This is a genomic window from Rhizobium sp. Root149, assembly GCF_001427345.1.
GTDB classification, from domain to species: domain Bacteria; phylum Pseudomonadota; class Alphaproteobacteria; order Rhizobiales; family Rhizobiaceae; genus Neorhizobium; species Neorhizobium rhizoryzae.
The window spans coordinates 566,926-624,596 of record NZ_LMGD01000001.1 but is presented as its reverse complement, the minus strand read 5'-3'; the positions used below and the strand labels follow the sequence as shown (position 1 = coordinate 624,596).

45 protein-coding genes and 1 pseudogene (2 of these 46 only partly in view) are annotated in these 57,671 nt (G+C 59.2%); 28 read left to right on the top strand and 18 right to left on the bottom strand.

All coding sequences use genetic code 11. From position 1 onward, the window contains the following. The 4 genes and pseudogenes from ASD54_RS02980 to ASD54_RS02965 all read left to right on the top strand — a co-directional run. Positions 1-801, top strand: the 3' portion of a protein-coding gene (locus tag ASD54_RS02980; RefSeq protein ID WP_062553076.1) for a 3-phosphoshikimate 1-carboxyvinyltransferase. Its footprint begins 456 nt before the window's first position; only the last 801 of its 1,257 coding nucleotides appear in the window; its start codon lies beyond the left edge, outside the window; it ends in the stop codon at positions 799-801. Between the two features lie 27 nt (positions 802-828). Next, positions 829-2,757 carry a DUF2207 domain-containing protein gene (locus ASD54_RS02975; RefSeq protein WP_062553075.1) on the top strand — a complete coding sequence of 643 codons (1,929 nt, stop codon included), beginning with the start codon at positions 829-831 and terminating at the stop codon, positions 2,755-2,757. 126 nt (positions 2,758-2,883) lie between these two features. Then, positions 2,884-5,015 (top strand): annotated as a pseudogene (gene glyS / locus ASD54_RS02970) (glycine--tRNA ligase subunit beta). Positions 5,016-5,022: 7 nt separating this feature from the next. Then, complete coding sequence (locus tag ASD54_RS02965) at positions 5,023-5,511, top strand: DUF523 domain-containing protein (RefSeq protein ID WP_062553074.1); 489 nt, start codon at positions 5,023-5,025, stop codon at positions 5,509-5,511. Between the two features lie 342 nt (positions 5,512-5,853). Here ASD54_RS02965 and ASD54_RS02960 read toward each other — a convergent pair whose 3' ends face one another. From ASD54_RS02960 to purD, 5 genes are all read right to left on the bottom strand, one after another. Beyond that, complete coding sequence (locus tag ASD54_RS02960; RefSeq protein WP_062553073.1) at positions 5,854-6,390, bottom strand: SRPBCC family protein; 537 nt, start codon at positions 6,388-6,390, stop codon at positions 5,854-5,856. Beyond that, on the bottom strand, positions 6,387-6,749 hold the full coding sequence (locus ASD54_RS02955) for a metalloregulator ArsR/SmtB family transcription factor (RefSeq protein WP_062553072.1): 363 nt from the start codon (positions 6,747-6,749) through the stop codon (positions 6,387-6,389). Before ASD54_RS02955 ends, ASD54_RS02960 begins: the two co-directional genes overlap by 4 nt. 153 nt (positions 6,750-6,902) lie before the next feature. Then, a complete protein-coding gene (locus ASD54_RS02950) occupies positions 6,903-8,738 on the bottom strand; it encodes a methyl-accepting chemotaxis protein (protein ID WP_062553071.1) in 1,836 nt (611 codons plus the stop codon). 390 nt (positions 8,739-9,128) lie between these two features. Then, complete coding sequence (locus ASD54_RS02945; RefSeq protein WP_062553070.1) at positions 9,129-9,614, bottom strand: plant virulence effector HPE1-like domain-containing protein; 486 nt, start codon at positions 9,612-9,614, stop codon at positions 9,129-9,131. Positions 9,615-9,723: 109 nt separating this feature from the next. Continuing rightward, positions 9,724-10,989 (bottom strand): phosphoribosylamine--glycine ligase, encoded by a 1,266-nt coding sequence (purD, locus tag ASD54_RS02940; protein ID WP_062553069.1) that lies wholly within the window; start codon positions 10,987-10,989, stop codon positions 9,724-9,726. A 172-nt stretch (positions 10,990-11,161) separates the two neighbouring features. Here purD and ASD54_RS02935 point away from each other — a divergent pair, with 172 nt between their 5' ends. The 5 genes from ASD54_RS02935 (at position 11,162) to ASD54_RS26415 (ending at position 18,855) form a co-directional block, all read left to right on the top strand. Next, on the top strand, positions 11,162-13,480 hold the full coding sequence (locus ASD54_RS02935; protein ID WP_062553068.1) for a Tex family protein: 2,319 nt from the start codon (positions 11,162-11,164) through the stop codon (positions 13,478-13,480). A 479-nt stretch (positions 13,481-13,959) separates the two neighbouring features. After that, the gene (locus ASD54_RS02930) at positions 13,960-14,322 is read left to right on the top strand and encodes a hypothetical protein (protein WP_156379031.1); all 363 of its coding nucleotides are present in this window, start codon (positions 13,960-13,962) and stop codon (positions 14,320-14,322) included. Positions 14,323-14,363: 41 nt separating this feature from the next. Then, entirely contained in the window at positions 14,364-17,360 is a 2,997-nt protein-coding gene (locus ASD54_RS02925; RefSeq protein WP_062553066.1) for a hypothetical protein, read from the top strand. Between the two features lie 165 nt (positions 17,361-17,525). Beyond that, positions 17,526-18,494: a 4-hydroxybenzoate octaprenyltransferase gene (ubiA, locus tag ASD54_RS02920; RefSeq protein ID WP_062553065.1), complete on the top strand. Its 969-nt coding sequence runs from the start codon at positions 17,526-17,528 to the stop codon at positions 18,492-18,494. A gap of 43 nt (positions 18,495-18,537) precedes the next feature. Continuing rightward, positions 18,538-18,855: a hypothetical protein gene (locus tag ASD54_RS26415; protein WP_156379030.1), complete on the top strand. Its 318-nt coding sequence runs from the start codon at positions 18,538-18,540 to the stop codon at positions 18,853-18,855. 78 nt (positions 18,856-18,933) lie between these two features. Here the strand turns inward: ASD54_RS26415 and ASD54_RS02910 are convergent, their stop codons facing one another. Next, the gene (locus tag ASD54_RS02910; RefSeq protein ID WP_062553063.1) at positions 18,934-19,500 is read right to left on the bottom strand and encodes a DUF6101 family protein; all 567 of its coding nucleotides are present in this window, start codon (positions 19,498-19,500) and stop codon (positions 18,934-18,936) included. Positions 19,501-19,829: 329 nt separating this feature from the next. Here ASD54_RS02910 and ASD54_RS02905 point away from each other — a divergent pair, with 329 nt between their 5' ends. Next, positions 19,830-22,127 carry a DUF1217 domain-containing protein gene (locus ASD54_RS02905; protein ID WP_062553062.1) on the top strand — a complete coding sequence of 766 codons (2,298 nt, stop codon included), beginning with the start codon at positions 19,830-19,832 and terminating at the stop codon, positions 22,125-22,127. A 6-nt stretch (positions 22,128-22,133) separates the two neighbouring features. Here the strand turns inward: ASD54_RS02905 and ASD54_RS02900 are convergent, their stop codons facing one another. The 3 genes from ASD54_RS02900 to ASD54_RS02890 are packed head-to-tail and all read right to left on the bottom strand — an operon-like array spanning position 22,134 to position 25,212. After that, on the bottom strand, positions 22,134-23,561 hold the full coding sequence (locus tag ASD54_RS02900) for an FAD-binding oxidoreductase (RefSeq protein WP_062553061.1): 1,428 nt from the start codon (positions 23,559-23,561) through the stop codon (positions 22,134-22,136). Between the two features lie 12 nt (positions 23,562-23,573). Next, positions 23,574-24,554 (bottom strand): L-threonylcarbamoyladenylate synthase, encoded by a 981-nt coding sequence (locus ASD54_RS02895; protein WP_062553060.1) that lies wholly within the window; start codon positions 24,552-24,554, stop codon positions 23,574-23,576. A 46-nt stretch (positions 24,555-24,600) separates the two neighbouring features. Continuing rightward, entirely contained in the window at positions 24,601-25,212 is a 612-nt protein-coding gene (locus tag ASD54_RS02890; protein ID WP_062553059.1) for a DUF6656 family protein, read from the bottom strand. Positions 25,213-25,516: 304 nt separating this feature from the next. Between ASD54_RS02890 and ASD54_RS02885 the strand changes: the two genes are divergently transcribed. From ASD54_RS02885 to ASD54_RS02870, 4 genes are all read left to right on the top strand, one after another. Next, positions 25,517-26,761, top strand: coding sequence for an aromatic ring-hydroxylating dioxygenase subunit alpha (locus ASD54_RS02885; protein WP_062553058.1), 1,245 nt, complete (start codon positions 25,517-25,519; stop codon positions 26,759-26,761). A gap of 5 nt (positions 26,762-26,766) precedes the next feature. Beyond that, entirely contained in the window at positions 26,767-27,849 is a 1,083-nt protein-coding gene (locus ASD54_RS02880) for a hybrid-cluster NAD(P)-dependent oxidoreductase (protein ID WP_062553057.1), read from the top strand. A gap of 82 nt (positions 27,850-27,931) precedes the next feature. Beyond that, entirely contained in the window at positions 27,932-28,402 is a 471-nt protein-coding gene (locus ASD54_RS02875; protein ID WP_062553261.1) for a BA14K family protein, read from the top strand. Between the two features lie 309 nt (positions 28,403-28,711). Beyond that, positions 28,712-29,176, top strand: coding sequence for a BA14K family protein (locus ASD54_RS02870; RefSeq protein ID WP_062553260.1), 465 nt, complete (start codon positions 28,712-28,714; stop codon positions 29,174-29,176). Positions 29,177-29,227: 51 nt separating this feature from the next. On the opposite strand, the gene ASD54_RS02865 is transcribed toward ASD54_RS02870, so the two are convergent. Then, the gene (locus ASD54_RS02865; protein ID WP_062553259.1) at positions 29,228-30,226 is read right to left on the bottom strand and encodes a transporter; all 999 of its coding nucleotides are present in this window, start codon (positions 30,224-30,226) and stop codon (positions 29,228-29,230) included. Between the two features lie 237 nt (positions 30,227-30,463). Between ASD54_RS02865 and ASD54_RS02860 the strand changes: the two genes are divergently transcribed. From ASD54_RS02860 to ASD54_RS02840, 5 genes are all read left to right on the top strand, one after another. Beyond that, the gene (locus ASD54_RS02860) at positions 30,464-32,242 is read left to right on the top strand and encodes an acyl-CoA dehydrogenase (protein ID WP_062553056.1); all 1,779 of its coding nucleotides are present in this window, start codon (positions 30,464-30,466) and stop codon (positions 32,240-32,242) included. A gap of 24 nt (positions 32,243-32,266) precedes the next feature. Continuing rightward, positions 32,267-33,022, top strand: coding sequence for a crotonase/enoyl-CoA hydratase family protein (locus ASD54_RS02855; RefSeq protein WP_062553055.1), 756 nt, complete (start codon positions 32,267-32,269; stop codon positions 33,020-33,022). Between the two features lie 330 nt (positions 33,023-33,352). Continuing rightward, the gene (locus tag ASD54_RS02850) at positions 33,353-35,434 is read left to right on the top strand and encodes a methyl-accepting chemotaxis protein (protein WP_062553054.1); all 2,082 of its coding nucleotides are present in this window, start codon (positions 33,353-33,355) and stop codon (positions 35,432-35,434) included. Positions 35,435-35,572: 138 nt separating this feature from the next. Continuing rightward, the gene (locus ASD54_RS02845) at positions 35,573-35,851 is read left to right on the top strand and encodes a hypothetical protein (RefSeq protein WP_062553053.1); all 279 of its coding nucleotides are present in this window, start codon (positions 35,573-35,575) and stop codon (positions 35,849-35,851) included. A 279-nt stretch (positions 35,852-36,130) separates the two neighbouring features. Further along, on the top strand, positions 36,131-37,927 hold the full coding sequence (locus tag ASD54_RS02840) for a PAS domain-containing methyl-accepting chemotaxis protein (RefSeq protein ID WP_062553052.1): 1,797 nt from the start codon (positions 36,131-36,133) through the stop codon (positions 37,925-37,927). Positions 37,928-37,958: 31 nt separating this feature from the next. Here ASD54_RS02840 and ASD54_RS02835 read toward each other — a convergent pair whose 3' ends face one another. Continuing rightward, positions 37,959-39,206 carry a class I SAM-dependent RNA methyltransferase gene (locus ASD54_RS02835; RefSeq protein ID WP_062553051.1) on the bottom strand — a complete coding sequence of 416 codons (1,248 nt, stop codon included), beginning with the start codon at positions 39,204-39,206 and terminating at the stop codon, positions 37,959-37,961. After that, complete coding sequence (locus ASD54_RS02830; RefSeq protein WP_062553258.1) at positions 39,203-39,991, bottom strand: TlyA family RNA methyltransferase; 789 nt, start codon at positions 39,989-39,991, stop codon at positions 39,203-39,205. The genes ASD54_RS02835 and ASD54_RS02830 overlap by 4 nt, the downstream gene beginning before the upstream one ends. A gap of 238 nt (positions 39,992-40,229) precedes the next feature. On the opposite strand from ASD54_RS02830, the gene ASD54_RS02825 reads away from it, so the two are divergent. The 3 genes from ASD54_RS02825 to ASD54_RS02815 all read left to right on the top strand — a co-directional run bounded on the left by ASD54_RS02825 (position 40,230) and on the right by ASD54_RS02815 (position 44,287). Beyond that, positions 40,230-42,266: a methyl-accepting chemotaxis protein gene (locus ASD54_RS02825; RefSeq protein WP_062553050.1), complete on the top strand. Its 2,037-nt coding sequence runs from the start codon at positions 40,230-40,232 to the stop codon at positions 42,264-42,266. Positions 42,267-42,563: 297 nt separating this feature from the next. After that, complete coding sequence (locus ASD54_RS02820) at positions 42,564-43,571, top strand: DUF4424 domain-containing protein (RefSeq protein WP_062553049.1); 1,008 nt, start codon at positions 42,564-42,566, stop codon at positions 43,569-43,571. 104 nt (positions 43,572-43,675) lie between these two features. Then, a complete protein-coding gene (locus ASD54_RS02815; RefSeq protein ID WP_062553048.1) occupies positions 43,676-44,287 on the top strand; it encodes a 3'-5' exonuclease in 612 nt (203 codons plus the stop codon). Between the two features lie 57 nt (positions 44,288-44,344). Here ASD54_RS02815 and dxs read toward each other — a convergent pair whose 3' ends face one another. Together dxs and ASD54_RS02805 are read right to left on the bottom strand one after the other, a co-directional pair. Next, entirely contained in the window at positions 44,345-46,261 is a 1,917-nt protein-coding gene (gene dxs / locus ASD54_RS02810; protein ID WP_062553047.1) for a 1-deoxy-D-xylulose-5-phosphate synthase, read from the bottom strand. A 110-nt stretch (positions 46,262-46,371) separates the two neighbouring features. Continuing rightward, on the bottom strand, positions 46,372-47,289 hold the full coding sequence (locus tag ASD54_RS02805; RefSeq protein ID WP_062553046.1) for a pirin family protein: 918 nt from the start codon (positions 47,287-47,289) through the stop codon (positions 46,372-46,374). Positions 47,290-47,544: 255 nt separating this feature from the next. Between ASD54_RS02805 and ASD54_RS02800 the strand changes: the two genes are divergently transcribed. Then, positions 47,545-49,563, top strand: coding sequence for a DEAD/DEAH box helicase (locus ASD54_RS02800; RefSeq protein ID WP_062553045.1), 2,019 nt, complete (start codon positions 47,545-47,547; stop codon positions 49,561-49,563). A gap of 227 nt (positions 49,564-49,790) precedes the next feature. Here ASD54_RS02800 and ASD54_RS02795 read toward each other — a convergent pair whose 3' ends face one another. Next, complete coding sequence (locus ASD54_RS02795) at positions 49,791-50,261, bottom strand: Lrp/AsnC family transcriptional regulator (RefSeq protein WP_062553044.1); 471 nt, start codon at positions 50,259-50,261, stop codon at positions 49,791-49,793. 193 nt (positions 50,262-50,454) lie between these two features. Between ASD54_RS02795 and ASD54_RS02790 the strand changes: the two genes are divergently transcribed. The 5 genes from ASD54_RS02790 to ASD54_RS02770 are packed head-to-tail and all read left to right on the top strand — an operon-like array spanning position 50,455 to position 54,413. Continuing rightward, positions 50,455-51,234, top strand: coding sequence for an ATP-binding cassette domain-containing protein (locus ASD54_RS02790; protein ID WP_062553043.1), 780 nt, complete (start codon positions 50,455-50,457; stop codon positions 51,232-51,234). A 28-nt stretch (positions 51,235-51,262) separates the two neighbouring features. Next, positions 51,263-52,036: a transporter substrate-binding domain-containing protein gene (locus ASD54_RS02785; RefSeq protein WP_062553042.1), complete on the top strand. Its 774-nt coding sequence runs from the start codon at positions 51,263-51,265 to the stop codon at positions 52,034-52,036. 12 nt (positions 52,037-52,048) lie between these two features. Beyond that, positions 52,049-52,774, top strand: coding sequence for an ABC transporter permease subunit (locus ASD54_RS02780; RefSeq protein WP_062553041.1), 726 nt, complete (start codon positions 52,049-52,051; stop codon positions 52,772-52,774). Between the two features lie 10 nt (positions 52,775-52,784). Continuing rightward, on the top strand, positions 52,785-53,474 hold the full coding sequence (locus ASD54_RS02775) for an ABC transporter permease (protein WP_062553040.1): 690 nt from the start codon (positions 52,785-52,787) through the stop codon (positions 53,472-53,474). Between the two features lie 30 nt (positions 53,475-53,504). Next, the gene (locus tag ASD54_RS02770; protein ID WP_062553039.1) at positions 53,505-54,413 is read left to right on the top strand and encodes a homocysteine S-methyltransferase family protein; all 909 of its coding nucleotides are present in this window, start codon (positions 53,505-53,507) and stop codon (positions 54,411-54,413) included. Between the two features lie 273 nt (positions 54,414-54,686). On the opposite strand, the gene ASD54_RS02765 is transcribed toward ASD54_RS02770, so the two are convergent. The 3 genes from ASD54_RS02765 to xylF form a co-directional block, all read right to left on the bottom strand. Continuing rightward, positions 54,687-55,472, bottom strand: coding sequence for an ATP-binding cassette domain-containing protein (locus ASD54_RS02765; RefSeq protein WP_062553038.1), 786 nt, complete (start codon positions 55,470-55,472; stop codon positions 54,687-54,689). A 14-nt stretch (positions 55,473-55,486) separates the two neighbouring features. Further along, a complete protein-coding gene (locus tag ASD54_RS02760; protein ID WP_062553037.1) occupies positions 55,487-56,809 on the bottom strand; it encodes a sugar ABC transporter permease in 1,323 nt (440 codons plus the stop codon). Between the two features lie 117 nt (positions 56,810-56,926). Further along, positions 56,927-57,671: the 3' portion of a D-xylose ABC transporter substrate-binding protein gene (gene xylF, locus ASD54_RS02755; RefSeq protein ID WP_062553036.1), read on the bottom strand. It continues 296 nt past the right edge of the window; the window shows 745 of its 1,041 coding nt (coding positions 297-1,041); its start codon lies beyond the right edge, outside the window; it ends in the stop codon at positions 56,927-56,929.

Genomic DNA, 57,671 nt, shown 5'->3' with positions numbered 1-57,671 from the left:
GCAAGTGGCCGCTTCGAGAAGAACCGCGTTGTGATTGATGCCGGTCTTTCCAGCCAGTATGTGTCGGCTTTGTTGATGGCGGCTGCCATTGCCGCCGAACCTTTCGAGATCGAGCTGGCCGGTGCTGATATTGGCGCGCGCGGCTATATCGATCTCACGCTGTCTGCCATGCGCGCCTTCGGTGCAAAGGTCGAGCAACCGTCCTCGTCAGTCTGGCGGATCGAGCCGACCGGCTACACGGCGACCGACTTCCATATCGAGCCGGATGCGTCTGCCGCGACCTATCTCTGGGGCGCGGAAGTTTTGACGGGTGGTTCAATCGATATCGGCACTCCGGCAACCGAGTTCACCCAGCCGGATGCCAAGGCCTATGATGTCATTTCGGCTTTCCCGCATATGCCGGCCGTCATCGATGGCAGCCAGATGCAGGATGCTATCCCGACGATTGCGGTTCTGGCAGCTTTCAATCAGACACCAGTGCGTTTTGTCGGCATCGCCAATCTGCGCGTGAAGGAATGCGACCGCATTCGTGCGCTCTCGACGGGTCTGAACAATATCCGTCAGGGGCTTGCGACAGAGGAGGGGGATGATCTCGTCGTCGCCTCCGATCCAGCCCTTGCCGGTCAGACGCTTCCCGCCAGTATCGACACCTTTGCCGACCACCGCATTGCCATGAGCTTTGCACTTGCGGGTCTCAAGATCAATGGTATCACCATCCTTGATCCGGGCTGCGTGGCGAAAACCTATCCGCACTACTGGGATGCGCTGTCGTCGCTCGGCGTCGCTCTGGATCGGGGTTGATCCGGAATGAAGCGCGCCTGCCTGCCAATGTCCCGCCTGTTCCTGCTGCTGGCACTGCTGCAGGCCCTGGCGCTTGGCATGCCGGGCGCAGCGCGTGCGGCGGAATATATTGCGGCCTACCGTTCGGAAATCCAGCTCAGCCGTGAAGGCGATGTGACCGTGACGGAGATCATTACCGTCAATGCGGAAGGCAAGGACATCCGCCGCGGTATCTTCCGGGATTTTCCGCTCTACATGGTGGATGCCAGGGGTAAGCGGCAGAAGGTGGGCTTCGAAGTTCTGACCGTTACGCGCGACGGCCGTCCTGAAAACTGGCGCACGGAGGGCGTTTCCGGCGGTGTGCGCATCTATCTGGGTTCGCCCGAGACGCAACTCGATCGTGGCCTGCATACCTACGAACTGACCTACCGCACCGATCGGCAGATCCGCTATCAGGAAAGCTTCGACGAATTCTACTGGAATGTCACCGGAAACGGCTGGATGTTCCGCATCGATCAGGCCTCCGCCGTGGTTCAGCTGCCGCCGGGTGTAAAGGCGCTGAACACGACCTTCTTCACCGGTGCCGAAGGCGCAACCGGCAAGGATGCCCGTCGCACCGGCAGCGATACGGCCCCAGGGTTTGTCACAGTGCGTCCTCTCAGCCCGAATGAAGGCCTGACGATTGCCATCGCCATGCCCAAGGGCTCGATCATGCCGCCCAGCGATGCGCAGCAGCGCGGCTGGTTCTGGCGCGACAATATCAACTACATCATCGGCGGCACGGGCCTTCTCGTCGTCGCCGCCTATTACTTCTGGTTCTGGCGTCGCGTGGGGCGTGACCCGCCGCGCGGCGTCGTGGTGCCACGCTGGCATCCACCGGAGGGTCTGTCTCCCGCGCTGGTGAACTATGTCGACAACAAGGGTTTTTCCGGCGAAGGCTGGGATGCGTTGTCGGCCAGCTTCATTGATCTCGCCGTGGGTGGTTATGTCGTTCTGGAGGATCTGAAGAGCAGCATCGTCGTGCGGCGAACGGGCAAAGCCGCTCCATCCAGTCTGCCCGCCGGACAGGCCATCCTGCTGCAGCAGCTGGGCGCGAAGGGCGAAGCCTTCACCATCGACAAGGCCAATGGCACGAAAGTGCAGTCGGTCGCCAAGCTCTTCCGCAATGCCATCGAGAAAGAGCATCGCGGTCGTTACTACAAGGGCAATGTCGGCTATATCGTCGGCGGTGTTGTCCTCAGCATCCTGGCTCTCGCTGTCCTTCTGTTCTTCGGCGATTTCGATCCGGATAGCATCGGCTTCCTGGTGCCGTCCGTGGTGTTTGGCGTCGTCTGGGGTGGCTTCGCGCTGAAAGCTGGTCGCTCCATGTTCCGCAAACGCAGTGTGATCGCACGCATCGGCGGCGTCCTGATGTTCGGGGTCTTCGGCTTCATCGGTCTCATCGCCGCAGGCGGTATTCTCGTCGCGGCCCTGGAAGCGCTGGATCATTCGGATTGGCCCGTTATCGCCGTGGTTGGCGGCATCACGCTGATCAATGCCGTCTTTTTTTTCCTGATGGGCGCGCCGACACCGCTTGGCGCCAGACTGATGGACGAAGTGGATGGGTTGAAGACCTATCTCACGCTGGCCGAACGCGATCGCATGAACATGGTCGAGGCGCCGGAAATGTCGCCGCGCCACTTCGAGACGCTTCTGCCCTATGCCGTGGCATTGGGCGTGGAAAAACCCTGGAGCCGCACTTTCGAGACCTGGCTTGCCACAGCGGCAGCCGGTGCCGCGGCGGCGAGCTATCACCCCGGCTGGTACAGCGGCGACAGCTTCGGCTCGTTTGGAGAAAGCATTGGCGGCTTTTCCTCCTCCATGGCGTCGACCATTGCATCCACCATCCCGCAGCCCGTCTCCTCGTCGTCCTCCGGATTTTCAAGCGGTGGCTCGTCCGGTGGCGGCGGCGGTGGTGGTGGCGGCGGCGGCTGGTAGCTCCGGTTCAAACTCCTTTTTCGCGCCACTCCGCAGATGACAATTCCACGCTGCCTTGCTAAGTCCCGCGCAACACACTGCCAGCCGATAGAATAGACAAGCCCCTGCGGCTCAAGGAACTGAACAATGCCAGATCTTCTCCTAGAACTCCGCTCCGAGGAAATTCCTGCCCGCATGCAGCGCAAGGCTGCGGGCGATCTGAAGAAGCTCGTGACCGATGCGCTGGTGGAAGCCGGTTTGACCTATGAGGGAGCGCGTGAATACTGGACGCCGCGCCGCCTGACGTTGGATATTCGTGGTTTGACGGCCCGTTCCGCCGACCAGCGGGAAGAGATCAAGGGTCCATCCACCAAGGCGCCGGAACAGGCCATTCAGGGCTTCCTGCGCAAGGCAGGTCTTGGCTCCGTGGAAGAGGCGCAGGTCGCTTCGGACCCGAAGAAGGGCGATTTCTACGTGGCAGTGATTTCCAAGCCCGGTCGTGCGGCGGAAGAGATCATTGCCGATGTCATGCCCGGCATCATCCGCTCCTTCCCCTGGCCGAAGAGCATGCGCTCCGGTGCCGCCTCCGCGCCCAAGGGCATGCGGTTCAACGGCATTGACGGCAAGGGTTCGGAAAGCCTGCGCTGGGTGCGACCGCTGCAATCCATCGTCTGCATGTTCGGGCCTGAACACGACGAAACACAGATCATTCCGTTCGAAGTGGATGGCATCACGGCCTCCAACGTGACCTATGGTCACCGCTTCCATGCACCGGAGGCCATCACCGTTCGTCGCTTCGACGATTACGTGGCAAGCCTCGAAAAGGCGAAGGTCATGCTGGATGCCGAGCGCCGCAAGGACGTGATCCTGCACGACGCGAAGGATCTGACTTTTGCCAACGGTCTCGATCTGGTCGAAGACGAGGGGCTTCTTGAAGAAGTGTCTGGCCTTGTGGAATGGCCACATGTGCTGATGGGCGCATTCGAGGAAGAATACCTGCAGATCCCGGCGGAGATCATTCGCCTGACGATCAAGACGAACCAGAAATGTTTCGTCACCCGACCGCAGGGCGCAACCGAGGGCCTCTCCAACCACTTCATCCTCATCTCGAATATCGAGGCGAAGGATGGCGGCAAGGAAATCATCCACGGCAATGGCAAGGTCGTGCGCGCCCGTCTGTCAGATGCCAAGCATTTCTGGACGCGTGACCAGGGCAATCTGCCGGATCTCGAAACCTTGAAGGCTTCCGCGGACAAGTTCGGCCTCGATCTCTCCAAGCCGCTCGACCAGCGCATGGCCAAGCTCGATGCGCTGAACGTCACCTTCCACGCCAAGCTCGGCACGCAGGGTGCACGCGTGGAGCGCATTCGTGCATTGGCGAAGCAGATCGCAGGCGTTGTTGGTGCGGAGGAAACGCTGGTGGATCGCGCGGTGGTTCTGGCCAAGGCGGATCTGCGCACCGAAGCCGTGGGCGAATTCCCGGAACTTCAGGGCCTGATGGGCCGCAAATATGCTGTTCTCCAGGGCGAAGATGCGTCCGTCGCCGCCGCCATCGAAGATCATTACAAGCCGCAAGGCCCGTCGGACCGCGTGCCGGAAGACAAGGTCGCCATCGCCGTTGCCCTGGCGGACAAGCTCGATACGCTTGTCGGCTTCTGGGCCATCGATGAAAAGCCGACCGGCTCCAAGGACCCTTACGCCCTGCGCCGCGCGGCGCTCGGTGTCGTGCGTATCATGCTGGAGCGCAAGGTGCGTCTGCCGCTGCTGAGCGTCTTCAAGGATGCCGACCTTCTCTCCTTCTTCCATGATCGCCTGAAAGTCTATCTGCGCGACATGGGTGCGCGTCACGATATCATCGATGCCGTCCTGACACCGGACGCCGATGATCTTCTGCTGGTCGCTCGCCGCGCCGAAGCACTTACCGCCTTCATCACCTCGGAAGACGGCAAGAACCTGCTGGCGGGCACCAAGCGCGCCACGCAACTGCTGGCGGCGGAAGAGAAGAAGGGAACCGTCGTTGCCGACGCCGTCTCTCCAGACCTTTTGAAGCTCGATGCGGAACAAGCGCTTTATGCGGCCATCACATCAGCAACCAGCGAGGCGGCAGCGGCGGTCAAGTCGGAAGATTTCCGTTCTGCCATGGAAGCGTCGATACCTTCTTCGAAGCGGTGCTCGTCAATGATGAGGATCCAGCCGTTCGCGCCAACCGTCTGGCCCTGTTGAAGGCCATCCGCGAGGCGACCGGAACAGTGGCGGACTTCTCGAAGATCAGTGGATAACGAAGAGATGGCGGCAGGCAGGATCCTCATAAGTGCCTGCCTCCTCGGCCAGCCGGTCCGTTATGACGGCAAAGGCAAGCCGCTCCTCCATCCGCTCATCGAACAGTGGAAGGGGGAGGGGCGCCTTGTTGCCTTCTGTCCTGAACTTGCGGGCGGCATGAGCGTGCCGCGTCCTCCGGCGGAAATTGAGGATGGCCTGAACGGCGAGGATGTTCTGGCTGGTCGCGCCCGCGTTCTGGAACTGACCGGTGGCGATGTGACGGCCGCATTCATCGACGGCGCAAGGCGTGCGCTCAAGCATGCCCGCGACAACGGCTGTCTCCACGCTCTCTTGATCGACGGCAGTCCATCCTGCGGCTCCCTGGCAATCTATGACGGGAACTTTAAAGGTGTGAAACACGCAGGCAATGGCGTCACGGCAGCGCTTCTGCGCTCCGAGGGGATTGCCATTTACGCGCCTTCTCAAATTGAAGCGCTGGCCGCGAAACTTTGCTGAAACGCAAAACGCCGGCCTTTCGACCGGCGTCTGCCGTCATCGGATAAAAGCTTGTCAGCCGGCGCGGAAGCCGCGGATAATATCGAGACGATCGCCGGTATCGTTGGCGAGACCCTTGGCAACTGCGGTCGTCTCCTCCGCCAGTCGATACCTTCTTCGAAGCGGTGCTCGTCAATGATGAGGATCCAGCCGTTCGCGCCAACCGTCTGGCCCTGTTGAAGGCCATCCGCGAGGCGACCGGCACAGCGGGCGATTTTTCCAAGATCTCCGGCTGATCAAGGCCATGCCTGAATGCCAAAAACTCGGAATGTCCACGCCTTTTACGTCTATGCATCGTCGCGGTCAGGTGGGCAGGCGGCGATCGTATTCTGCCTTCAGCCGTGTCCATTCCGTCCAGAAATCCGGACGCGGCGACCCGGTCGATGCTGCCAGCAGCGTGTCGAGATGTGCATGCCAGCCGGCAGAGACCATAAGCAGCATGGCCCGCTCGGCAACGCCGCTATGGGTGATTGTGAAGAGGACTTGGTTGCCTTGCTCTTTGAGGTCGAACACCACCTCCGCAGAGGTTCCCCAAGTGAATGCCAGGCGGCGGGGCGGGTCGATGGCCAGCACCCGACAGGCCAAGCTATGTTCAGCGCCAAATCCTTCCGGTCTCGGGCTGCCCGGTCCGTCTGTCAGGCTGTCATTTCGCCATGTCAGTTCGAATGACGTGCCGACCTCCGGCGTGATTTCGCCCGATGCAAGCCAACGGCTCCGCAGGTCGCTGTCCATCAGATAGGACCAGGCGCGCTCGATCGGACCTGGCAGAAGGCGCTTGATAACAAGCACTGTGGGGCCGGCAAGCGTGCCGTAGCGGTCCTGCATGCTGATGTCGTTCATGTCTGTTCTCCTTCTTCCGTTGATTTGCGGCGGGCGCGGTCGTCCTCGTGAAGCGCACGTTCCAGAGCGTCGAGACGCTCATTCCAGAAGCCCTCGTAGAAGCTTAGCCATCGATAGGCCTCGGCCAGTGGCCGGGGCGACAGGCGGCAGATATGCGTTCGCCCCCGCACCTCGCGTTCAATGAGCCCGGCGCTTTCCAGTGCCTTGATGTGCTTGGAGGCGGCGGCAAGCGAAATGGCATAGGGTTCTGCCAGCCGCGTTACCGTCTTTTCACCGCCCGCCAGTTCGCTGAGCATTCGGCGGCGTGTCGCATCGCCGAGTGCGTGAAAAACCAGATCCAGTTCCGTATGTTCAACCATGTGGTTAAATATACGGCGAAGTTTCAAATAGTCAACAATATGGTTGAATGTTTTTACGGGATTCAGGAATGCCGGTGCCAAGCGTGCCCGTTGTCCTGAAACGCAAAACGCCGGCCTTTCGACCGGCGTCTGCCATCATCGGATAAAAGCTTGTCAGCCGGCGCGGCGCATGCGGTTTGCCATGTCCTGCAAGCCATTGCCGCGTGCGTCAGCGGTGCGGAAGCCGCGGATGAGATCGAGAAGATCGCCGGTATCGTTGGCGAGAACCTCGGCGGATGCGGTCGTCTCCTCTGCCATGGCGGCATTCTGCTGCGTGGCTGTGTCCAGCTGGTTGAGCGCAGAGGAGATGGAGCGCAATGTGGTATCCTGCTCCTGCGCGCTGTGCGCAATCTTGGATACCACGTCGTTCGCCGCTTCGATCTGCGCCGAAATCCGCTTCAAGGCTTCTCCAGCCTGCGAAACCAGTTGAACGCCCTGTTCCACCTGGCCGCCGGACCGCGAGATCTGGTCCTTGATCTCCTTGGCCGCTGCTGCGGAACGCTGGGCGAGTTCGCGAACTTCCTGCGCAACCACCGCAAAGCCCTTGCCGCTTTCGCCTGCGCGTGCTGCCTCGACGCCTGCGTTGAGGGCCAGCAGGTTGGTCTGGAAGGCGATCTCGTCGATGACGCCGATGATCTTGGTGATTTCCGCAGAAGACTGCTCGATACCGCTCATGGCGGTAATGGCCTGCTCGACGATGGAGTCGCTCTGGCGGGCTTCGCCGCTGATCGTCTTCACGCGCTGGGCTGCTTCCTTGGCGCCATCGGCGGTCTGGCGAACGGCAACGGTCAACTCATCCAGGGCCGCAGATGTCTCCTCGAGATTGGCGGCCTGACGCTCAGTGCGCTGCGCCAGTTCGTTCGATGCGCGACGGATCTCTTCCTTCGATACGCCGATGTCGTTACCCTTCAGGCTGACGCGAGACATGGCCTGCTCGAGATGCGAAAGCGCATCGTTGAAGTTATGGCGAAGACCCTCGTATTTTCCACCCAGGTCGGCACAACGGATGGTGAGGTCGCCCTTGGCCAGCTGTTCGAGCGCGGTGCCGATGGTTGAAACCACGTGAGCCTGTTCGGCGGCTTCGCGACGCTGCGCTTCTTCGGCCCGTACGCGTTGTTCCTCGATCTGCGCTTCCTGCTCCTGCTGGCGTGCCGCCATGGCATGGCGTTCGCGCACTTTCTGCTGAAGCGCCTCGGTCGCACGCGCCATCTTGCCGATTTCATTGTTCATGTCGGTATGCGGAACCGGCATGGTGGTGTTTTCATTGGCGACGGCGCCAAGCGTATCGTGGATGGCGCTCAACGGACGCGTAATCCCACGGATCACGACATAAGCGCCAGCAAGAGCGGCCAGGAACAGCGCAAGAGAGCCACCAGCGGTCTTGATGATGTTTTCGCGGATCTCGGCCTTCAGGTCGTCGGTGTAGAGGCCGGTGATGATGACAATGTTCCAGGGGGCAAAGGCCTTGCCGTAGGAAGCCTTGGGATAGCTGCGATCATTCGGATCCTTGCCAGGCTTCGGTCCGATGAACTCCACATAGCCACCACCCTGCTGACCAAGCCGCACGAGTTCGTCACGATACATGTAACCGGTCGGATCGGGCTTGCCCTTGTTGCTCTTGCCGACGTCCGGGGAGCTCGGATGGAAAATCATCTTGACGTCATAGTCATAGCCGAAGAAATAGCCATCCGGCTCGAACTTCATTGTGTTCAAGAGGCCGTAGGCGCGCTTTTGCGCTTCTTCCTTGCTGAACTCACCCTTCTTCGCACGGTCGTCGAAGTCTTTCAGCACCGAAATCGCCGTCTCCACCTGCGTGCGCAGCATTTCGTAGCGTTCGCGGTAAATGGCTTTTGTGGATGACTGGAGCTGGAAATAGGTCATGGCTGCGAACACCGCCATCATGGCGCCCACGAGCATGAAAAGCTGAAGTGATATGCGCATATTCTTCATTCTGACGACCGCCTATTCGATCTCGAACACTGTCAGAAACACAAGGTGCCGAGGAAGGTTGAGAGAGGCGCTTCCTGCACCCGACGAACGCTACAACGCGTTCCTGGACACAGAGAGTAAACCGGCTTCCTGAAAATTTGGATAATAGAAACTTTCCTGTCACGATGAACGGGAAAGACCTGCTTGACGTATGTCGCCGGTTTCACGGCGATACTACGTACAAAACTCCCCGAAAGGTTGTGGGCAGTTCCTGGTTTGCAGGAAATAGTTTGGCGTCGGGCGTAAAATTACAGAAAAGCTGCGGATCGTTCGCTTTCGGAGATGTCACGCGGATCGTTTGCCCAGTATCAGCTTTGCGCAATACCTATATTCGCGATCGCGAATACTTGGTCAAAGGCTTGGCCTAAGCTCGAATTTCGAGAAATCAGGTGCGGCGGGCTGCTCGACCGGCGTTGCAGCAACAGGCTTCGGGGCAGCATCCGCCGATACGGCGGACGTTGTCGCCCTCTGGTCCACGCCGTCGCTCTTGGTGGGTGACACGGTGCGCGACAGCATGAGTTGCTGTTCGCGCTCGACCCACATCGGGTTGACGCTGACGAAACGAACCGGCGAACCACCCATGAAGTTTTCGGTTCGGGTAACCGCCGGCTTTCCGCCGATTTGCGAAATTGTCACGCGTTCTTGGCCTGCATCCAGCGACGGAACCACGTACTCGGATTTCGAACGCCGGGGCGCTTTGCCGTCACAGTGTGTGCATGCGATCCGCACGACACTGGGTGTTGCCGCAAGAGGCTGACCGGACAGGACAGAGATCGATGTCATGTCTGCCGATACGGCTGCAACAGATGCTACCAGTGCCAGAACAGAGCTGATCATAGCGAATACCCTTCCCGATAATAGGGCAGAGCATTAGCAGAAGAATCTTTCCAAGCAGTCAGGAGGCGCGGTTAATGCATCGTTAACACGTGCAATTGCCGGTCGGCCATTATCCGCGATTGAGCGCTCGCCAGCCAATGTCACGACGACAAAAACCGTTCTCCCAGCGGACTTCATCCACCAGCGCATAGGCTTTTGCCTGTGCTTCGGCCACCGTGCTTGCGGTTGCCGTCAGGTTCAGAACGCGTCCGCCTGTCGCGACCAGTTGCCCGTCCTTGAGCGCCGTCCCGGCATGAAACACCTTCGCCCCATCGCGTGCCTGCGGCAGGTGTTCGATCTGGGTGGCCTTGTCGTAAGCGCCCGGATAACCCTTGGATGCCATGACGACTGTCAGCGCCGGTTCGTCACGCCACTCAGCACTCACCTGATCCAGTGTGCCCGTGGAGGCGGCATACAGGATTGGCAAGAGGTCGCTCTTCAGGCGCATCATCAGCACCTGACACTCGGGATCTCCAAACCGGACATTGTATTCGATGAGTTCTGGTCCCTTGGCGGTGATCATCAGCCCGGCGAAGAAGACTCCGGTGAACGGATAGCCGCTCTCTGCCATGCCGCGGATCGTCGGCTCGATGATCTCCTTCATCGTGCGGTGCACCATGTCCGGCGTCATGACCGGGGCGGGAGAATAGGCGCCCATGCCGCCGGTGTTGGGGCCAGTATCGCCATCGCCCACGCGCTTGTGGTCCTGCGCCGTGGCCAGCGCCAGGGCCGTCTTGCCATCGGAGAGGCAGAAGAAGCTGGCCTCTTCGCCGTCCAGATAGGCTTCGACGACAACCTCGGCCCCCGCCGCGCCAAAGGCACCGGCAAAGCAGTCATCCACGGCGGCAAGAGCCTCATCAAGTGTCATGGCAACCGTCACGCCCTTGCCCGCGGCCAGACCATCCGCCTTGACGACGATGGGCGCACCCTGTTCGCGAATATAGGCCTTCGCCGGTTCCGCAGCGGTAAAACGCTGGTAGGCGCCGGTTGGAATATTGTAGCGGGCGCAGATATCCTTGGTGAAACCCTTGGAGCCTTCCAGCTGGGCGGCGGCCTTGGAAGGGCCGAAGACGACGAAGCCGGCGGCGCGCAGATCATCGGCAAGACCCGCCACCAGCGGCGCCTCCGGGCCGACCACAACGAAATCGATCGCCTGCTTCTGACAGAAGGCTATGACGGCTGCGTGGTCTTCCACATTCAGCGACACCAGCTCTGCTTCTTCCGCGATGCCGGGATTGCCCGGCGCGGCATAGAGTTTGGTCAACAGGGGGGATTGTGCAAGCTTCCAGGCAAGAGCATGCTCACGACCACCAGACCCGATCAGAAGAACCTTCATTGCCGCGCTCCGCTGCTGAAAAGAGATGCTGGGCGGTTAAGGGCAGGGGCGGCAAAGGTCAAGGCCATTCGGGTCCGGATCACGGTCTTCAAGCTGTGGAAGTGATCAGGCTGGCGTTGCCTTGCCACGATCTGCCGCTATGGTCGCCACACATTCGAGAACAGGAAGACCCATGGCTGCCGATAACAAGCTCCTCGCCGCGACCATTGCCGCAGAAATCAACGCCCGCCCGGATCAGGCAGTTGCCGCAATCGGATTGCTGGACGAGGGGGCGACGGTTCCCTTCATCGCGCGCTATCGTAAGGAAGTCACGGGCGGGCTGGATGATACGCAGTTGCGCACGCTCGCGGAACGGCTGGTCTATCTGCGCGAACTGGAAGCGCGGCGCACTTCCATTGTCGAGAGCATCAACTCTCAGGGCAAGATGACTGATGAGCTGGCGGTAAAGCTGGCGCGCGCCGTAACCAAGGCAGAGCTGGAAGACCTCTATCTTCCCTACAAGCCGAAGCGTCGCACAAAGGCGGAAATTGCCCGCGAAAAGGGTCTCGGGCCTCTGGCGGACGCCATCTGGGAGAATCGTGCGGCCGATCCCTCAAAGCTGGCGGAAGCCTATCTCTCGCCCGAGGTTGCCGATGTGAAGACGGCACTCGAAGGCGCGCGGGATATCGTGGCCGAAACCATTACGGAAAACGCGGACCTTTTGGGCCGCCTGCGCCAGCATATGCGCGACAACGCCACGCTCCGCGCAAAAGTCGTGGATGGCAAGCAGGAGGCAGGCGCAAAGTTCTCCGACTATTTCGATCATTCCGAACGCTGGGCCACGACCCCCGGCCATCGTGCGCTTGCCATGCTGCGCGGCTGGAACGAGGAGTTCCTGACACTGACCATCGATGTCGATCAGGATGATCCGTCACCGATCAAGCCGACTCACCGCATGATCGCCGGTGCCTTCCAGATCGGTGACAAAGGGGCAGGCGATCGCTGGCTTATGGATGTGGCGGGCTGGACCTGGCGCGTGAAGCTTTCCATGTCGCTCTCGCTCGATCTGATGCGCGAATTGCGGGAGCGCTCGGAGGAAGAGGCGATCCGCGTTTTTGCCCGCAACCTGAAGGATCTGCTGCTGGCGGCTCCTGCCGGTTCGCGTGCCACCATGGGGCTCGATCCGGGCATCCGTACCGGCGTGAAAGTGGCCGTGGTGGATGGTACCGGCAAGCTGGTGGAAACGACGACCGTCTACCCGTTCCCGCCGAAGAACGATCTGCGTGGCACGCAGGCCGAACTTGCCAGCCTCATTCGCAAGCACAAGGTGGATCTGATCGCGATTGGCAACGGCACGGGTAGCCGCGAGACGGAAAAGCTGGTGGCGGATATGCTAGCCGCACTTCCAGCTGGTCCAAAGCCCACCAAGGTCATTGTGTCTGAAGCAGGGGCTTCGGTTTATTCCGCGTCCGAACTGGCGGCGGCGGAATTCCCCAATCTCGACGTCTCGCTGCGTGGCGCCGTCTCCATCGCGCGGCGTCTGCAGGACCCGCTGGCGGAACTCGTCAAGATCGAGCCGAAATCCATCGGCGTTGGCCAGTATCAGCACGATGTGGACCAGGGCAAGCTCTCCCGCTCGCTGGACGCCGTGGTGGAAGACGCCGTGAATGCCGTCGGTGTAGATCTCAACACCGCATCCTCGCCGCTTCTGGCGCGTGTCGCGGGCCTTACGCGCACAATTGCCGATGCCATCGTTGTGCATCGCGATCAGAACGGACCGTTTGCAAGCCGCAAGGAACTCTTGAAGGTGGCGCGCCTCGGTGCCCGCACCTTCGAACAATGCGCCGGTTTCCTGCGCATTCCCAATGGCAAGGAGCCGCTCGATGCCTCCGCCGTCCACCCGGAAGCCTATGGCGTAGCGAAGAAGATAGTGGCTGCCTGTGGTCGTGACCTTCGCGACCTGATGGGTGACAGCGCCGCCCTGAAACGGCTCGATCCCAAGCAGTTCGTGGATGATCAGTTCGGTCTTCCAACCGTGAAGGATATTCTCGCCGAGCTGGAAAAGCCGGGCCGCGACCCGCGCCCAAGCTTCAAGACGGCCACCTTTGCGGAGGGCGTCAATGAGATCAGCGATCTGAAGGTTGGAATGCTGCTGGAAGGCACGGTCACCAATGTCGCGGCTTTCGGTGCCTTCGTCGATATTGGCGTGCATCAGGATGGCCTCGTTCACGTCTCACAACTGGCGGACCGCTTCGTGAAGGATCCCCATGAAGTTGTGAAGGCAGGCGATGTGGTGAAAGTGCGCGTGGTGGAAGTGGATGCCAAGCGTAAGCGCATCGGGCTTACCATGCGCAAGGATGGCGGCGAGGCGGCACCGGCTTCCATGCGGGAAAACCGCAGTCCAGGTGCTGGCAATCCCATGCGCCATGCCCAGGCCAAACCATCGAAAAACGAAGGAAGCCAATTGGGCGGTCTCGGTGCGGCCCTGGCTGAAGCGATGAAAAAACGCTGATTATTCATCACCTTATCCTGAAGTTATGGACCCGTCAGCCACATCGGCTGACGGGTCTTTTTATGCCGCACATCAGGGACGCATCGGGAGTTCAGAGCAAACTCCAAAGACCAATTGGCCCCCCATCGCAGTGTTTTTGAGCTGCAAGTATATTCTTCTCGTTATGTATCTTTCAAATAATGGCAGAAGCATAATCACTTAGGAAATTATCTAGGTGTGATGAATAATGTTTATCTTGGGTTGTGAGTAAAAATTACGCAGAAATATAAAATATAAAAAAATATAAATACAAATTTTATGGACAGTATTTATTCTAAAATGGGCAAAGTATATTGTGCAATGACGGATTTATTGACAGTATTAAATTTTTATGAAATTTTTTAACTTATCATGCTCCAGAAGAGAGGGAGAAGGTATGGCCGCAATTTCACGCTTCTCGAATAGCCAGACGACTACGCGCGCGAATGCGGATACAGCCAGTGATACCTCAAGCGGCGAGCCAACGTCGAATAAGGGGTCGGGAACTGGAACTGGTGCTGGAGCAGGCAGCAGCGCCGGTAGTGGCTCTTCGACAAGCCGTGGTGCAGGTACAGGTACAGGTACTGGTACTGGCGCTAGCTCCGGGACGGGAGGCGGTTCAACGGCGAGCCGTGGTGCAGGAGTCGGCGGAAGTAGTTCCAGATCCGGTACGGCATCGCTGTCCAGTCCCGGCAAAGGTACTGCTGGCGGTTCCGCAACCGGCGGCGGCACGCGCGCTCCCGCAACCGCGTCTGCTAGCGGTCGTGCGCCCGCTTCTGGTGGCGGTGCTGGCCGTCAACCGGCAGCAGCAAGGCCTCAGATAAAAACCATTTCGCCCTTCAAGTCAGGTGGCGGCCTCTCCGCAATGGGGAGCCTGACGGTCAATTCCGGCACCGCCGCCGGGGCTGGCAGCGGAACGGGTACTGGGACTTCCTCAAGGGTAGCCAGTCTGACTGCAGCAGGAGATTCCGGAAGCGGAAATTCTTCCGGGTCTGGCGCGGGTGCGCAATCCAAGTCCACCGCGGCAGCTGGCGTCAATGATGTCGGCGGCGCCGGAATCAATGCTGCGCCCTATAATCCGTCAACGGACGGACGATTGCTCGGCTATGACGAAAAAGGCAATGCGATCTCCGATCGAACGCTCGGTCTTTTGCCGGAGCAGCAAAATAGCGAAATCCAGAAGCAAAAGACGGTCGACGCGGAGATTGCCGGCGCGGGAACGTCGAAGCTGTTTTCGATCCTGCAAAAATCCGATCCCAAGATCCAGCATGAGATACTGTTTCAGTTCAACGCCATGTTCAATGATGGCAAGACGAAGCGTGATATCGATGGCATGGATATCTACGAGCATCCGGAGAAATATTCTTTGGATGAAAAGGTCGCACGCTACGCCGAACTTCTGCAGACCAAGTCCAATTTCGCCGGCTATCTTCAGGCTCTGCTGGACGGCACCATGCAGGAGTCCCGTCCGCAGCGTAATGCTGATGAGATCAACAGGGATCTTGATCAGGCCATGGCAACGCTTGCCGCCGATCCGGAGGTCTCTTCCAAGGTGACCCAGATCACGCTTGATCTCTACAAGCGGGTCCTGAACGGCGAGACATTCGACACCGCTGCCGATCATGGTCCTGAATATATGGCAGCCGTGGCATCCCTGAAGACAGAACTCGAAACGACCTTCAAGTCGGATATCGTGGAGGGAGGGTTCTTCAAGCAATATGCGGGGCAGGAGAAAGGTAAAGAACTTAGTATACTGACCGGCTTCAACAATTACTTCAGTACATTCGGCGCCATCATGTCGAATGATTTCATGACAGCCAATGCCGACGCTGCGCAAACCACGCTGAATAACTTCTACAATGCAAATGTTTCACCGCTGCTCCAGGATGCAAAGGCATCCATGGACGGAATGTTACGTCTTGCAAAACTGGGTCAGATGTCCGCCACCCAGCTTGCCAATCTTGGCTCCGTGACGCCGCTCATTGATGGCGGCAACTTTGGCAACATGCTCAGCGAATTGAAGACGAGCGGCGCCCTGGCCGGTTACGCGAAGCTGGCGGCAGATCCCGCCAATGCGGCGGAACTGCGCAAGCTCGGCGTCAAGGACGACGCTCTCAATTCGACGCTTCTGGCGTCCGCTCGCTACATGGCCAATAGCAAGCTGGGCGGGGCACGCACGCAGATGCTCGATGGCTTCACCAAGACCCTTATTTCGGAGTCCCGGACTCTGATCGAGATGGCAGATCAGGGCCGGCTGGACGAAACCATCCTGGATTCCCGCCTGGGCTCGCTTGCAGCGGAAATCAACAACGGGGCGGGACCCAACAAGGGGCAGGGCAACCTGATTGCCGCAGGCGTCAAGGCCATGGTGCGGGGATCCATCCTCAGTTCGAACATGGCAAATTACGCAGCACAGAGAACGACGGGTTCGGGCAGCGGACTTGGCAATGCCGCGCGCGGAGGACAAACCGTCACTGCTCTGGCGGACAGCGGTCTGGTCAAAATGGGAATGGCCGGTATCGAGCGCCTCACAGGCATGGCGATCGGTTTCGAAGGCAAAGGTATCGCGAGCGGGAAGACTACTCTTCCAATCACCGTGAGTGGTAACGATCTCAACATGATGTTCCAGACCGCATCCAGGGGATGGGATGCTGCCTTGATCAAGAAATACGGCGCCGCAAGCCTGAAGGACTTCAGCGGTCTCATGGTCGCCTATGCCCAACAAGTCGGTTTGAAGAATGTCGAAGCTCCCCTCGCGAGTATCAATGACATCAGCGACGAGGACGCGATCAAGACACTGTATGAACCGATGGCAGAAGCGATCGCCAAAAGCACGCTCGGGGAGACCACCTCGGACGCGGCGCTGAAGCTGAAAGCCAATTTCTCGCGCATGATGTGGGATATGTATGGTCTCGTGAAACCGAACGGCACCGTACAAGGCCTCTACAATGAGGCTGTCAAACTTATCAACACCAAGTACAAGACAGAATTCTCCAATTTCGATACGCCTTTGAAGGTCGATGGCCTGGCACGCTTCGTGTCCATGGGGATCATGGGCATGCGCGTGGCCTGGGCGACCGTTGGCAAGGGAAGTCCTGACTCCACGGACACCGGCTTCATCGCGGCGATGGCGATCCAGGGGGCCGGCATGATGCTGACCTCGGCGCTTGCGCCGAAGGCGAAAGGCGCAACCCCGGAATTGCGCATCATGGAGGTTTTCGGCGACGAAGTCGCAGCAAAGCAGATCAAGTATCTTGAGAACCGGAAGGCCAATATCGGCCGGATTGGTGCCGGGGTTGATTTCATCGGAAGCGTTGCCTGGTTGGGAACCGATCTTAACTGGCTCATCCGCGGCTGGAAGAAGATGGATACCCCCGAGAAGGCATTCGTGACGGCAATCGTCGTGACGGATTTCGGCGCAGCGAGCCTCGGCTTCCTCAGTGCCGGTGCCGCCGTCGCCTCGATCTCCGGGGCCTCCCGCTTGTCCCAGATATTGAGTACCGTTGCGGGCGGCAGCGCAGCAACAGGCGTTGGTCTCGTGCTGGCGGGTATTGCCCAATTCGTGACGCTGGGGCTGCAGATCTGGCAGGAGGTCAAGAAAAATCGCGCCGAATCCAAGTACAGGGATTCGATCTATGATTCGGTCTGGAAGCTGACCCGCAACGACGTGCCGAACAATTATGCCCAGACCTGGGACAAGCATGGCTTCGCCTCCCAGGGACGCGGCGCCTACGATCGCTCCAAGCTGTCCCACAAGGAATACCAATACACCTATGACGCCAATCCGTATGACTGGGCCAAGGTACGAGCGGATAATGAGCAAAAGTACAAGGAGAAGTATGGATCCAATCCGCAGATGTAACGCCTGGCGTCGCAACAGCGACCGATTGCGCCATGCAGTCTGTTGCCCGCCGGTAGAGTAAGCCGCGGCGTCTCAGCTACGATCCGAATTCTGACGCGTATAGGCGTTCGCTGCGGCCAAAAATTCAATTTCGGTCAGGCGTTCCATGCTGTAGAACATCTCGCCATGAGCACGCAGATTGACGATAGCGGCCGCGTGGCCGACGCACCCTCCCACAACTTCGTTTACCGGGTCCTGCCGCGCTGGCTTTGGCCCTATGCGCAGTTGGCGCGTTGGGACCGGCCGATCGGATGGCAATTGCTGATGTGGCCGTGTTTCTGGTCGTCGGCGCTCGCGGCCAATGCGGATGGCGCGCCGGATGGCGGGTTCTCACTCGAACTCAAGCTTGCGCACCTCATCCTCTTCTTCATCGGCGCGGTCGCGATGCGCGGTGCGGGCTGCACCTATAATGATCTGGTGGACCACAGAATAGACCTGCAGGTCGCGCGCACCCGTTCGCGCCCATTGCCCTCGGGGCGGGTATCGCGTCTGCAGGCCAAGGTCTTCATGGCGCTTCAGGCGCTTGTCGGGCTCGTCGTGTTGTTGCAATTCAATACATTCACGATCTGGCTGGGCTTCGCCTCATTGGCAATCGTTGCGATCTATCCCTTTGCCAAAAGGTTTACGGATTGGCCGCAATTCTTCCTGGGGCTTGCCTTTTCCTGGGGTGCCTTGATGGGCTGGGCTGGCGTTTACGGCAGCCTTGGCTTGCCGGCTCTCTGGCTTTACTGCGCAGCCATCCTGTGGACGATCGGCTACGATACGATCTACGCCCATCAGGACAAGGAAGACGATGCGCTGGTTGGCGTCCGGTCAACTGCGCGCCTGTTCGGGGAACATACGAAGATATGGCTGTCGGCCATTTACGGCGCGGCCTTGCTGTTCTTCATTGCTGCCTTCATGACGGCACACGCTGGCCTGTTCGCCTATCTAGGTCTGCTTGTTGCCGCCGTCATGCTGGCCTGGCAGATCCTGGTGCTGGATATCGATAATCCCGATCAATGCCTGAAGCTGTTCAAGTTCAACAACCGGGTGGGCTTCATCATCTTTATCGGCCTAGCGGCGGCTCTGGCGCATTACAACGGCAATGCCTAGAGCACTTCCGGTAAACTCAGGGTCATGCTGACGGAGCGATTTTGTGACGAGATCAAGCCGAGACACGAAGGGCATATCCTTTGATACGGTCGAGTGGTTCGGCGCCGGTATCGGCGCAAAAGCGCCCGTCCCACCGATCGCTTCGCTTCGCTCTGGCGAAGCGGCAAAGGCGATCGGCAGGTTTGTCCGTGTGCGCGTTTGCCAAAGGCAAACGGCGCGGCGGGGTTTCCGATTGGCGGACGCCCGATGGCGAACCGGTCTTGCCCGATGCGGGAGCATCGAACTTCACCCGTTTCACCACCGGATCGCACGCGCCAATCGAGAAACAGAACTGACCCCGAGTTTGCCGGAAGTGCTCTAGTGACGATGCCTCAACGAAATCGCCCGGCTGACAGGAAACGTCGGCGCCGGGCAATTTCGATACTGAAATTATTGATAATCAGCGTCTTGCGATGATTTCCTTGCCTTCGATGCGCATGGCGACCCCCAGGCTGCCGGTCTGGCGGCGAACCAGGAAGCGTGGTCGGCGTGCGGCAAAGTAGGAGTGGCGGCGGCGCTGCTTGCTTTCCCCGGTTCGAATGTTTCCGAGGTGGTTTTCAAGCGGACGGGCAATGCCGTCTGCCTCGACCATCAGCATCGGGATCCGGAATGCTTCCGACCAGCTGCGCCAGTCGGCTGCGATATCGCAGAGGTCGTGAGCGACCAGCAGCGGGATGCAGAGGTCCGCATCTTCGTGGTGGAGTTCAAGTGTCACGGTCACTTCGCCATTGCCGTGATCGATGGCCCGAGCCGCGACCCCTTTGAAGGCGCGAGCGGGAAGAGCGAAGGAAAGCGGCAGGCCGCTCTCGGGGAGGATCTTGCGCAGGACTGCGCCGCGTTCGTCGATGGTAATGGTGACATCGCCGGCGGCATCATGCAGCCCGTACGTGATCTGCTGGGGAAAGCGCGCCGGGTCGAGCCGCAGCGTTGCACCTGCCCATGTGGGTTTCAGAACCGTATTTGTCATCTCGAATGCTACCCTTGTTTTACCTGAGAGCCGTTTCGGTCATCTCCCGGGACTTTTGTCCTCTGGTGGGCTCAACATAGGCGGCGCATTTGCAGAACGACTTAAAAATTGCGGTTAAGAAATTCTAGCGTCGTCAGATGGTTAGCGAATGTCAACTTCTCAAGGTTTCATTTGAGTGAATCCGGTAATCGCAGTGCGAGCCTGATACGAAACGCTCAAATGCGACAGGTCCGGGCAAGGGAAACGTGACACACTGCGAGAGCAATTCCTTAAGTTTCCGTATGTATTGTGGCGTCTCACACGTCGCATGAGGGTAAGAGGCCCCGGCCATGGTATCGACCTTTCTCAGCTACGATCTCGTCAACCGCGATCTCTATACGAGTCTCAATCGCGTGGCCAAACAGCCCGAGATCTCGCGAGAGGCTGACTATTACGAAGCCAACATCGCCAAGGTGAAGACCGTCGATGAGTTCATGAAGAACGATCGGCTGTATAACTATGCGATGAAGGCGTTTGGTCTGGGTGAGATGACCTATGCCAAGGCCTTCATGCAGAAGGTTCTGGAAAGCGATCTCGGTGACGAGACCAGTTTTGCCAATCGCCTGAGCGACAGTCGTTACCGCCAGTTCGCAGCTGCCTTCAATTTCAACAATACAAGCTCTGCGGTGGCCCAGACATCCAACCAGATGGATGATGTCATCGGGCTCTATTCCGCGACGATGGATGCCAAGGAAGAATCCGTCTCCGTCGAGGCAGGATATTTCAACGCGATGATGGGCACGATCACCAGTGTCGATCAGTTGCTGAGCGACGACCGTCTGCGCTCCTACATGTTCACCGCCTACGGTCTGGACCAGACCTATTACTCGCGCGATTTCGTGAAGGGCGTCCTGACCAGCGATACCAGCGATGCGAACAGCTACATCAACCAGAACCTCAAGCCTCGCAAGGATGCGCTGACGGCGGAAAACGCCGATCTCCAGGCGCAGGTCGATGCCGAGACAGATCCCGATAAACGCATTGCGCTTCGCAACAAGATCTTTGCCAACGACAAGACGCTGGGTACAATCGACCAGTACTACAAGCTGGCGGATGCCTTCCAGTTCAATGCGGATGGAACGGTCCCTTCGGGTGGTGCGCAGACGACTGATCAGTCCAAGGCCACCTATGAACTCTACCTCAGCAATCAGACCCGTGTATCCACCACGACGGCCACCAATGAGGATGCCTACTTCAAGTCCAAGATCGGAAGCGTGACGAAGATCGCGGATCTTTCCACGGACAGCCGCCTCTATGCCTATATCAGCAAGGCGTTCAATCTGGACGGTGTCATCTGGTCGAACATCGAGACAGCGCTGAAAAGCGATCTCAATGACCAGACAAGCGCAGTCTATACACTGGCGCAGGAAAAGCCGGGCCTGCTGGAACTGGCAAAGGCGTTCAATTTCGCATCGGATGGAACTGTCGCAGCCGGAAGTGCACAGACGGCAAAGCAGCAGGAAACGACGTCGAACTACTACTTCAGCCGTTATGACGACACGCAGGACGAAGCCGATGAGCAGGCGGCGCTTCTTTACAAGACGGCGATGACGGGTATCACCTCTGTCGACGACTTCATGGCAAAGCCCAATGCCTATGAATTTGCACTGAAGGCGGTCGGCCTCGATCCCGCCGATGTCTCGGCCTATACGCTCAAGCAGGTGCTGACGAGCGATCTCAACGACAGCAAAAGCTTCGTCTACACGCTCGGCGACGACCGTTATCTCCAGCTCGCCAAGGCGTTCAACTTCGGCAAGGACGGCAAGACGACGTCACCTGTCATTGCGCAGACGAGCGCCACGATCACGTCCATCGGTTCTGCTTATACCATTCAGCAGACGCGCCTGTTGAAGGGTGCGGAGCTGACAGCCGCCCAAACCAAGGCCAAGGAAGAAGTCAGCTATTATTCGAAGCAGATGGTCGAGATCGAAAACGCTTCGCAGTTTTTGGCCGATAGCCGTCTCGTCAACGTGCTGTTGACCTCCTACGGGGTTGATCCGAAGAGCGTGACCAATGATTTCCTCAAGCAGGTCTTCAAGTCGGATCTGTCTGATCCTGCGAGCTTCGTGAACCAGCAGAAGAATGGCGTCTGGGCGGAAATCCTTGGCTCGTTCAATTTCGACAAGAACGGAAACATCTCGCGCAACGTGAACACCGGCGTCCAGTCTCAGGGCAAGATCATCGAGATCGAGAACAAGTATAACCGCCAGACGCTGGAAGAGCAGCAGGGCGAAGCCAATCCGGGCGTTCGTCTGGCGCTCTACTTCGAGCGTATGTCGCCGAAGATCACCTCTGCCTATGATATCCTGGGCGATACGGCGCTTCTGGAGTTCTTCCGCGTGTCCTACTCTCTGCCGGAAAGCTTCAGCAACATGGACGTCGACAAGCAGGCGGCCCTCGTCGAGAAGTACATGACCTTGTCCGATCTCAAGGATAGCGACAAGGTCGCCAAGATGATCAGCAAATTCACGGCGCTCTACGACCAGCAGAATTCCAGCGCAAGCTCGTCAGCTCTCTCCATCCTGAACGGAAGCGGCGCCGCTGCCGGCATCAGCGCAGACCTGTTGTATTCGCTCTCGCAGCGTTGATCCGGTTCAGACGTTGATCACCTTGCCGGGGTTCATGATCCCGGCGGGGTCGAATGAACGCTTTATGCGGCGCATGAGATCGATTTCGATGGCCGGGCGAATACTGGCAAGCTCGTCCCGCTTCAACTGACCGATGCCATGCTCGGCAGAGATCGAGCCGCCCTTTTCCAGTACGATGGCATGAACGATTGCATTGATCTCGCGCCAACGGGCAAGAAATGCGGCCTTGTCGGCACCGACCGGCTGCGAGATATTGTAGTGAATATTGCCGTCGCCCAGATGCCCGAACGCGCAGATGCGCGCACCCGGCATGGCGGCCAGCACGGCCGTCTCGGCTTGTGCCATGAATTCGGGAATGCGCGCCACCGGAACGGAGACGTCGTGCTTGATCGAGCCACCTTCCGGTTTCTGCGCATCCGACATGCTTTCGCGCATGTGCCAGATCGCCTTGGCCTGAGCGACAGAAGCGGCAATGACCGCATCCTCGACAAGGCCCGCCTCAAGCCCCTGTTCCAGAACCTGGTGCACCATGGTTTCCGCTGTCGCGGCTGAATCATTGGTGGAGATATCGATCAGGACATACCACGGGTGAGGGGAAGCGAGCGGATCGCGCACGCCCGGAATATGGCGGGTCGTGAAGTCTATGCCGATCCGCGGCATCAGTTCAAAGCCTGTCAGTGCCGTGCCACACAGGTTGGAGGCCTTTTCAAAAAGCTGGAGTGCAGCCTGCGGTGAGGGCACGCCCGCAAATGCCACCTGATGTCCTGCCGGGCGGGGAAACAGCTTCAGAACAGCACCGGTAATGACGCCAAGCGTTCCCTCCGCGCCGATGAAAAGGTCTCGCAGGTCATAGCCGGTATTGTCCTTCTTCAGGCGGCGCAGACCGTCCCATATCTCGCCGGTCGGAAGGACGACTTCGAGCCCGAGGCAAAGCTGGCGCGTATTGCCATAGGCGAGAACGGCGGTTCCGCCCGCATTGGTGGAGAGATTGCCCGCAATGCGGCATGAGCCTTCGGAGCCGAGCGAGAGCGGAAACAGCCGCCCGACATCCTCGGCAGCCTTCTGGATATCGGCGAGAATGCACCCGCCATCGACCACCATGGTGTTGCCCAACGGATCGATGTCGCGGATGCGATTCATACGCTCCAGAGACAGGATGATGGATTTGCCGTCTTCCGAGGGTGTCTGCCCGCCGACCAGTCCGGTATTGCCCGTTTGCGGCACCACCGGCGTTCCGGTTTCGCTCGCCAGAGCCAGGATCTGGGAGACCTCCTGCGTTGAAGCCGGTTTGACAACCATGGCTGCCCGCCCGTGATAGAGCCCACGGTTCTCGGAAAGGCGGGGTGCCATCTCCTTCTCATCCGTGATGACATTGTCTTCGCCCACGATTGCAGCAAAGCGGGAAAGCAGGTCGGAAGAGGGGAGGCTGTCCATGATCGCTATCCTTTACGTGTCTCTCGGTGCAGCAGCCCGCGTCAGTCGGTCATTGATCGCTTCGCCAAGCCCGTGGTCGGGAACAGGGCCAACCGCAATTTTATCAACGCCTGTCGCGTCAGCCTGTTTCAACAGCCCGAACAGATTGGCGGCCGCTTCCGCCAGATCTCCACCGGGACTAAGATCGAACACGGCATGGGCCTTCTCGCTTCCGGTTACGGGCTGACCCGCAAAGCGGATCAGCGCCTCACCGGCCTGCGCATCCACGGCATTGAGCCGCACGAACGCCCCCGGAGCATAATGCGAAGCCAGCATTCCGGGCGCCTCGATTGTCGGTGCCGGACCCTCCTGGCGCTCAACCGGATGACCTAGCAGCGCCTCAATCTCCTCTGCCGCAATGCCGCCGGGGCGCAGCAGTCGCACGCGCTCGCCCTCGACGCGGATGATGGTGGATTCGACGCCGACCGGCGCAAGGCCACCATCCAGAATGAGGGACAGTTTGTCGCCCAGATCCTCTGCCACATGCTCCGCACTGGTGGGGCTGATCTTGCCGGATGTATTGGCGCTGGGGGCTGCAAGCGGTTTTCCGAAGGCGGCGATCAATTCGCCCGCAAAGCCTTTCGGCACACGCACGCCAACGCTATCGAGGCCGGCGGTTGCCAGCGGATGGATGGGACTTGTGTCCCGAAGCGGCAGAACCAGCGTCAGCGGCCCCGGCCAGAACGCGCGGGCAAGCTTTTCGGAAATCGGATCGAACGTGGCATGGTCCTTGGCCATGGAAAGATCTGCCATGTGGCATATCAACGGGTTGAACTGCGGACGCCCCTTGGTCTCGTAGATCGCAGTCACGGCTTTCGGGTTCGTGGCATCCGCGGCCAGGCCGTATACGGTCTCGGTCGGCAAGGCGATGGGCAGCCCTTCGGCAAGCCGTGCCACGCCTTCTTCGAGCGCGCGTTCATGTTCGGAGCGAATGGAAATGATAGTTGCAGCCATGATGATCTGGTGAATAACGCCAAATCCATCGGCCTTGCAAATTCTTTCAGAGCTTGCGGATGATCTCGCGAACCGTTTCGTCCGGCGCACCCAGCACCAGCACGTTCTTCAGCGCCTCCGCCGGATCATTCGTCTTGAACAGCAGCCCATTGCCGCGAATGCTGCGATCGATCTGCATGCGTCCGTCTTCCGCCAGCTGCATGGCAACGGCAAAATACATGCGCGAGTAGTCGGTGCGGATATGCTGGAAAAAGCCCTCTTCCTCCCCGATATCGGCAGCAAAATTGCAGATGTAGAAAGACCAGACGATTGGCCTTTGGCGATCAAAGCGCGTCTTGGCTGTCGTGACGTGGCAGTAGCCAAGATGCGGACGCTCATCCAGCGCCTTGCTGAAAATGATCTTCGGAAAGCGGATCAGCTTGTGAACGTTGTTCAGCCGCTCGTGGGTTGTCTCGCCCGCGGTGGTCAGCTTCTTTTCCGTGCGCTCCGCTACCTCCTCATAGGTCAGATAGCGGCGCTCGTCTGGCAGCCAGTCGCCTTTCTCGCGTGAGATCCGGCCTGTGCGCAAGAATTCCGAATGAGAAGCCTTCTTAGGCTGCGGCAGCAAAGGTCTGAGCGCCGCCGCATCAAAATAACGGAACTTCCTTTTCTCTTCCACGCCACGCTCTCCGAACCGGTACAGCCAAAAGTTTATTGCACTATCCTTAACGCTGGCTTGCGTGATTGCTGATTTTGATCTCTGTTCTGTTTGCGTCGTCCATTCCCACTTGGAAGCGGCGATACTATGACTTAAACCATTGGATACTTGAGATAGTTTAGCGAATGCGCCCATTGCGACATGTCGTTTTTCCTGTCGTCAATGCGGAACTGCATGTCGCAATGCCCTCTGTCGTGGCTGACCTGCTGTCGGCTATATTTATAGTCGACAAATCGGGGTCAATCCAGATCGACAGGAACGCAAGATGGATATTCGCGAAACCGTGCTGCGCCAGCTGAAGAACCACCGTGAGGGCTTCAGCCTCGAACAGCCCTTTTACATCGATCAGGATTACTTCCGCCTCGACATGGAAATGATCTGGTATCGCGACTGGCTCTTCATGGGTCATGATTGCGAGATCCCACGCGCCGGAAACTATTTCACGGTGCAGATCGGCGATTATCCGGTCGTTATCGTGCGCGGTCGCGACAAGATCATCCGTGCCTTCCACAACACCTGTCGCCACCGTGGCCACCGCGTCTGCACGGCACAGAAAGGTGCATCCGCCAAGCTCGTCTGCCCCTATCACCAGTGGACCTACGATCTCGATGGCTCGCTGGTCTTTGCCCGTCAGATGGGCGAGGATTTCGACAAGGCGCAGTTCGGCATGAAACAGGTGCACTGCGAAAGCGTCGGCGGCTACATCTTCATCTGTCTTGCGGATGAAGCGCCGGATTTTTCAGCGGTTCGCCAGACCATCGAGCCTTACATCGCTCCCCATCGCCTGTGGGAGAGCAAGGTGGCTTTTGAAAGCACCATTGTCGAGAAGGGAAACTGGAAACTCGTCTGGGAAAACAACCGCGAATGCTACCACTGTGCCGGCAACCATCCGGAACTGTGCCGCACCTATCCCGAAGCGCCGTCCGCAACCGGCGTGCAGGGTGCCGCCGACGATCCGGTTATCTCGGAACACTGGCAGCGTTGCGAGCAGGCAGGCCTGCCTAGCGCCTTCAACATGCATCAGAGCGGCCAGTTCCGCGTGGCGCGCATGCCGCTGATCGAGGATGCCGAAAGCTACACCATGAGCGGAAAGCGGGCCGTAAAGCGTCCTCTGTCCGATGACGTGACGATCTCGCATATCGGCACCATGCTGCTGTTCCACTATCCGACGACCTGGAACCACATGCTGGGAGACCACGCGATATCGTTCCGTGTGCTTCCCCTGTCTGCAGAAGAAACGCAGGTCACCACCAAATGGCTGGTGCACAAGGATGCCGTGGAAGGCGTGGATTACGACCTGCATGAACTGACCCATGTCTGGCAGATGACCAATGATCAGGATCGCTCGATCGTTGAAGAAAACGCCTTCGGCATCCGTTCGCCAGCCTATGAGCCGGGTCCTTATTCGCCGGATCACGAAGGTGGTGTCATGCAGTTCGTCGAGTGGTACACGAACTTCATGACGGAACGCCTGCAGGGCGACCGCGCCAAGCTTTCCGCCGTGGCCTGAGCATCATGACGCCAGTTCATCCCTACAAGCATGTCGATGAGATGCGGCCCTGGTCCGACCGGACGCATCTTCTGGAACTCGTCGCCTGGACGCCGGAAGCGCCAGACGTGATGACGTTTACCTTCAAGCCGGAAAATCCCGGCCACTGGTTCCGTTATCTGCCCGGTCAGTTCGTCACGCTGGAACTTCCGGTGGGGCCGGAACCGGTTTTGCGCACGTATACGCTCTCTTCCAGCCCCTCGCGACCCTATACGGTCTCGGTCACGGTGAAGGCGCAGAAGAACTCCATCGGCACGCGCTGGATGTTCGACAATCTGAAGCCCGGCATGAAGCTGCGTGCCATCGGGCCATTGGGGGATTTCTCCTACGTCAGGCATCCGGGCGACAAGTACCTGTTCATCTCCGCCGGATCCGGCATCACGCCCATGATGTCGATGACGCGCGACATGGCCGATCGTACGCCGGATACCGATGTCAGTTTCATCCACTGCGCCCGCTCGCCGGATGATATCATCTGCCGCTGGGAACTGGAGTATCTCGCGCGCCACCTGCCGCACTTCCAGCTTGGTTTCATCGTGGAGCAGGTCGGTCGGTCGCAGCTCTGGGCAGGCCTCAAGGGCTTCGTCGACAAGGCAAAGCTTTCGCTGCTGGCACCCGATTTCCTCGAGCGCACAGTATTCTGCTGCGGGCCGGAGCCGTTCATGGCAACGGTACGGGAAAGCCTGAAGAGCGCAGGCTTTGATATGAGCCGTTACCACGAGGAAGCCTTCCAGCCTGTTGCGGCGGAACTGCCCGTGGTCGTCGCAAACGCTGACGGAGAGGTGAAGGCCCACAAGGTTTCCTTCTCGATGTCCGGCAAGGACGGCAAATGCGAACCGGGCTTCACGGTCTTGCAAACGGCCCGCGCCAGTGGTGTGCGGATCGGGGCTGCCTGCGAATCCGGTCTGTGCGGCACCTGCCGCGTCATGCTTCTCTCTGGCGAGGTCGACATGGCGCACAACGGCGGTATCCTCGATGAGGAGATCGAGGAGGGCTATATTCTCGCCTGCTGCTCGCGTCCGAAAACGGATGTCGAAGTGGAAGCCTGATCACGCTTTCGTGCCTCTGCTGGCGGAACCTGTCTTCCACGACTGCGTTGGACGGCAAACCAAAAAGCAGAGGAAACCGAAAATGGGTATTTTCACCAGGAAGCTGGCGGTCATGGCAACGGCGCTCGTTGTAACGGTCACCGGCCTTGCCCCGGCTCAGGCCATGCCGTTCGCGCCGGTACAGCAAAAGCAATCGGCGGAAGCACCGGTCGTCAATGTCCAGTTTGACCGCCGATGGGATCGCCGTCATGACCGACGCTGGGACCGTCGCCACGAATATCGCGGCGGTTACTATAATGGTTATCGCGGTTACCGTGAACGCCGCTCGGGCTATCGCTACCATAATGGCTACTGGTTCCCGCTGGCAGCTTTTGCAGCCGGTGCGATTATCGGCGGTGCGACCACGGCACCCCGCGCCGTGGCCCCGGCTGGCGCATTGAGTTCCCGCCACTACGCCTGGTGCCAGCAGCGCTACAAGACCTACCGCGCCTACGACAATACTTATGTCGCCAATAGCGCGGGCGAGCGCCGCTACTGCAACTCGCCTTATTGATTTCTAAAGCATGTCGCGCAAAAGTGTGCAGCGGTTTTGCGATAAGGACATGCGATAAAACAAAGAGTTAAAGCGTCAGGAGCGAAGCTGAAAGATCGCGACGCGCTTTAACGGCAGCAATTCAACATGGCCCGGACTGTGCGACAGTCCGGGCCTTTTGCTGGAAATCTGAAGAAATTGTTAATGAGCGGTTCAGCTTCCGGTTTGTAAGCTTTCTCTATTCCGATTACACTCAAGTTGAACCCGGACAAGCTCGATCGTGAAGGGTTCAACACCTTCCAGATGATCGTTTCGGGTTGGAGACTGGATATGACAAGTTTGATGAAGAAAATCGCACTTCTCGGAGTGTCTGCTGCGGTTCTGGCGACCTCATTCCTGCCCGCCGAAGCGATGCCCCTGACCGCACGTCCGGAAGTGAAAAGCGATGTGCAGACCGTGCAATACTGGCGCGAACGCGATTACTATGGCGGCCATCGTGACGGATATTACGGCGGCTATCGCGGCCATCGCGAGCGCCGGGATGGCTATCGCTATCACAACGGCTACTGGTTCCCGCTCGCAGCCTTTGCAGCAGGTGCCCTGATCGGTGGCGCGGTTGCAGCCCAGCCGCGCTATGTGGCTCCGGCTCCACGCTATGTCGCCCCGGCGCGCTCCGGCATTAATCCACGCCACTACGAATATTGCGCGGCGCGTTACCGGTCGTATGATAGCTACAGCAACACCTTCCAGCCCAATCACGGGCCGCGCCAGCAGTGCTATTCTCCGTTCTATTGAGCGATTGAATTGTGAAGATTGCAAAGCCGTCCCTAGGGCGGCTTTTCTGCTTCACAATATCCTTGCTCGCCGCAGTATCCACCAGGCGCAAAGCACGGAAAGCACAATGAAGCCGAAGGCCAGCGTGGTGCCACCAACGCCATGGGCAAACGGCAGGTCTGAGGTATTCATCCCGAAAAAGCCGGTGACAAGCGAGGGTGGCAGCAGGAAGGCTGTCATCAGCGACAGGATGTAAAGGTGCCGGTTCGTCTCGGAGGAGAGCTTCGAGTCGATTTCCTCGTGCAGCAAGCGCGCGCGCTCCTGCAGCGCATAGACATCGTAATCCACCGATTCCAGTCGCGCCATCAAACGGCTGGCCGTATCGTCAAAGCCGGGCGGCATCTCGTCGTCGTCCGAAGCGCTGGCGCGGCGCATCAGGGTGAGAATGGTGCGAAGATGTCGATGCAGGCGCACGATGGTCCGGCGAACCGGCGCCAGTCTGCGGCGCTCGTCCCGCGCATCCACATCATAGACGATATCCTCGATCTGGTTCAGCTCTTCCGTCAGTTCCATGACGAGCGAAATCAGCGTGCGTTGGAATTCGATGACAATCAGTTCGAAGATGTCGATGGGCTGACGGCAACGTCCCGGGTTCTTCTCAAGGCTTGCCCGTACGCGGTCGATGGAGCGCAGCGGTTGCAGCCGCGTCGTGATGATCATGCGGTCGACGACAGCAAAATGCAGCCAGCCAATATCCCGCGTCTCGCTGTCGAACTCGCGCTGAAAATCCACCAGCGTTCCGTAGATCTTTTGCTCGTCCAGCGTGATGGAGGCATGCGTTTCGTGCGTGGTCAAAGCTGCAACGACATCCGCCGGAACAGTGCCAAGGCTCTCGAGAAATGCTGGAACGCGCTGATCTGCAAGGCTCAAATGCAGCCAAACGAAACCGTCGAACGGCAGCATGATCTGGTCGTGCGTGGCATCGGGCGGCAGCCGAGTGCACGATCGCTCTTCCCCGTGGCAACGATAGGCCCATACGATGCCGGGGATGGTGGGTCCTGAGAGATTGATCGTCACCCGGAACCTCGTGGATCGCGCGTTGAAAATGGTAGCGAACTCAAATGGAGAAGGCCGTCCCCATTCGCCGTAATCAACTATCGCAACGGTTTTGTGACAGCGCTCTCCAGCGCGATCACGCGGGTCAGAGCGAACGGGAGATTGACAAATCGTCTTACGTTTACGTAAAAAGCAGGAAGGAGACGCCGCGCCCCGCGCGGTGGCATGAGGATTGTTGCGAGGAGACGCGCCATGTACAAGGCCCCGGTCGAAGATATTGCCTTCACACTCAACCATGTTGCAGGTCTGAAAGGCGCAATCGCTGAAGGTCGGCTGGGCGATCTCAGCGATGATCTGGTCGATGCCATTCTGCTGGAAGCGGGCCGCTTCGCGTCCGACGAAATGGCGCCTCTTGGTCCGGTGGGCGACAAGGAAGGTGCTCGCCTCGTGGATGGCAAGGTTATCGTGCCTACGGGCTGGGACAAGCTGTACCAGGATTGGGCGGCCGGTGGCTGGAACTCCCTGACTTCGGATCCGGATTTTGGCGGCCAGGGCCTGCCTCATATGCTCAATGTCGCGGCGCTGGAAATGTGGAACGGCGGCTCCATGGGCTTCACGCTCGGGCCGACGCTAACCATGGGGGCCGTTGATGCGCTGGTTGCGCATGGATCGGACGCCCTCAAGGCACAGTATCTTCCGAAAATGGTGTCCGGTGAATGGATGGCCACGATGAACCTGACGGAGCCGCATGCCGGTTCCGATCTCGGCGTCATGAAAAGCCGGGCCGAGCGCCGGGACGATGGCACCTACCGGGTTTTCGGCCAGAAGATCTATATTACCTGGGGCGAGCATGATGTGACCGAGAACATCATCCACCTGGTCCTCGCCCGTCTGCCGGATGCGCCGGCCGGCACGCGCGGCATCTCGCTTTTTCTTGTGCCAAAGTTCCTGCTCAATGCGGATGGCTCGCTCGGCGCACGCAATGATCTGCACTGCCATTCTCTGGAGCACAAGCTCGGCATCCATGGTTCGCCAACCTGCACCATGATCTATGGTGACGGAAAGTTCGGGGATGAACCGGGTGCGATCGGTTACCTGATCGGTGAGGAGAACAAGGGTCTCGCCTGCATGTTCACCATGATGAACAATGCGCGTCTGGCGGTGGGAATGCAGGGGGTCGCGATCTGCGAAGCGGCCACCCAGAAGGCGGTCCAATATGCAAAGGACCGCACGCAGGGCAAGGCGCCTGGCTGGTCAGGTTCGGGCATGAGCCCGATCATCGAGCATCCTGACGTGGCGCGCATGCTGGTGACGATGAAGGCCCTGACCCAAGGCTCTCGTGCCATCTGCTATTCCTGCGCCCATGCAACAGACCTCAGCCATCATGGCGACGCAGACGAGGCGCGTCATTGGGCCGAACGGGCGGCTCTTCTGACGCCAATTGCAAAAAGCTTCGCGACAGATGCCGGCGTCGATGTAGCCTCACTCGGCATTCAGGTGCATGGTGGCATGGGCTTCATCGAGGAAACCGGTGCCGCCCGCCTGTGGCGCGACAGCCGCATCGCGCCGATCTATGAGGGAACGAACGGCATCCAGGCCGCCGATCTGGTAACCCGCAAGCTGCCGCTGTCCAATGGCGACCACGTGCGCGGCTTCATTGGCGAACTGAAGGAGATCGCAGAGCAGGTGCGCGCCTCCAATCTCGAAGCTTTCGGCGAAACGGCGGCCCGTCTTTCGTCCAGCCTCGCAGATCTCGAGGAGACCACGGAGTGGCTGCTGGCAAGGCTCGCCGCGGGAGATTCGGCCTCGGCGCTTGCAGGAGCCACGCCCTATCAGCGTCTCTTCGGGCTTGCGTTGACAGGCGTCTATCTCGCCAAGGGCGCTCTTGCGGAAGAGGATCACGGTCGCGACCAGCGTCTTTCGCTTTGCAGGTTCACGGCAGAAAACCTGATTGCGGAAACCGCCGCACTGAAGGATCGCGTCATCAATGGCGCAGCCAGCCTTCAGGCAGCCCGCGCCGTGCTTGCTTAATCCGTCCGAGGAAGAGGACCAATCATGACCGACCATATTCTGATCGAGCGGCCGGAAGCCTTTCCCGGTGTTTTCGTCATACGTTTGAACCGGCCCGAGAAGAAGAACGCCATCACGTCGGACATGTATCGCAAGATGGTCATGGCTCTCCATGAGGCGGGCCATGATTCATCCATCCGTGCCGTGGTCTTCCTGGGCTCCGAGGGATGCTTTTCCGCCGGTAACGACATGGGTGACTTCCTCACCTACGCCATGTCGGGAACGAAGGAGCCTCCGGCTGCCGTCGATTTTCTTAAAGTTCTGGCAAGCTTCGGCAAGCCACTGGTCTCGGGCGTGGATGGTCTTGCCATCGGCATCGGCACCACGCTGCACCTGCATTGCGACCTGACCGTCGCCTCCACGCGCAGCCAGTTCCGCACGCCTTTCACGGACCTTGCCCTGGTGCCGGAAGCAGCATCCAGCCTGCTGGTTCCCCGCATCATGGGTCATCAGCGCGCATTCGCCATGCTGGCCGTCGGCAAACCGTTCTCGGCCGAACAGGCTCAGGCGGCAGGCCTGATCTGGGACGTCGTGGAGCCGCAGCAACTGGAGGCAGAAACGCTTGCGCTGGCGGCCTCGATCGCGGCAAAGCCAGTCAATGCCGTCCGGATTGCTCGCAACCTCGTTCGAGGCGATGCGGAGGAAGTGCTGACGCGCATCGACGCGGAAATGGTGCATTTCGAGGCGCAACTGCGGAGTCAGGAAGCACGGGCAGCCTTCGAAGCCTTCATGAAGCGTTGACCTGTACAGATTGGGCAAGCTCAGCCTGTCCAATTGTAATACAAGTATAACAGGATAAGCTTCTTTTCAGTCTTGATAATTGTCGTATTTATGAAGTGGAATTCCGGCGATACTCTCTCGAGTGGTACCGCTGGAAGTCTGCTGGCTTAAAATATTCTTAAAGCTTTTGCCCAATAATTACAGTCGAGAGCACGTCTCGGTTCGCGGCCTGACATGATATCGGGTCTCATGCGCTGAACGATACATTTTATAGTTGGCAAGCCAGGCGCGTTCCTTTGGGTCGAGGAACGCGGACACAAGCCGTGCAAAAAAACAGAAGAAGGCATCGGGATGCTCAAAAATACCAAACTCATGACGCGTATACTTGTTGCCGCTACCTCGGTTGTTGTGGTTGCTCTGGGCAGTTTCGCCTATTACGGCGATCGCGTTCAGTCGAACCTGTTGCACGATGCCATTCAGCAGAAGGTGGATGTGGCCGGAAAGCTGGCAGGCGAGAGCATGACCAACTGGCTCAACTCCAATATTCGCCTGACGGAGATGATTGCGTCTGCTGCGGAAAAGCTTTCGACGCCGGACCAGATCCGATCCATGCTGCAGAATGAAGCCCTGAAGGGCTTCAACAGCTCCTATGTCGGTGATGAGCAGGGTGTCTTCACCAACTGGCCGCAGAAGTCCGTGCCTGCAGATTACGATCCCCGCAAGCGCCCGTGGTACAAGGCGGCTCTCGCTGCCAATGCGACGATTCTGACGGAACCCTACATGTCGGCTTCCGACAATGAATTGACGATCACGTCTGCGGCGCCCATCCGCAAGGATGGCAAGATCATCGCCATCGCTGGCAGTGACTTCCCGCTGAAGACGCTGGTCAACCAGATCAAGTCGCTGGACTTCAATGGCATGGGCCATGCTTTCCTGATGAACGATGCCGGCAAGATCCTGCTGCATCCGAATGCCGATCTCATCAACAAGTCGCTGACGGACATTCTTCCTTCGGTAAAGGACCGTACAACCGCGCTCGCCGAGGCAGAATTCAACGGCAAGCCGGTTCTGGTCAGCTTTGTCGCAGTTCAGGGTTTGCCCAACGTGAAATGGCAGCTGGGCTTCGTGTTCGACAAGGATGTCGTCTTCGCATCTCTGGTCAATGCGCGATTGGGCGGTGCCGTTGCCACTCTGCTGGCAGTTCTCCTGATGACCGGCATGCTCGGTTACGTCATTTCCCGCGTTGTCGTGCGCCCCGTCACGGCCATGACGGCCAGCATGGACAAGCTTGCGGCGGGCAATCTTTCCGTCGAGATCCCGGGCACGGAGCGTCAGGATGAAATCGGCCGGATGGCCGCAGCCGTTGCGGTGTTCAAAAACAGCATGATGGAGCAGTCGCGTCTCGAAAAGGAAGCGGAAGAGAACCGTTCGCTCACCGAAGAAGAGCGACTACAGCGTGAAGCTGCCAAGGCCCGTGAGGCGGAACAGATCGCCTTCGTCGTCAACTCGCTTGCCACCTCGCTCGGCCAGCTTGCCGATGGTGATCTGACCTGTCGGATCAATACGCCCTTCGCCGGCGATCTCGATCGGCTGCGCAATGACTTCAACGAAGCGGTTGAACGCCTGAATGATGCCATGGCAACAGTGGGCCGCAATGCGCGCGCCATTGATAACGGTGCAGCTGAAATCCGCTCCGCCGCGGACAACCTCGCGCGGCGTACCGAGCAGCAGGCGGCTTCGGTCGAGGAAACGGCAGCGGCGCTGGAAGAAATCACCACGACTGTGAAGGACTCGGCGCGACGGGCAGAAGAAGTGGGCAATCTGGTAACACGCGCTCGCTCCGGTGCGGAAAAGTCCGGCGAAGTGGTGCAGCGTGCCGTCGAGGCCATGCAGAGCATCGAGAAGTCGTCCGAAGCCATTTCCAGCATCATCGGCGTTATCGATGAAATCGCCTTCCAGACCAACCTGCTGGCCTTGAATGCCGGTGTCGAGGCAGCGCGTGCGGGTGAGGCAGGCAAGGGCTTCGCCGTTGTGGCGCAGGAAGTGCGCGAACTGGCCCAGCGCTCCGCCACGGCTGCGCGCGAAATCAAGGCACTGATCAGCACGTCTGGCGATCAGGTGCGTGGCGGTGTCGATCTCGTCAACCAGACGGGCGAGGCGCTCGCCGTCATCGTCCGGGAGGTACAGGAGATCAATACGCATATCCACGCTATTGTGACCGCCTCGCGTGAACAGTCGACTGGCCTTCAGGAGATCAACACGGCGGTCAACACCATGGATCAGGGAACCCAGCAGAATGCTGCCATGGTCGAAGAGCAGACGGCGGCAAGCCATGGCCTTGCCAGCGAGGCTGCGACTTTGAACAGCCTCATTGCGCAATTCCGGATCGATGATCGCCAAGCGTCAACCGGGCATTCGCGCCGCGCAGCATAACTTGCTGTTAACAACGTTTGAAACGCTTCACGAGGCGCCGGAACTTCCGGCGCCTCTTGTCGTATCCGCAGGCAAGACGTTCATCTCCGGTTAACGGCGGAGATTCCAGGGTCGGAAACAGCTTTTCGGGAGATTGTCATGAAACGTTTGATTTCTGCAGCGCTCATCATCTTCGCCAGTGCCATGACTGCCGGCGCCCAGCAGGGCGGCACGGTGATCGGCGGTGGCGGGGTCAATACGCGCACGGACAACAGCAATGACTACAAACCAAGGCAGCGTTACGTCTGCGTCGTGCCGCAGCCGCAAAGTTCCAGCCAGCAATATCCCAATGTTTGCCGTGCCACGGAAGGTCGCGTCGGCGGACGGTGTCGCTGCGATGGCGTCACCGGCAATGGAACGCTTCAGCTCGCCAACTGATGCTGTCTGCACGATGGGCCACCCCGGCAAATTTCTTGCGATCTTCCCTCATTGGTGTCGCGCAGGTGATCAGCTGAAACCGAGGATTTTATTTGAATAACAGAAATATATAATCTAAAAGAACAGAAGATATCCAAATATAGCGGAAATTTATATTTCGATTAAAACTTTACCGACCGTAAAGTTATTTGCCTGACAAATTGCGTCATCGGGCTCCGTGTTTCGCTTGTGTTCAAGCAACGGGCAAGGAGCGGGCCAAGAGCAATTTCGGGGGAAAAGATGTTTGGAATTGGTAGCGCGGATGCAAAAGCAGTACTGGAGGCGATGAACAGATCGCAGGCCATCATCGAGTTCAAGCCGGATGGCACCATCATCAGCGCAAACGAGAATTTCTGTCGCACCCTCGGCTACCAGCTTTCCGAGATCGTCGGCAAGCACCACCGCATTTTCTTGCGTCCGGAAGACGCGTCATCGAAAGCCTATCAGGAGCTTTGGGAAGGGCTTGCCCAGGGTCGGTTCGACCGCCGCCAGTATAAGCGGGTCCGGAAGGATGGAAGCGAGATCTGGATCGAAGCATCCTATAATCCAGTGATGCGTGGCGGTAAACCTTACAAGATCGTCAAGTTCGCAACCGATATCACCGAGCAGAACCTTCGGCGTTCGGAAGACAAGGGCAAGCTGCAGGCATTGGGTCAGGCGCAGGCCGTGATCGAGTTTTCGCCAACCGGCGAGGTCCTGACGGCCAACGAGAATTTTCTGAACGCGCTTGGATATCAGCTGTCAGAAATTCAGGGCAAGCATCACTCCATGTTCTGTGACGTCCAGCATTCCAGCAGCGAAGAATACCGGGGCTTCTGGAGCAGACTGGCCAGTGGCCATCATGTCTGCGACGAGTTCCTGTTTGTCGGCAAGGGCGGCAGACGGGTCCATATGCAGGCGTCCTACAGTTCGATCACCGATATCGGAGGCAATGTCTTCAAGATCGTGGCCTTCGGCACGGATGTCAGCGAGCGGGTATCGAATGTCCAGCAACTCGCCGGTGCGCTGAAAGCCATGTCGGAGGGAGACATGACCCAGGCGCTGGCCGTTCCTTTCGTTCCGGCGCTGGAAACCCTGCGCGTCGATTTCAATGAAACATCATCGAAACTGCGTGCCGCCCTCCAGACGATTGCGCAGAACGCCAGCGCCATCAGCGCTGCTTCGCAGGAAATCCAGTCTGCCTCGAACGACCTGTCCAAGCGGACAGAGCAGCAGGCGGCCTCCGTCGAGGAGACGGCAGCAGCACTGGAGGAAATTACCACAACGGTTGCCGATAGCAGCCAGCGTGCCCAGGACGCCGGTCAACTGGTACGCCGCACCAAGGAACATGCGGAAAACTCAGGCCATGTCGTAAGCCAGGCGGTTGAAGCCATGGGCAAGATCGAGCAGTCCGCGGGCGAGATTGGCAATATCATCGGCGTGATCGATGAGATCGCCTTCCAGACCAACCTGCTGGCGTTGAACGCCGGTGTCGAGGCCGCGCGTGCAGGCGAAGCAGGCAAGGGCTTTGCGGTCGTGGCGCAGGAAGTGCGTGAACTTGCCCAGCGTTCCGCAACGGCGGCCAAGGAAATCAAGGCGCTGATCAATACCTCGAATGATTACGTCAAGAATGGCGTGAACCTGGTTGGCAGCACGGGCAAGGCACTACAGGAGATCGTCAGCCAGGTCGTGCAGGTCGACGGAAATGTCGGCGCGATCGTCGAGGCCTCGCGTGAGCAGGCGACGGGGTTGAAGGAAATCAACACCGCAGTCAACACGATGGATCAGGGCACGCAGCAGAACGCCGCCATGGTTGAACAGACGTCAGCAGCCTCTCACGCTCTGGCGCGGGAAGCCGAGCAACTGTTCGCACTGCTCAGCCAGTTCAAGATCGGTGGTGAGCCGATGGCCCGTCGCACGGGACCATCCATTGCCCAGGCCGCAGCCATCTCGCGCCCGGTCGCGCCACCGCCCGTCAAGAAAATGACGGCGAAGATCGCCCATGCCTTCCATGGTAACGCCGCAGTCAAGTCCGGAGAGAACTGGGAAGAGTTCTGATCGATCCTTGCAAAGGCGCTTCTGCGGAATGTTACTTTTCCAGAAGCGCCACAGCTTCCACATGGGGTGACCAGAGAAATTGATCGACCGGGATCACTGACTTGATGCGATAGCCGCCCTTCGTGAGAATGGCGAGATCGCGTGCAAGCGTCAGCGGATTGCAGCTGACCGCAACGATCCGCTTGACCTGTGAACGGGCAAGTTCCGCGCTTTGTGCTTCGGCGCCGGCGCGGGGTGGGTCGAAAATTACAGCGTCATAGACCTTGAGTTCCTGCTGGGTCATCGGGCGGCGGAAAAGATCGCGTCTCTCCACCGTAACGGGCTTCAGCCCTTGCGTCATACGCGCGGCCTGATCCAGCGCCTTGACCGCCCGCTCTTCGGATTCGACGGCGTGAACGCTTGCCTTGCGGCCAATTCTCAGCGCGAAGGTACCAATCCCGGCAAAGAGATCGGCCACACGTTTGGCTTTGCCGATATGCTCGATGGCAAGCTTTGCCATGGCCTCTTCCGCTTCACGCGTGGCTTGTGTGAATGCACCGGGTGGAATGATGACGCGGGCACCGTCGAAATCCAGCTGCGGCTTGTGCGGCTCGACCACGATCTCGCCATTGGCCGAAACGCGCGCAATGCCGCGAAGACCCATGACAGCCTCCGTCACGGCACGCCGCTCACGCTCGCCAAGGCCGGAACGTAATCCATCCATGGAAATATCGAGACCGGTCAGCGTTTCCGTCACCGTGATGCGGAACATGTCATGGCCTGTTGCACGCGCAATGATATGCAATGCGTCCAGCCGCGAAATCAGGCCGTCCGACGCGATGGGACATTCCTCGACCGGCACGACATGATGTGTCTCCGCCTGGTTGATACCAATGACAAGCGCCTTTTCCGGCCGCCGGACCGTAAACACCAGCCGCCTGCGCTGGTGCGGCTGTGCTTCGATCAGGTCGCCAACCGGCGCGTCGATGCCCTTTGATTTCAGCGCGTTGATCAGCAGATCACGCTTGTAGGCATTGTAGGCGGGTTTCGCCTGATGCTGCAGCGAACAGCCGCCACAGGTGCCGCCTTTGCCTTCAGGCCCGAAATGACGACAGGCAGGCTGAATGCGATCGGGGGAGGGAGGGCCGTAGGAAATGACAGTGCCCTCATTACCCACACGCGCCACCGCCACGGTTTCGCCCGGCAGTGCGAAAGGCACATAGACCGGCCCATCCGCTGCATGGGCCAAGCCCATACCTTTGGAGGTGAGTGAGGTAATGGTGTAGGATTCGGTGCTCATGATGCGGTCGTTTCCGAAGGGGTGGCAGGCTTTTTTCCAGCCAGAAGATATTCGTGATTGCCATCGCCACCGGCAATGGGAGAGGGGATCAGGCCAAGAGCCTTCCAGCCCATGTCCTGTTCGAGCCATGCCTTGAGGTTCTCCGCGATGGCGGGAGCGGACGAAGGATCGCGTAAGAGGCCACCTTTGCCGATATTTTCACGTCCGGCCTCGAATTGCGGTTTGACGAGCAGCACACACAGCGCGCCCGACTCTGCGAGTTCCAGGGCTGGCGGCAAGGCGAGCTTGAGCGATATGAACGAGACATCCGACACGACGAGGTGGATGTCATCGTCGCCGATATCGTCTCGCGTCAGGTTTCGCGCGTTCAAGCCTTCGAGATTGGTTACTCTTTCATCGGAGGCGATGCGTTCGTTCATCTGGTCATGACCCACATCGACGGCAACGACATGGGATGCGCCCCGCTCCAGCAGCACCTCGGTAAAGCCGCCGGTGGAGGCGCCGATGTCCAGACAGCGCATGCCAGCCGGGTCGATGCCGAAATGATCAAGCGCCGCGATCAGCTTCAGGGCCGCGCGCGAGACATAGGCCTGTGCCGGATCGTCCACCACCAGCGCGGCGTCGGTCGAAACCACCTGACCAGGCTTGGTCACGGTCACGCCATTGACCTGCACCGTGCCACGGGCAATGGCATCGCGTGCGCGAGACCGGCTTTCGAAAAGCCCTCGTGAGACGAGAAGTTGGTCGAGCCTCTCGCCCGCTTTCTGTGATGTCTTTGCTGTCATGCTGTGTCCATGCCGTTCGCGCTCGTTCAACGCAAGGCTTTTCGCACCTTGCATCCGCATTCCCGAGTCTGGCCTGAAAATGACGAATGCCATTTTATTCAAATCGTCTGTTTAAGTATCTGTAGAAACACGTGGTTTCCGACGGGCAATTATCGTTTCGAGCGAAGAGAGCAACGCAATATTAACTCAACTGCGATTCTGTAAGGCTATGCATATTGCTGTTCGAAAGCGGTACCCGATGTCATTCCGAGACCTGTCCATCAGTAAGAAAATCATTTCGACATTCCTCGCCCTGATGTTTGTCTGTGGCTGCGCCTCTGCCGTTGTCTACTGGCAGGGCCTCAAATCGTCGCAAGCGTCCGGTGCGTTGGTCGTGGCGCAAGAGGCAGACACCATTGTGGCTGCAGCTTCAGAAGCGCAGCTTGAACAGGCTCTGGCTCTGCGCGGATACCTTATCTCCGGCAATGCAGAAATGCTGGCCAGCATCAGCGCCCAGCGTTCCGCGACCATTGCGGCTCTGGATGCCGTACAAAAGCTGGCGGTTGGGCAAACAGGCATTCTGACTGGCTTGCAGCAGATGCGCAGCGCAGCGGATGCCTTCAACAAGGACGTGGTCGAGCCGCAAGTGAAGGCCTACCAGGCCAAAGGCACCGTCGCTGACACAAAAGCTGGGGAAAGCACCGCGCAGCTGGCAGATTTCCGAAAGGCAGCAGCCAAGGTCCGCGCCGAGGCGCAGGCCTTCAAGAACGGCATGATTGCACAGCAGCAATCTGCTCATGAAGCCGTTCTCTGGACCTTGATTATCGGTGGCGGCGTAGCGGGTCTCATTGCAACGCTGCTCATCTGGCTCTTGTCTCGCGCGATTGTGACGCCAATCGTTGGCATGACGAGCGCCATGACGGAACTGGCAAACGGCAACCATGAGATCAAGGTTCCGGCACTCGATCGCGGCGATGAAGTGGGCCAGATGGCCAAGGCCGTTGCCGTGTTCAAGGATGCGGCGGTCGAGAAACTGCGGCTTGCATCCGAAACGGACCGTATCCGCCTGACCTCGGATCGCGAGCGTCAGGATAATGATGCCCGCAAGGCGCGCGAAACGGCAGAAATCGAGTTCGCCATGAATTCGCTGGCCGAAGGACTGGTCAAGCTGGCGGATGGCGATGTCGCCTACCGCCTCAACAATCCCTTTGCCGATCATCTGGATCGCCTGCGTGTGGACTTCAACCAGGCGCTCGCAAAACTCCAGGGCGCTCTGGAAAGCGTCGGTCACAACGCCTCTGCCATCAATGCCGGTGCTGCCGAAATTCGTTCCGCGACGGACGATCTCGCCAAGCGCACGGAGCGTCAGGCTGCCTCTGTCGAACAAACGGCTGCCGCCATCGAGGAAGTCACCACGACCGTCAAGGATTCCGCCAAGCGCGCCGAGGATGTCGGCCAGCGCATCGAGCGGGCGCGCGTGGGGGCCGAGCGTTCGGGCGAAGTCGTGCGCCGTGCCGTATCCGCTATGGAGGGCATCTCCAAATCATCCAGCGAAATCAACAATATCATCAGTGTCATCGATGATATTGCCTTCCAGACCAACCTTCTGGCTCTGAACGCGGGTGTCGAGGCAGCGCGTGCCGGTGAGGCCGGAAAGGGCTTTGCGGTCGTTGCGCAGGAAGTGCGCGAGCTGGCCCAGCGCTCCGCCAATGCGGCCCGCGAAATCAAGACGCTTCTGACCACATCCAGCCAGCAGGTGGATGCAGGTGTGGCGCTCGTTGGTGAAACCGGCGAGGCACTCCAGGCCATCGTTGTCGAGGTTCAGGAAATCAACGACAACATCAAGGCGATTGTCACCTCGACGCGGGAGCAGTCGCTTGGTCTTCAGGAAATCAATCAGGCGATTTCCGCCATGGACCACAACACCCAGCAGAACGCGGCCATGGTGGAAGAGCAGACGGCAGCCAGCCATTCGCTTGCCCGCGAAGCCAGTTCGCTGGACGAGTTGCTGCGCCAGTTCAAGTTGGGAACGCCTGCAAACGGTGCCGCGCGCTCTTCCTTCAACGCGAGCGCTTCTGCCGCCAGCGCCAAGCCCGCATCTGTGGCACAGCCAGCGCCACACGCAGCGGCAAGGCCTGCTGCACGTCCCGCCATTGGCCGTGGTCCCGTTGCGGCCACAACCACTTCGCGCCCGAAAGCTTCGCCCGCCAATGCATTGCACAACACGCTGGCCAAGGCATTTGGCGGCGGCGCACCGCAGGCCAAACCGTCTCAGGATAACTGGGAAGAGTTCTGATCAATCCTCATGGATGAGACATCCGGAAGGGGCTGCGAAAGCGGCCCCTTCAATGTGTTGACAAAGGGTTTTCCGCAGTCTTCCGTCATGCTCGGGCTTGTCCCGAGCATCTACAACGGATTGATTTTATTGGACTTCAGTAGATTCTCGGCACAAGGCCGAGAATGACGTCGCGGCTGGTAGGCAAGATTGTCAGCAGTCTGAGGGGCTGCGAAAGCGGCCCTTTTTCGCATTTGACGCCCTTCCGGTAAAATCCATGCCGCGCTAAGTTCCCCGGTAATCTGAGGGGACCCGATCATGAAACATCTGCTTCTTGCAACCGTGGCGGCGCTTTGCCTGGCCGCACCCGCGCTCGCCAATGATACGATGGCGGAACTGCGCACGGGCGGCCTGGCCTATGTCATCAGTACCGATGTTTCGATGGTCGAGGAAAACCTGTTCCTTTCCATGGACGAAGTGCGCGTCGACTATGTCTTCCAGAACAGTGGCGACAAGGATATCGAAAGCATCATCGCCTTTCCCATGCCGGATATTACGGCCCATCCCGATAGCAACGTGGCAATCCCGGATTACGAGACCGATAACTTCCTTGGCTTCTCCGTGACGCAGGACGGCAAGGCGATCACGCCGCAGTTGCAGCAGCGTGTCAGCGCGCTCTCCGTCGATTACACGGATCTGCTGAAAGCCAGCAAGGTTCCGTTCCGCCCCTATGCAGACAAGACGCTCGAAGCGCTGAAGGCGCTGCCGCCGGAAACCCTGAAGGATTGGGAAAGCAAAGGCCTCGTCTATGCCGATACCTTCGATGCAGGGCAGGGGATGCAGACTGTCTACACGCCGATGTGGACCCTGCAATCGGTCTATTACTGGAAAACCACTTTCCCGGCCAAGAAGCCGGTGCGGGTCAGCCATCGCTACAAGCCGAGCGTCGGCGGCACGGTCGCCATATCGTTCCTGAGCGAAGGCAAGACCAACGAGACCTATGCGAGCTACAAGGACCGTTACTGCATCGACGACGCTTTTCTGAAGACGGCGATGAAGCTGGAAAAGGCATCCCGCTCAGGTGGACCCTACTACACGGAGAGCTGGCTCTCCTACGTGCTGAAAACCGGCGCAAACTGGGGCGGCTCGATCTCCAAGTTCAAGCTCACCATCGATAAGGGCAAGCCCGACAATTACCTCAGCCTCTGCGCCGATGGCATCAAAAAAACCGGCCCCACCACCTTCGTGTTGGAGAAGACCGATTTCTGGCCCGAAAAGGATCTGGATATCTTGTTTCTGGTGTCAAACCCGCCGTTGCAGCAGTAGCGACGGAGTGTCAGTATACCGCAATTAGGTGCAAAACTCCGACGTTGCCAAGCCGACAAATGCAAGTAGTTTCCTCGTAAGATCACTTCTGCGAGGAGAAACGCGTGAAAACAGCTATCATATTCGATTGCGAGTTTCTCTGCGTCAAAGGTTCCCAAAGCCGATTCTGGTGCGCGGCTATTGATCCCGATCCCGTCATTGCGCAGATCGGGGCAGTGAAAATTGGTCTCGATGATGGGTTCCCGATATTGGAGACCTTTAAAGCGTACGTGAAGCCACATGACCGGCATGGTGCTCGTTATCCAATTGACGGATTTTTCACAGATCTGACCGGTATCACCGAAGAGCAGATCAACGCAGACGGCAAGCCTCTAGCGGCAGCGCTGGATAGTCTTGACCGCTTTTCTGATGGCGCAAATTTCTGGTCATGGGGAAAAGACGAACTCAACATGGTTGCAATCAGTTGCTACGTTGAGGGTATTCAACCACCTATTCCAGCGTTCCGGTTCGATAACGCAGTCAAACTATTGCTTGCAGCTGGGATGCCTTTTGAGGACTTGGCAAGAACTCCCAGCAGCAAGTTGGCAAGCTATTACGGTCTTGAGCACCCAGATTTGAAGAGACATGATGCGTTGGACGACGCCCTTTCTGTCGCTTACACGCTGCAATTTCTGCTAAAATCTGGGAAACTTAAACCCGCCGCCTTTGGTACCTAAGTTCCAAACCCGTCGTTCGCGTTGCCTAAATTCTGATCCGATTAAAATAGGTTGACCTCACCCGGCAGCGCCTACCTTGGCCCCACGGCCCAGTGCATCGAACACGGTTTTTACGATGCCGGCGCGATCGAGCCCTGCCTTGGCATACATGGTTTCGGGCTTGGCCTGATCCATCCAGAGATCAGGCAGCACCAGCGAACGGATTTTGAGGCCGCTGTCCAGCAGTCCATCATTGGCGAGGAAGTGCATGACCTGGGAGCCGAAGCCGCCGATTGCGCCTTCTTCAACCGTCACCACAATCTCGTGGTGGCGGGCAAGCTGGCGGATGAGGTCGTGATCCAGCGGCTTGGCAAAGCGCGCATCCACAACCGTGGTTGAAAGACCCGCGGCGTCGAGGTCTTCCGCCGCCAGCAGACAGTCGGCAAGGCGTGTGCCGAAGGAAAGCAGCGCAACCTTCGTACCCTGCTTCATCACGCGGCCTTTGCCGATCTCGAGAATTTCGCCGCGCTCCGGCATGTCCACGCCCACGCCTTCGCCGCGCGGATAGCGGAAGGAAATCGGGCCGTCATTGTAGGCGGCAGCCGTGCGCACCATGTGTTTCAGCTCCGCCTCGTCAGCGGCAGCCATCACCACGAAGCCGGGGAGGGAGGCGAGGAAGCCAGTATCAAACGAACCCGCATGCGTGGGACCATCGGCACCCACGAAACCGGCGCGGTCAATGGGGAAGCGCACGGGCAGACCCTGGATCGCCACATCGTGCACCACCTGGTCGTAACCACGTTGCAGGAAGGTGGAATAGAGCGCACAGAATGGCTTGTAGCCTTCGGCGGCGAGACCGGCGGCAAAGGTTACCGCATGTTGTTCGGCAATGCCCACATCGAAGGTGCGCTCGGGAAACAGGTTCTGCAACTTGTCGAGGCCGGTGCCCGATGGCATGGCCGCGGTGATGCCGACGATCTTCTCGTCCAGCTTTGCTTCCTGCACCAGCGCTTCGGCAAACACGGATGTATAGGCAGGCGCGTTTGGTTTCGCCTTCGCCTGCGTGCCGGTAATCACATCGAACTTGTTGACGCCGTGATATTTGTCGGCTGCCGCTTCCGCCGGGGGATAGCCTTTGCCCTTCTGCGTCACGACGTGGATCAGAACCGGGCCCTTGGCATTGTCGCGCACATTGCGCAACACGGGCAGCAGGTGTTCGAAGGAATGCCCGTCGATCGGGCCAATGTGGTAAAAGCCCATTTCCTCGAACATGGTGCCGCCGGTCACATAGCCGCGCGCATGCTCCACGGCGCGGGTAATGGCGCGGTCGACATTCTTGCCCAGATAGGCGGTCAGCTTCTTGCCGAATTCGCGGAAGCCCATGTAGGTGCGGCCAGAGGCCAGGCGGGCCAGATAGGCGCTCATCGCCCCGGTAGGCGGCGCAATCGACATGTCGTTATCGTTGAGAATGACGATCAGCCGCGCATCCAGAGCGCCCGCATTGTTCAGCGCCTCATAGGCCATGCCAGCGGAAAGCGCGCCATCACCGATCACGGCAATCACGTTGCGCGGCGTGGCCGAAAGATCAGCCGCCACCGCCATGCCAAGGCCTGCCGAAATGGAGGTGGAGGAATGGGCCGCGCCAAACGGGTCGTATTCGCTCTCCGCACGTTTGGTGAAGCCGGAAAGGCCGTCTTCCTGCCGCAGCGTACGAATGCGGTCACGGCGTCCGGTCAGGATCTTGTGCGGGTAGCACTGGTGGCCGACATCGAAGATCAGCCGGTCATCCGGCGTATTGAAAACCTTGTGGATGGCGATGGTCAGCTCCACCACGCCCAGCCCCGCACCCAGATGGCCGCCGGTCTTGGAAACCGCATCAATCATCTCGTCACGCACCTCGCGGGCGAGTTGCGGCAGTTCGCGATCGTCGATCCTGCGCAAATCGGCGGGCCAGTTCACCTGGTCCAGAAGGGGCGTATTCGGGGTAGAAGTCACGGAACTGGCCTTTTCTGCTCTCGCGTCCGGGAGCCTGCGTTTTCTCTCACATTGAGAGGAAAGGCGGCTTTTTCAAGTGTTATCTGCCGCGCTTCTATAGGATTCCCCGCTCAAGGCAAAGGCACGAACTCTTCTTCGTCTCCGGGGACGATATCGAAGCGTCCGGTGCGCCATTCTTCCTTTGCCTGCTCGATCCGTTCCTTGGAAGACGACACGAAATTCCACCAGATATAGCGTTTCGAGTTCAGGGCCGCGCCACCGAACAGCATGATGTGACAGCCTTCCGGCCCGCCCTCCAGCGTGATCTCGTCGCCGGGGCGAAAAACCAGCAATTGGTCCTGCGCAAACCGGTCGCCCGCCACCACCAGCGAACCGGATAGAACATAGATCGCGCGTTCCTCATGCAGGGCTGAGAAGGGGAAGCGGCGGCCAGCTTCCAGCCGCAGGTCGACATAAAGCGTATCGGTGAAGGTGTGGACCGGGGACTTCAGCCCGTCCAGCGCGCCGATCACCACCTGTCCCGAAATGCCCGCCAGATCGATCAGCGGCATGTCGCTTTTGGCTGTGTGGGCAAAGGCCGGGTCTATCTCTTCCTTGTCGTCCGGCAGCGCCAGCCAGGTCTGCAGGCCGGACATGGAAAGCGGATTGCCGCGCAGGTTCTCCGGCGTGCGTTCGGAATGCACGATGCCGCGTCCTGCCGTCATCAGGTTTATGTCGCCGGGGCGGATGACGAGTTCTGTGCCGAGGCTGTCGCGATGCTTGATTTCGCCGTCGAACAGATAGGTCACGGTGGAGAGGCCGATATGCGGATGCGGCTTCACATCCAGCGCCTCGTCCGCACGAAGAACAGCCGGTCCCATGCGGTCGAAGAAGATGAACGGGCCAACGAGACGCCGCTGGCGGGTGGGCAGGGCACGGCGCACCGAAAACCCGCCAATATCGCTGGAGCGCGGAATGATCAGGTTTTCGATGGCATCGCAGGCAAAGGCATCGCCGGGTTCGGGGTCGTTTCCGGGGAAGAAGGACATGAGCGCGCGCTTTCCTAATGATTTGCAACCAGTCTAGATCGTCTGCATGGGAGGCGATAGGCAGATCTGAGCAGGAATCTGGCAAATATTAGCATTAGCCATGCAAGAAGGTTCTAGCAGACCTCGCTTTCCCGGCTTTGACATTTGCTCCACAAATGAGTAGGGAGAGCCCAATGTTGCGCTGCACTCAGAACGGATCTCGATCTAGGGGCAGCGGCGCGCCAATGCGCTCATCCCCATTCCGAAAGAGAAGTGATGTCCGATCTGAAGAACGCCGTTCCGGCGATTGCCAAGGCGTTGTCAAAACGCGGTTATGAAACCCTGACGCCTGTTCAGGAAGCCATGCTCGATCCAAACCTGTCCGGTTCCGACGCTCTGGTGTCAGCCCAGACCGGTTCTGGCAAGACGGTTGCGTTCGGTATCGCAATCGCGCCGAACCTGCTGGATGACGGTGAGCGTTTTGGCCGTGCAGAAGCACCACTGGCGCTGATCATTGCGCCGACGCGTGAGCTTGCCCTTCAGGTAAAGCGCGAATTCGACTGGCTGTATGAGCCGGCAGGCGCCGTGATTGCCAGCTGCGTGGGCGGCATGGATATCCGCAACGAACGCCGCGCGCTGGAACGTGGCGCCCATATCGTTGTCGGCACACCGGGCCGCATCTGCGACCATATTCGCCGCAACGCGCTGGATATGTCCAACATCCGCGTCGCCGTTCTGGACGAAGCCGACGAGATGCTGGACCTCGGTTTCCGCGAAGATCTGGAATTCATTCTGGAATCTGCACCTGAAGAACGCCGCACGCTGATGTTCTCGGCAACCGTTCCCTCCGGTATCGCCAAGCTTGCCAAGCAGTATCAGAACAATGCCGTGCGCATTCAGATCGCGTCTGAAGAAAAGCAGCACGCCGACATTGAATATCGTGCGCTCGTCGTCGCTCCCGCAGACCGCGAGAACGCCATCGTCAACGTGTTGCGCTTCTACGAAGCCAGAAACGCCATCGTGTTCTGCTCCACGCGCGCCAATGTGAACCATCTGACCGCGCGCCTCAGCAACCGCAACTTCTCGGTCGTAGCGCTTTCGGGCGAACTGACACAGAACGAGCGCACCCATGCGCTGCAGGCCATGCGCGATGGCCGCGCGCGCGTTTGCATCGCGACCGATGTGGCCGCACGCGGTATCGATCTGCCGGGTCTCGAAGTCGTCATTCATGCCGACCTGCCCACTAATTCCGAAACGCTGCTTCACCGTTCGGGCCGCACTGGCCGCGCCGGCAACAAGGGCATCAGCGCGCTCATCGTGCCGGTAAACCAGCGCCGCAAGGCGGAGCGTCTGTTGGCCGGTGCCGATGTAACGCCGAACTGGGTTCGTCCGCCAAGCGCCGATGAAGTCATCGCCCGCGACCAGGAGCGCCTTCTCAACGATGCAATCTTCCAGGAAGAGGCTCGTGAGGAAGAGCAGGATCTGATCGCCAAGCTGGCTGAACAATATGGCGCCGAGCGACTGGCAACGGCTCTGGTGGCGCTTCACCGCGCCCGCAATGCGGCTCCGGAGGATCTGATTGAGGTCTCCGTTCAGGGCAAGGATGCGCGCAAGCCTCGCGAAGGTGGCCGCGAGCGTCAGGAATTCGAGCCGACACCGCGCACGCCGCGCGGCGAGTTTGGCCCCGCCGTCTGGTTCTCGCTGTCGGTTGGCCGCAAGCAGAATGCAGAGCCGCGCTGGCTCATCCCCATGCTGTGCCGCAATGGCAGCCTGACCAAGGCCAGCATCGGCGCGATAAAGATGCAGCCGGAAGAGACCTTTGTGGAAATTGCCGCCGATCAGGTGGATGACTTCCTCGGTGCCATCGGCCCGAACAAGACGCTGGAGCGTGGCGTTCGCGTCAAGCAGCTGGATGGCGTGCCGGATCTTTCCCGCCCGTTCGAAAACCGCAGCAACGACAAGCCGTTTGCCAAGCGCTCCTATGAAGATCGTCCCGCCCGTTCAGAAGGTCGCGATGATACTCGCAAGGAGTTTCGTGGCGAAGCACGCAGCGAGCGTGGCGGCGAGTGGACCAAGGACAAGCCGAAGAAGCGGTTCAACGAAGACCGTCCGGCAGGCGAGCGTTCCTTCTCCGAGCGTCCTTTCTCGGATCGGCCCGCCCGCGGCGATAAGCCAGCCCGCAAGGAAGGCGCAAAGCCCTACGCCGCCAAGGCTCCGTTCAAGGATGGGGCAAAGCCCTACGCCGCGAAGAAGGGTAAGCCGAAGCAGGCCAACGCCAAGGGCAAGACCTGGTAGTCTATAAAGCAAGAGGCCCGGAGCGATCCGGGTTTTCGACTGCGGGCAATCTTGCCCACCATCCGCCCCCGACAGCCGCGACGTCATTCTCGGCCTTGTGCCGAGAATCTCCTAGCGTCCAATAAAATCAATCGGTTGTAGATGCTCGGGACAAGCCCGAGCATGACGGAATATTGCGGAAAACCCTTTGTCAACAAACTGAGGCCCAGAGCGATCCGGGCATTTTCTCACTCCTCCACCGGAATAAACAGGCCCGTCTTTACATCGCGCAGAACGACATTGGTCGTCATACGCTTGATCTGCGGATTGTCGGCCATCAATTGCGCGCTGATATCGTCATAATGCTCCACATCGCGCGCGGTAATGATGGCGATCAGATCCACCTGGCCGGTGACATAGTAAACCTGCTGAACATTGGGCTGTTTTTCCGCCCACTGGCGAAAGCGGGCCAGCGCATCGTAGTTGTCGCGTTCGATTTCCATGCCCGCAATGAAGGTCATCGGAAAGCTGGTCGCCTTGCGGTTGATGACAGCCACCTCCGCCTGGATGACGCCATTGTCGCGAAGTCGTTTCAGGCGGCGCTGCACGGCAGAGGCGGAAAGGCCTACCTCGTCGGCAATGGTTTCCGCCTTCAGCTGGCAGTCCTTCTGAACGAGGTCCAGAATTGCACGATCGAAGGTATCCAGCGCTTCAGCCATACCCGGTCTCCTCTCCTTGCGAGAACTTTCTCACGTTGACCACATTCGAGACGAATTTTCCCTCAACTGCAGGGAAAATATGCGTCTGTTCCTTTAAGATGACGATTTTATGCGCCATTAAACAATGAAGCGAGGATAAACCGCGCAATGAAGCTTTATTGTGCGCAAACTCATCAGGCAACAGAAGTTTTGAATGAACCCGCAACAGACCGCAGCCTTGCAGATCGAGAATGTGCACAAGACCTTCGGCGGTCTCGAAGTGCTGCGCGGGATTTCGCTGACGGCGCAAAAGGGCGACGTCATCTCCATCATCGGCTCGTCTGGTTCCGGCAAGAGCACGCTTCTGCGCTGCATCAACCTGCTGGAAAAGCCGGACCAAGGCCGCATCATCGTGGCAGGCGAGGAGCTGAAGCTGAAGCCCGCGCGCCAGGGGGGATTGGAGCCGGTTGATCGCCGCCAGCTGGAGCGGCTGCGCACCGGGCTCGGCATGGTCTTCCAGAGCTTTAATCTCTGGGCTCATCGCACGGTTCTGGAAAACCTCATTGAAGCCCCAATCCATGTTCAGGGAAAATCACGGCGCGAAGCCATTGAAAAGGCTGAAGGCCTGCTGGCCAAGGTCGGGCTGTCCGACAAGCGCGATGTCTATCCGGCTTTCCTGTCCGGTGGTCAGCAGCAGCGGGCTGCCATTGCGCGGGCTCTATGCATGGATCCGGCGGTCATGCTGTTTGACGAGCCGACCTCCGCGCTCGATCCGGAACTGGTCGGCGAGGTGTTGAAGGTCATCCGCGATCTGGCAGAGGAGGGGCGCACCATGCTTCTCGTGACGCACGAAATGGCCTTTGCCCGTGATGTGTCCAGCCATGTCGTTTTCCTCGACAAAGGCGAGATTGCCGAACAGGGGCCGCCGCAACAAGTTTTCGATGCCCCGCTGACGCAGCGGGCGCGCAGTTTCACCAGCGGTTTTTCCCGCTAATCATTCAACTCCATCAAGGATTTGCCGAATGAAGCCTTTTTCTCTCCTTCTCGCTGGCGCAGCTTTCATTGCCTCAGCCTTTGCCGCTCAGGCTGAGGTGCGCTTTGGAATCTTGAATGAAGCCTATCCGCCCTTTTTCGCCAAGGATGCCAGTGGCAAATGGCAGGGTTGGGAAATCGAGCTGATGGATGCCGTCTGCGCTGAGATCAAGGAAAAATGCACGATCGTGGAGTCTTCCTGGGATGGTTTGATTCCGGCGCTTCAAGCCAAGAAGCTGGATGTGATCTGGGCGTCCATGTCGATCACCGATGAGCGCCTGAAGACCATCGACTTCACCAACAAATACTACAATACGCCGAGCAAGCTCATCGGCCCCAAGGACCAGAAGCCGGGTGCGACTGTCGAGGACGTGAAGGGCAAGACCATCGGCATTCAGGTCTCGACCATCCAGACGGAATACTACAAGAAGTATTTCGCCAAGCAGGCAGACGAAAAGACCTATCAGACCCTGGATGAAGCTCTGCAGGATCTGGCCAATGGCCGCATCGACTATGTGTTTGCCGATTCCATCGTTCTGGGCGATTTCCTGAAGAGCGAAACAGGCAAGAATTGCTGCGCCGACATGGGCAATGTTGCTGCTGATGCGGCCGTTCTGGGTATCGGTGTCGGCGGCGGTGTACGCAAAAGCGATACCGAGCTGAAGGCCAAGCTCAACGCGGCCATCGCTGCCGTGCGCGCCAGTGGAAAATACGACGAAATCACGAAGAAATACTTCGATTTCGACGTCTACGGCGCAAAGTAAGGGTTTGCCCTGATGGCGGTGAGCCAGATGAGTGTTTGGGAATTGCTGTCTCCCTATCCTCCGGGATGGGGCGGCATGCTGCTGACCGGCGCTCTTTCCACCGTCGCCATCTCGGCCTGCGCCTATGCCATCGGTCTGGCTATCGGCCTTGCCGGTGCGTTGGGCAAGCTTTCGGGCAACCGTGCATTGGTGTTTGGACTGAATGCCTATACAGCCATCATTCGGGCGGTGCCGGAACTCATTCTTATCGTCGGTCTCTACTATGCCGGCACGGACGGGCTGAACCGGCTGCTTACGGCGGTTTCCCTGCCCACCATCGAAATAAACGGCTTTGTCGCCGCCGTATCTGTCCTTGGCTTCGTGCAAGGGGCCTATATGACGGAAGTGCTTCGTGGCGCGGTTCTGGCAATTCCCTCCGGCCAGATCGATGCTGCCAGAGCTTTCGGCTTCTCGCCCTTCCTTGCCTTTCGCCGCGTCACCCTTCCGGCATTGTTGCCGAATGCGTTGCCCGGCATGGCAAACCTCTGGATGTCCATCACCAAGGATAGCGCTCTGGTCGCCGTGGTCGGCTATCAGGAACTGGCGCTGGCAACCAGGCTGGCAGGGGCGAATACCAAGCAATATTTCCTGTTCTTCCTTGCGGCGGCCTTTCTCTATCTGGCCATCACGCTCGTCTCGAACCTCGTTTTCACCGCACTGGAACGCCGCGTGCGACGCGGCCAGCCACAGTTGAGCTGAGGAGGGCGAGATGAGGTTCGACTGGATTGCGAAATATTGGCCGCTTCTGATCGACGGCGCGATACAGACCGTGTCGCTGCTCGCGATTTCCGTATCCGTGGGCTTCGTGCTCGCCATCGGCCTCGCCTTCGCGCAGGTGTCCGGCGGGCTGATATCCCGCAATCTCTCGCGGGCCTATTGCACCTTCCTGCGCGGCACACCGCTGCTCATCCAGCTTTGGCTGCTCTATTACGGTGTCGGCTCGCTCCTGCCATTGGTGCCGGGCCTCAGACAAAGCTTTCTCTGGCCCATCCTGCGCGAGGGCTTCTTCTTCGCGGCGGTCTCGTTCACGCTGAATTTTGCCGCTTATCAGGCCGTCATCCTGCGGGGCGCGCTTCTCTCGGTGCCCAAGGGCGAGCTGGAAGCGGGCCGCGCGGTTGGCATGGGCCCGTTCACGCTGGTGCGCCGTATCTGGTTGCCACGCGCCATTCGCATCGCGCTGCCCACCATTGCGGGCGAGGTGGTGCTGCAATTGAAATCAACGCCGCTCGCCTTCACCGTCACGGTCATGGATCTCTATGCGGTCGCCTACAAGGTGCGGCAGGACACGCTGCTGGTCTATGAGCCACTGATCGTGGTGACCTTGTTCTATGTCGCGCTGACGGCCGTGATTGCCCGCAGTTTCAAGTTTGTCGAAGCACAGGTGCCGATCCGGCGCTGAGCTTCAATTCCTATTCCATGAGGTAACCCTATGACGACGCTCAAAATTCTCGATGGCGGCATGAGCCGGGAACTCCTGCGTCTTGGCGCTGAACTCAAGCAGCCGGAATGGTCGGCGCTGGCGCTGATCAATAGCCCGCAGATCGTGCGGCAGGTGCATGAGGAATTCATCGCCGCCGGTGCCGATGTCATCACCACCAATTCCTATGCGCTGGTGCCGTTCCACATCGGCGAAGAGCGTTTTTCCAAGGAAGGCCCGGCGCTCATTCGTCTCTCTGGCGAACTGGCGCGACAGGCAGCGGACAAGACTGGCCGTCCGGTCACGGTCGCGGGCGGTCTGCCACCGATCTTCGGCTCCTATGAGCCGGAAAATTTCGATCCTTCCCGCGTGCAGGATTATCTCTCGGTACTGGTGGAAAACCTCGACGCCTATGCGGATGTCTGGCTGGGCGAAACGCTGAGCCTGATTGCCGAGGGAGAGGCGGTGCGTGTCGCGGTGAAAGATACGGGTAAGCCCTTCTGGATCTCGTTCACGCTGGCCGATGACGAGGCGCAGGTGCTGGGCGGCGAACCGAAACTTCGCTCTGGCGAGACGGTGGCCGATGCAGCGCGCTGGGCGGCAGGTTCCGGCGCTGTGGCGCTGATGTTCAACTGCGCCAAGCCGGAAGTCATGGAAGCGGCGGTGCGCACGGCGTCCGCGATCTTCAAGGAAAAGGGCGTCTCGATCGAAATCGGCGTCTACGCCAATGCTTTCGAGGCCGATGCGGATGACAGCGCCGCCAACGAAGGCCTGCACGAAACCCGCAAGGACCTGACGGACGATGCCTATTCCCGCTTTGCCTGCTACTGGGCGGATGCGGGCGCCAGCTTCATTGGCGGCTGCTGCGGCATTGGTGCCGCCCACATCCACACGCTGGCCGGTGTACTCAGGGGCAGGTGAGGGAGGGTAGGATCGAGCTGCACGGCGAAACAGTGCATCACCCCACCCGGCGCGCCGCGCCGACCTCCCCCTCAAGGGGAGGTGGGAATATGTAGCCTGCACTTGTTCCTACTTTAGCTTTGGTGTTCTGGACTGCCTCGGGTGAGACCAGATTTCACTGGGTGACGTATTCTCCCACCTCCCCTTGAGGGGGAGGTCGCAGCGAAGCTGCGGGAGGGGTGAACGAAAAACGGCGAGCACATGGCCCGCCGCTCGATTTCAATAACGTTACCCTCACGCCATCTGCATGGCGCCGGGACCGGCGGTGGCACCCGGCGGCACCTTGCCCAGGATGATCATGCCGAGAACTTCGTCCTTGGTCACATCCTCAGTGCGCGCATGGCCCACCACGCGGCCGTTCTTCATCACGAATACCCGGTCTGCCAGATCGAACACGTCATGAATGTCGTGGCTGATCAGGAAGATGCCGATGCCTTCGCGCTTCAGCTGGGTGATCAGTTCACCAACCTGCGCCGTTTCCTGCGGTCCAAGCGCGGCCGTCGGCTCGTCCATGATGAGGATACGAGCGTCGAACAGAATGGCGCGGGCAATGGCAACAGACTGGCGCTGACCGCCGGACAATGCCTTCACCGGCTCCTTGAAGCGCTGGAAGTTGGGGTTCAAACGCCCCATAACCTCACGCGCCTTGGCTTCCATCGCCACATCGTCCAGCGTACCCCAGGGCGTGCGAAGCTCGCGGCCGAGATAGAGGTTGGCGGCAGCATCGACGTTATCGGCCACGGCCAAGGTCTGGTAGATGGTCTCGATACCGTATTTCTTGGCATCGCGCGGGTTGTTGATATCAGCCGCTTCGCCATTGATGAGGATTTCGCCTGAATCCCGGCGATAAGCGCCGGAGAGGATCTTGATCAGGGTGGATTTGCCCGCACCGTTGTGGCCGAGAAGAGCCACGACTTCGCCGGGGAAGAGATCCACCGAGGCACCATCGACAGCGTGAATGCCGCCGAAGGAGATGGAAACGTCGCGCATTTCCACCAGAGGTGTTTTGTCTTGCGTCATTTTTCCTGCTCCTTCTAGCGGGCTCTTGCGCGATAGATGGTGTCAAGCCAGACCGCCAGCACCAGCACCATGCCGATCACGATGCTCTGCAAGGGCGCATCCATGCCAAGCAGAACCATGCCGGAATTCAGCGATTGCATGACCAGCGCGCCCAGAACCGCACCGGCAATGGTGCCCACGCCACCGGCCAGCGACGTGCCGCCGATCACGGCTGCGGCAATGGTATAAAGCTCGTCCAGCGTGCCTTGTGCATTGGTGGCGGCGTTGAGGCGGGCGGTAGAAATCGCGGCTGCGATGGCGCAGAGCGCTCCCATCAGTGCAAACAGGCGAACGGTCACCCAGCGGGTCTTGATGCCGGCCAGTTCTGCTGCTTCCGGGTTGCCACCGATGGCGAAGACGTAGCGGCCAAAGCGCGTGCGGTTCGTCAGGAAGTTCATGCCGATGGCAATGCTGAGCGCAATCAGGACCGGAATAGCGATGCCGAGCGGAATGTCGAGACCGTTTTCCGGCCAGGCAATGCCATTCTCTTCCGCATAGCGGCGGGCCAGATTGACCGGCATGTAATAGCTGTTGAGAACCTTCACTGCGCCGAGCACGATGCCGCAGCTGGCAATGCCGACGAAGAATTCGGCCCAGATCGGCTTCAACGGAAAGCCGAAGCGCTTGCGCTGCTTGCGCGAATGCAGGATGGACAGCACGATGAAGCCGCAGGCGATGACGCCGACGATCCAGCTGGCGGTTGCCCCGATGGAGCCATCCGCGCCGCCGCCCATCAGGCGGAATTTGGTGTCCATGGGTGCAACGGTCGCACCGCTCGTCACCATCCAGGCCGCGCCGCGCCAGACCAGCAGGCCGCCAAGCGTAACAATGAAGGAGGGAACATTGAGAAAGGCGATGATTGCGCCCTGAAATGCGCCGATGGCGGCGCCCAGAACGATGCCGACGCTCAGCGCCAGGATCCATGTCATGGGGTGGTCATAGCCAAGCCATGCGGGCAGGAACTTTGTCTGCGTCACGGCCATGATCATGCCGACGAAACCGAGGATCGAGCCGACGGAGAGGTCGATATTGCGCGTCACGATCACCAGCACCATGCCCGTTGCCATGACGGAAACGGAGGCCGCCTGGACCGAGAGGTTCCAGAGGTTGCGCGATGTCAGGAACAGGCCGTCCGACAGAACGTGGAAACCAAGCCAGATCAACAGCATGGCAACGACCATGCCGAGAAGGCGCGTGTCGATTTCCGTTGCCTGGAAGAAGCGCTTGAGCGGGTTGCCGGGTGCCGCGCGAGCGCCACTGGCGGGTTTGATGGCGACCGGAATGGTTTGATCCGTCATAAGCCTTGAACTCCCTCTTCTTGTCGGCAAGCCTCCGCGAGCGAAGGACGCCGCAGGTGTGCTGCGACGTCCCTTGCGGAACTTTTGTTGCCGATGATCGACTTCTAAAGTCCGAGCTTAGCTGCAGACCTTGACGGAACCAGCCTTTACACCCTGGCAAAGCTCCTTCTTGGAGATCCAGCCAGCATCGAGAACAATGTTCAGGTTGTCCTTGGTAATGGCGATCGGCGTCAGGAATACGGAGTTCATTTCAACGCCCTTGGCGCCGCCCTTGAACTTCTGTGTGCCCGGAAGCGCTTCCATCTTGGTGCCCTTGGCAAGTGCCACGGCCACTTCGCCAGCCTTCTTGCCCAGTTCGCGGCTGTCCTTCCAGACAGAAACGGTCTGGGTGCCAAGCGCGATACGGTTCAGAGCGGCCTTGTCGCCATCCTGACCGGAGACCGGAACGGAACCGGCAAGACCCTGCGCTTCGAGAGCGGCCACAACGCCACCGGCCATACCGTCGTTCGAGGAAACGACTGCATCGACCTTGTTGTTGTTCTTGGTCAGGAACTGCTCCATGTTCTTCTGGGCAATTTCCGGCTTCCAGCCATCCGTATAGGCTTCGCCGACATTCTTCACCTTGCCGGAAGCGATGGCGTCCTTCAGCACTTCCTGCTGACCAGAGAAGACGAAATCAGCGTTCGGGTCGGTGGAGCCACCCTTGATGAACACGTAATTGCCCTGCGGCTTGACCTTGAAGACTTCCTTGGCCTGAAGGCGACCGACTTCCTTGTTGTCGAAGGTGATGTAGTAGGTCTTCGGGTTTTCGATCAGGCGGTCGTAGCCGATGACCGGAATGCCTTCGTTGGTTGCCTTTTCA

Excerpts from the sequence above, each read along its gene's own strand:
- ASD54_RS02950 (WP_062553071.1), bottom strand. The coding sequence starts at position 8,738 with ATGAAGAATATGCGCATATCACTTCAGCTTTTCATGCTCGTGGGCGCC.
- ASD54_RS02780 (WP_062553041.1), top strand. The coding sequence starts at position 52,049 with ATGGCGGTGAGCCAGATGAGTGTTTGGGAATTGCTGTCTCCCTATCCT.
- ASD54_RS02960 (WP_062553073.1), bottom strand. The coding sequence starts at position 6,390 with ATGAACGACATCAGCATGCAGGACCGCTACGGCACGCTTGCCGGCCCC.
- ASD54_RS02845 (WP_062553053.1), top strand. The coding sequence starts at position 35,573 with ATGAAACGTTTGATTTCTGCAGCGCTCATCATCTTCGCCAGTGCCATG.
- ASD54_RS02955 (WP_062553072.1), bottom strand. The coding sequence starts at position 6,749 with ATGGTTGAACATACGGAACTGGATCTGGTTTTTCACGCACTCGGCGAT.
- ASD54_RS02860 (WP_062553056.1), top strand. The coding sequence starts at position 30,464 with ATGTACAAGGCCCCGGTCGAAGATATTGCCTTCACACTCAACCATGTT.
- ASD54_RS02820 (WP_062553049.1), top strand. The coding sequence starts at position 42,564 with ATGAAACATCTGCTTCTTGCAACCGTGGCGGCGCTTTGCCTGGCCGCA.
- ASD54_RS02925 (WP_062553066.1), top strand. The coding sequence starts at position 14,364 with ATGGGGAGCCTGACGGTCAATTCCGGCACCGCCGCCGGGGCTGGCAGC.
- ASD54_RS02805 (WP_062553046.1), bottom strand. The coding sequence starts at position 47,289 with ATGTCCTTCTTCCCCGGAAACGACCCCGAACCCGGCGATGCCTTTGCC.
- ASD54_RS02790 (WP_062553043.1), top strand. The coding sequence starts at position 50,455 with ATGAACCCGCAACAGACCGCAGCCTTGCAGATCGAGAATGTGCACAAG.
- ASD54_RS02840 (WP_062553052.1), top strand. The coding sequence starts at position 36,131 with ATGTTTGGAATTGGTAGCGCGGATGCAAAAGCAGTACTGGAGGCGATG.
- ASD54_RS02760 (WP_062553037.1), bottom strand. The coding sequence starts at position 56,809 with ATGACGGATCAAACCATTCCGGTCGCCATCAAACCCGCCAGTGGCGCT.
- ASD54_RS02900 (WP_062553061.1), bottom strand. The coding sequence starts at position 23,561 with ATGGACAGCCTCCCCTCTTCCGACCTGCTTTCCCGCTTTGCTGCAATC.
- ASD54_RS02855 (WP_062553055.1), top strand. The coding sequence starts at position 32,267 with ATGACCGACCATATTCTGATCGAGCGGCCGGAAGCCTTTCCCGGTGTT.
- ASD54_RS02795 (WP_062553044.1), bottom strand. The coding sequence starts at position 50,261 with ATGGCTGAAGCGCTGGATACCTTCGATCGTGCAATTCTGGACCTCGTT.
- ASD54_RS02765 (WP_062553038.1), bottom strand. The coding sequence starts at position 55,472 with ATGACGCAAGACAAAACACCTCTGGTGGAAATGCGCGACGTTTCCATC.
- ASD54_RS02975 (WP_062553075.1), top strand. The coding sequence starts at position 829 with ATGTCCCGCCTGTTCCTGCTGCTGGCACTGCTGCAGGCCCTGGCGCTT.
- ASD54_RS02965 (WP_062553074.1), top strand. The coding sequence starts at position 5,023 with ATGGCGGCAGGCAGGATCCTCATAAGTGCCTGCCTCCTCGGCCAGCCG.
- ASD54_RS02785 (WP_062553042.1), top strand. The coding sequence starts at position 51,263 with ATGAAGCCTTTTTCTCTCCTTCTCGCTGGCGCAGCTTTCATTGCCTCA.
- ASD54_RS02800 (WP_062553045.1), top strand. The coding sequence starts at position 47,545 with ATGTCCGATCTGAAGAACGCCGTTCCGGCGATTGCCAAGGCGTTGTCA.
- ASD54_RS02835 (WP_062553051.1), bottom strand. The coding sequence starts at position 39,206 with ATGAGCACCGAATCCTACACCATTACCTCACTCACCTCCAAAGGTATG.
- ASD54_RS02830 (WP_062553258.1), bottom strand. The coding sequence starts at position 39,991 with ATGACAGCAAAGACATCACAGAAAGCGGGCGAGAGGCTCGACCAACTT.
- ASD54_RS02895 (WP_062553060.1), bottom strand. The coding sequence starts at position 24,554 with ATGGCTGCAACTATCATTTCCATTCGCTCCGAACATGAACGCGCGCTC.
- ASD54_RS02945 (WP_062553070.1), bottom strand. The coding sequence starts at position 9,614 with ATGATCAGCTCTGTTCTGGCACTGGTAGCATCTGTTGCAGCCGTATCG.
- ASD54_RS02850 (WP_062553054.1), top strand. The coding sequence starts at position 33,353 with ATGCTCAAAAATACCAAACTCATGACGCGTATACTTGTTGCCGCTACC.
- ASD54_RS02905 (WP_062553062.1), top strand. The coding sequence starts at position 19,830 with ATGGTATCGACCTTTCTCAGCTACGATCTCGTCAACCGCGATCTCTAT.
- ASD54_RS02825 (WP_062553050.1), top strand. The coding sequence starts at position 40,230 with ATGTCATTCCGAGACCTGTCCATCAGTAAGAAAATCATTTCGACATTC.
- ASD54_RS02775 (WP_062553040.1), top strand. The coding sequence starts at position 52,785 with ATGAGGTTCGACTGGATTGCGAAATATTGGCCGCTTCTGATCGACGGC.
- ASD54_RS02885 (WP_062553058.1), top strand. The coding sequence starts at position 25,517 with ATGGATATTCGCGAAACCGTGCTGCGCCAGCTGAAGAACCACCGTGAG.
- ASD54_RS02910 (WP_062553063.1), bottom strand. The coding sequence starts at position 19,500 with ATGACAAATACGGTTCTGAAACCCACATGGGCAGGTGCAACGCTGCGG.
- ASD54_RS02935 (WP_062553068.1), top strand. The coding sequence starts at position 11,162 with ATGGCTGCCGATAACAAGCTCCTCGCCGCGACCATTGCCGCAGAAATC.
- ASD54_RS02870 (WP_062553260.1), top strand. The coding sequence starts at position 28,712 with ATGACAAGTTTGATGAAGAAAATCGCACTTCTCGGAGTGTCTGCTGCG.
- ASD54_RS02770 (WP_062553039.1), top strand. The coding sequence starts at position 53,505 with ATGACGACGCTCAAAATTCTCGATGGCGGCATGAGCCGGGAACTCCTG.
- ASD54_RS02875 (WP_062553261.1), top strand. The coding sequence starts at position 27,932 with ATGGGTATTTTCACCAGGAAGCTGGCGGTCATGGCAACGGCGCTCGTT.
- purD (WP_062553069.1), bottom strand. The coding sequence starts at position 10,989 with ATGAAGGTTCTTCTGATCGGGTCTGGTGGTCGTGAGCATGCTCTTGCC.
- ASD54_RS02880 (WP_062553057.1), top strand. The coding sequence starts at position 26,767 with ATGACGCCAGTTCATCCCTACAAGCATGTCGATGAGATGCGGCCCTGG.
- ubiA (WP_062553065.1), top strand. The coding sequence starts at position 17,526 with ATGAGCACGCAGATTGACGATAGCGGCCGCGTGGCCGACGCACCCTCC.